The organism is Microbacterium sp. SLBN-146 (genome assembly GCF_006715145.1).
GTDB lineage: Bacteria > Actinomycetota > Actinomycetes > Actinomycetales > Microbacteriaceae > Microbacterium.
Map to the genome: position 1 here is coordinate 1897794 of NZ_VFMR01000001.1, position 56833 is coordinate 1954626.

The 56833-nt window shown below is 68.5% G+C and carries 52 protein-coding genes and 1 tRNA gene (2 of these 53 only partly in view); 35 read left to right on the forward strand and 18 right to left on the reverse strand.

All coding sequences use genetic code 11. From position 1 onward, the window contains the following. A protein-coding gene (locus FBY39_RS08060) for a LuxR C-terminal-related transcriptional regulator (protein WP_141931748.1) crosses the window boundary here: on the forward strand, window positions 1-206 show its 3' end. It extends 2290 nt beyond the left edge of the window; 206 of the gene's 2496 nt are visible here — the last part of the coding sequence; its start codon lies beyond the left edge, outside the window; it ends in the stop codon at window positions 204-206. Between the two features lie 99 nt (window positions 207-305). Continuing rightward, window positions 306-857 carry a hypothetical protein gene (locus tag FBY39_RS08065; RefSeq protein WP_141931750.1) on the forward strand — a complete coding sequence of 184 codons (552 nt, stop codon included), beginning with the start codon at window positions 306-308 and terminating at the stop codon, window positions 855-857. 67 nt (window positions 858-924) lie between these two features. Here FBY39_RS08065 and aceB read toward each other — a convergent pair whose 3' ends face one another. Both aceB and aceA read right to left on the reverse strand, forming a co-directional pair. Continuing rightward, window positions 925-2589 carry a malate synthase A gene (gene aceB / locus FBY39_RS08070; protein WP_396652260.1) on the reverse strand — a complete coding sequence of 555 codons (1665 nt, stop codon included), beginning with the start codon at window positions 2587-2589 and terminating at the stop codon, window positions 925-927. 30 nt (window positions 2590-2619) lie between these two features. After that, window positions 2620-3936, reverse strand: coding sequence for an isocitrate lyase (gene aceA, locus FBY39_RS08075; RefSeq protein WP_141931754.1), 1317 nt, complete (start codon window positions 3934-3936; stop codon window positions 2620-2622). Between the two features lie 139 nt (window positions 3937-4075). Between aceA and FBY39_RS08080 the strand changes: the two genes are divergently transcribed. After that, window positions 4076-5554 carry a helix-turn-helix transcriptional regulator gene (locus FBY39_RS08080; protein ID WP_141931756.1) on the forward strand — a complete coding sequence of 493 codons (1479 nt, stop codon included), beginning with the start codon at window positions 4076-4078 and terminating at the stop codon, window positions 5552-5554. 370 nt (window positions 5555-5924) lie between these two features. Here FBY39_RS08080 and FBY39_RS08090 read toward each other — a convergent pair whose 3' ends face one another. Then, entirely contained in the window at window positions 5925-7283 is a 1359-nt protein-coding gene (locus FBY39_RS08090; RefSeq protein ID WP_141931758.1) for an FAD-binding oxidoreductase, read from the reverse strand. Window positions 7284-7369: 86 nt separating this feature from the next. After that, window positions 7370-8875: a PucR family transcriptional regulator gene (locus FBY39_RS08095; protein WP_141931760.1), complete on the reverse strand. Its 1506-nt coding sequence runs from the start codon at window positions 8873-8875 to the stop codon at window positions 7370-7372. Between the two features lie 93 nt (window positions 8876-8968). Here FBY39_RS08095 and gabT point away from each other — a divergent pair, with 93 nt between their 5' ends. The 14 genes from gabT (at window position 8969) to FBY39_RS08165 (ending at window position 21661) form a co-directional block, all read left to right on the forward strand. Next, window positions 8969-10324 (forward strand): 4-aminobutyrate--2-oxoglutarate transaminase, encoded by a 1356-nt coding sequence (gene gabT, locus FBY39_RS08100; RefSeq protein WP_141931762.1) that lies wholly within the window; start codon window positions 8969-8971, stop codon window positions 10322-10324. A 50-nt stretch (window positions 10325-10374) separates the two neighbouring features. Beyond that, a complete protein-coding gene (locus tag FBY39_RS08105; RefSeq protein ID WP_141931764.1) occupies window positions 10375-11736 on the forward strand; it encodes an NAD(P)/FAD-dependent oxidoreductase in 1362 nt (453 codons plus the stop codon). Then, on the forward strand, window positions 11733-12620 hold the full coding sequence (locus FBY39_RS08110) for a universal stress protein (protein ID WP_141931766.1): 888 nt from the start codon (window positions 11733-11735) through the stop codon (window positions 12618-12620). Before FBY39_RS08105 ends, FBY39_RS08110 begins: the two co-directional genes overlap by 4 nt. After that, entirely contained in the window at window positions 12617-14173 is a 1557-nt protein-coding gene (locus tag FBY39_RS08115; protein ID WP_141931768.1) for an APC family permease, read from the forward strand. The genes FBY39_RS08110 and FBY39_RS08115 overlap by 4 nt, the downstream gene beginning before the upstream one ends. Before the next feature lie 39 nt (window positions 14174-14212). Continuing rightward, complete coding sequence (locus tag FBY39_RS08120) at window positions 14213-15574, forward strand: NAD-dependent succinate-semialdehyde dehydrogenase (RefSeq protein WP_141931770.1); 1362 nt, start codon at window positions 14213-14215, stop codon at window positions 15572-15574. A 177-nt stretch (window positions 15575-15751) separates the two neighbouring features. After that, window positions 15752-16189, forward strand: coding sequence for a pyridoxamine 5'-phosphate oxidase family protein (locus tag FBY39_RS08125; protein ID WP_141931772.1), 438 nt, complete (start codon window positions 15752-15754; stop codon window positions 16187-16189). Window positions 16190-16334: 145 nt separating this feature from the next. Next, window positions 16335-16407, forward strand: a tRNA-Trp gene (locus FBY39_RS08130). A 66-nt stretch (window positions 16408-16473) separates the two neighbouring features. After that, window positions 16474-16734 carry a preprotein translocase subunit SecE gene (gene secE, locus FBY39_RS08135; protein ID WP_141934015.1) on the forward strand — a complete coding sequence of 87 codons (261 nt, stop codon included), beginning with the start codon at window positions 16474-16476 and terminating at the stop codon, window positions 16732-16734. A gap of 56 nt (window positions 16735-16790) precedes the next feature. After that, complete coding sequence (gene nusG / locus FBY39_RS08140) at window positions 16791-17933, forward strand: transcription termination/antitermination protein NusG (RefSeq protein WP_141931775.1); 1143 nt, start codon at window positions 16791-16793, stop codon at window positions 17931-17933. A 114-nt stretch (window positions 17934-18047) separates the two neighbouring features. Then, a complete protein-coding gene (gene rplK / locus FBY39_RS08145) occupies window positions 18048-18479 on the forward strand; it encodes a 50S ribosomal protein L11 (protein WP_141931777.1) in 432 nt (143 codons plus the stop codon). Window positions 18480-18493: 14 nt separating this feature from the next. After that, window positions 18494-19183: a 50S ribosomal protein L1 gene (gene rplA, locus FBY39_RS08150; RefSeq protein WP_141931780.1), complete on the forward strand. Its 690-nt coding sequence runs from the start codon at window positions 18494-18496 to the stop codon at window positions 19181-19183. 199 nt (window positions 19184-19382) lie between these two features. Further along, the gene (locus FBY39_RS08155) at window positions 19383-20189 is read left to right on the forward strand and encodes an amino acid ABC transporter substrate-binding protein (RefSeq protein ID WP_141931782.1); all 807 of its coding nucleotides are present in this window, start codon (window positions 19383-19385) and stop codon (window positions 20187-20189) included. A 19-nt stretch (window positions 20190-20208) separates the two neighbouring features. Further along, window positions 20209-20871, forward strand: coding sequence for an amino acid ABC transporter permease (locus tag FBY39_RS08160; RefSeq protein ID WP_141931783.1), 663 nt, complete (start codon window positions 20209-20211; stop codon window positions 20869-20871). Continuing rightward, window positions 20858-21661, forward strand: a complete 804-nt coding sequence (locus FBY39_RS08165; protein ID WP_141931785.1) for an amino acid ABC transporter ATP-binding protein — start codon at window positions 20858-20860, stop codon at window positions 21659-21661. Before FBY39_RS08160 ends, FBY39_RS08165 begins: the two co-directional genes overlap by 14 nt. Window position 21662: 1 nt before the next feature. Here the strand turns inward: FBY39_RS08165 and FBY39_RS08170 are convergent, their stop codons facing one another. Next, a complete protein-coding gene (locus FBY39_RS08170; protein ID WP_141931787.1) occupies window positions 21663-21938 on the reverse strand; it encodes an acylphosphatase in 276 nt (91 codons plus the stop codon). 36 nt (window positions 21939-21974) lie between these two features. Here FBY39_RS08170 and FBY39_RS08175 point away from each other — a divergent pair, with 36 nt between their 5' ends. Further along, on the forward strand, window positions 21975-22328 hold the full coding sequence (locus tag FBY39_RS08175; RefSeq protein WP_141931789.1) for an iron chaperone: 354 nt from the start codon (window positions 21975-21977) through the stop codon (window positions 22326-22328). A gap of 28 nt (window positions 22329-22356) precedes the next feature. On the opposite strand, the gene FBY39_RS08180 is transcribed toward FBY39_RS08175, so the two are convergent. Then, a complete protein-coding gene (locus FBY39_RS08180; protein ID WP_141931791.1) occupies window positions 22357-23013 on the reverse strand; it encodes a LysE/ArgO family amino acid transporter in 657 nt (218 codons plus the stop codon). 68 nt (window positions 23014-23081) lie between these two features. On the opposite strand from FBY39_RS08180, the gene FBY39_RS08185 reads away from it, so the two are divergent. Beyond that, on the forward strand, window positions 23082-23984 hold the full coding sequence (locus tag FBY39_RS08185; protein ID WP_141931793.1) for a LysR family transcriptional regulator ArgP: 903 nt from the start codon (window positions 23082-23084) through the stop codon (window positions 23982-23984). Here the strand turns inward: FBY39_RS08185 and FBY39_RS08190 are convergent. From FBY39_RS08190 to FBY39_RS08205, 4 genes are all read right to left on the reverse strand, one after another. Next, on the reverse strand, window positions 23971-25005 hold the full coding sequence (locus FBY39_RS08190) for an NADP-dependent oxidoreductase (RefSeq protein ID WP_260837493.1): 1035 nt from the start codon (window positions 25003-25005) through the stop codon (window positions 23971-23973). The two genes, FBY39_RS08185 and FBY39_RS08190, sit on opposite strands and share 14 nt — an antisense overlap. 114 nt (window positions 25006-25119) lie before the next feature. Then, window positions 25120-25608, reverse strand: coding sequence for a MarR family winged helix-turn-helix transcriptional regulator (locus FBY39_RS08195; protein WP_141931795.1), 489 nt, complete (start codon window positions 25606-25608; stop codon window positions 25120-25122). A gap of 11 nt (window positions 25609-25619) precedes the next feature. Then, complete coding sequence (locus tag FBY39_RS08200; protein ID WP_141931796.1) at window positions 25620-27344, reverse strand: MDR family MFS transporter; 1725 nt, start codon at window positions 27342-27344, stop codon at window positions 25620-25622. A 157-nt stretch (window positions 27345-27501) separates the two neighbouring features. Next, window positions 27502-28179: a YqaJ viral recombinase family protein gene (locus tag FBY39_RS08205; RefSeq protein ID WP_141931798.1), complete on the reverse strand. Its 678-nt coding sequence runs from the start codon at window positions 28177-28179 to the stop codon at window positions 27502-27504. 278 nt (window positions 28180-28457) lie between these two features. On the opposite strand from FBY39_RS08205, the gene FBY39_RS08210 reads away from it, so the two are divergent. The 3 genes from FBY39_RS08210 (at window position 28458) to rplL (ending at window position 30806) form a co-directional block, all read left to right on the forward strand. Beyond that, window positions 28458-29432 carry a hypothetical protein gene (locus tag FBY39_RS08210; RefSeq protein WP_141931800.1) on the forward strand — a complete coding sequence of 325 codons (975 nt, stop codon included), beginning with the start codon at window positions 28458-28460 and terminating at the stop codon, window positions 29430-29432. 392 nt (window positions 29433-29824) lie between these two features. Further along, window positions 29825-30340 carry a 50S ribosomal protein L10 gene (gene rplJ, locus FBY39_RS08215; protein WP_141931802.1) on the forward strand — a complete coding sequence of 172 codons (516 nt, stop codon included), beginning with the start codon at window positions 29825-29827 and terminating at the stop codon, window positions 30338-30340. A 79-nt stretch (window positions 30341-30419) separates the two neighbouring features. Then, window positions 30420-30806, forward strand: a complete 387-nt coding sequence (gene rplL / locus FBY39_RS08220) for a 50S ribosomal protein L7/L12 (protein ID WP_141931804.1) — start codon at window positions 30420-30422, stop codon at window positions 30804-30806. A 68-nt stretch (window positions 30807-30874) separates the two neighbouring features. On the opposite strand, the gene FBY39_RS08225 is transcribed toward rplL, so the two are convergent. Next, on the reverse strand, window positions 30875-33883 hold the full coding sequence (locus FBY39_RS08225; RefSeq protein WP_141931806.1) for an alpha-mannosidase: 3009 nt from the start codon (window positions 33881-33883) through the stop codon (window positions 30875-30877). Window position 33884: 1 nt separating this feature from the next. Then, window positions 33885-34913, reverse strand: a complete 1029-nt coding sequence (locus FBY39_RS08230) for a LacI family DNA-binding transcriptional regulator (protein ID WP_141931808.1) — start codon at window positions 34911-34913, stop codon at window positions 33885-33887. Between the two features lie 261 nt (window positions 34914-35174). On the opposite strand from FBY39_RS08230, the gene FBY39_RS08235 reads away from it, so the two are divergent. The 4 genes from FBY39_RS08235 (at window position 35175) to FBY39_RS08250 (ending at window position 41158) form a co-directional block, all read left to right on the forward strand. Beyond that, window positions 35175-36533 (forward strand): ABC transporter substrate-binding protein, encoded by a 1359-nt coding sequence (locus FBY39_RS08235; RefSeq protein ID WP_260837494.1) that lies wholly within the window; start codon window positions 35175-35177, stop codon window positions 36531-36533. A gap of 130 nt (window positions 36534-36663) precedes the next feature. Next, window positions 36664-37647, forward strand: coding sequence for a carbohydrate ABC transporter permease (locus FBY39_RS08240; RefSeq protein ID WP_141931810.1), 984 nt, complete (start codon window positions 36664-36666; stop codon window positions 37645-37647). Further along, window positions 37647-38585 carry a carbohydrate ABC transporter permease gene (locus tag FBY39_RS08245; protein WP_141931812.1) on the forward strand — a complete coding sequence of 313 codons (939 nt, stop codon included), beginning with the start codon at window positions 37647-37649 and terminating at the stop codon, window positions 38583-38585. The genes FBY39_RS08240 and FBY39_RS08245 overlap by 1 nt, the downstream gene beginning before the upstream one ends. 92 nt (window positions 38586-38677) lie before the next feature. Continuing rightward, window positions 38678-41158, forward strand: a complete 2481-nt coding sequence (locus FBY39_RS08250) for an HAD-IC family P-type ATPase (RefSeq protein ID WP_141931814.1) — start codon at window positions 38678-38680, stop codon at window positions 41156-41158. On the opposite strand, the gene FBY39_RS08255 is transcribed toward FBY39_RS08250, so the two are convergent. From FBY39_RS08255 to FBY39_RS08265, 3 genes are read right to left on the reverse strand one after another with little or no spacing between them, the layout of a single operon-like run. Beyond that, window positions 41119-41547, reverse strand: a complete 429-nt coding sequence (locus FBY39_RS08255; protein WP_141931816.1) for a hypothetical protein — start codon at window positions 41545-41547, stop codon at window positions 41119-41121. The two genes, FBY39_RS08250 and FBY39_RS08255, sit on opposite strands and share 40 nt — an antisense overlap. 25 nt (window positions 41548-41572) lie before the next feature. Beyond that, window positions 41573-42244 (reverse strand): DUF305 domain-containing protein, encoded by a 672-nt coding sequence (locus FBY39_RS08260; RefSeq protein WP_141931819.1) that lies wholly within the window; start codon window positions 42242-42244, stop codon window positions 41573-41575. After that, window positions 42244-42957 (reverse strand): DUF3105 domain-containing protein, encoded by a 714-nt coding sequence (locus FBY39_RS08265; protein ID WP_141931821.1) that lies wholly within the window; start codon window positions 42955-42957, stop codon window positions 42244-42246. The genes FBY39_RS08260 and FBY39_RS08265 overlap by 1 nt, the downstream gene beginning before the upstream one ends. Before the next feature lie 245 nt (window positions 42958-43202). On the opposite strand from FBY39_RS08265, the gene FBY39_RS08270 reads away from it, so the two are divergent. Then, window positions 43203-44555, forward strand: a complete 1353-nt coding sequence (locus tag FBY39_RS08270; protein ID WP_141931822.1) for a multidrug effflux MFS transporter — start codon at window positions 43203-43205, stop codon at window positions 44553-44555. Here the strand turns inward: FBY39_RS08270 and FBY39_RS08275 are convergent, their stop codons facing one another. Beyond that, window positions 44556-45044 carry a nitroreductase family deazaflavin-dependent oxidoreductase gene (locus tag FBY39_RS08275; RefSeq protein WP_141931824.1) on the reverse strand — a complete coding sequence of 163 codons (489 nt, stop codon included), beginning with the start codon at window positions 45042-45044 and terminating at the stop codon, window positions 44556-44558. It lies immediately after the preceding gene. Window positions 45045-45081: 37 nt separating this feature from the next. Between FBY39_RS08275 and FBY39_RS08280 the strand changes: the two genes are divergently transcribed. Further along, window positions 45082-45744 (forward strand): phosphatase PAP2 family protein, encoded by a 663-nt coding sequence (locus tag FBY39_RS08280; protein WP_141931826.1) that lies wholly within the window; start codon window positions 45082-45084, stop codon window positions 45742-45744. A gap of 132 nt (window positions 45745-45876) precedes the next feature. Next, entirely contained in the window at window positions 45877-47766 is a 1890-nt protein-coding gene (locus FBY39_RS08285; protein WP_141931828.1) for a helicase HerA-like domain-containing protein, read from the forward strand. Between the two features lie 133 nt (window positions 47767-47899). Here FBY39_RS08285 and FBY39_RS16425 read toward each other — a convergent pair whose 3' ends face one another. Further along, window positions 47900-48622, reverse strand: coding sequence for an IclR family transcriptional regulator (locus FBY39_RS16425; RefSeq protein WP_160133044.1), 723 nt, complete (start codon window positions 48620-48622; stop codon window positions 47900-47902). Next, window positions 48619-50061: an APC family permease gene (locus FBY39_RS08295; protein WP_160133046.1), complete on the reverse strand. Its 1443-nt coding sequence runs from the start codon at window positions 50059-50061 to the stop codon at window positions 48619-48621. Before FBY39_RS08295 ends, FBY39_RS16425 begins: the two co-directional genes overlap by 4 nt. Window positions 50062-50305: 244 nt before the next feature. Here FBY39_RS08295 and FBY39_RS08300 point away from each other — a divergent pair, with 244 nt between their 5' ends. From FBY39_RS08300 to FBY39_RS08325, 6 genes are all read left to right on the forward strand, one after another. Further along, window positions 50306-51139, forward strand: coding sequence for a hypothetical protein (locus tag FBY39_RS08300; RefSeq protein ID WP_160133048.1), 834 nt, complete (start codon window positions 50306-50308; stop codon window positions 51137-51139). A 17-nt stretch (window positions 51140-51156) separates the two neighbouring features. Further along, window positions 51157-53004 carry a hypothetical protein gene (locus FBY39_RS08305; protein WP_160133050.1) on the forward strand — a complete coding sequence of 616 codons (1848 nt, stop codon included), beginning with the start codon at window positions 51157-51159 and terminating at the stop codon, window positions 53002-53004. A gap of 82 nt (window positions 53005-53086) precedes the next feature. Next, window positions 53087-53761 carry a DUF305 domain-containing protein gene (locus FBY39_RS08310; protein ID WP_141931840.1) on the forward strand — a complete coding sequence of 225 codons (675 nt, stop codon included), beginning with the start codon at window positions 53087-53089 and terminating at the stop codon, window positions 53759-53761. Further along, window positions 53758-54300 (forward strand): signal peptidase I, encoded by a 543-nt coding sequence (gene lepB / locus FBY39_RS08315; protein WP_141931842.1) that lies wholly within the window; start codon window positions 53758-53760, stop codon window positions 54298-54300. Before FBY39_RS08310 ends, lepB begins: the two co-directional genes overlap by 4 nt. A gap of 71 nt (window positions 54301-54371) precedes the next feature. Further along, window positions 54372-56009 (forward strand): SDR family oxidoreductase, encoded by a 1638-nt coding sequence (locus tag FBY39_RS08320; protein WP_141931845.1) that lies wholly within the window; start codon window positions 54372-54374, stop codon window positions 56007-56009. A gap of 9 nt (window positions 56010-56018) precedes the next feature. Further along, window positions 56019-56833, forward strand: partial view of an FdhF/YdeP family oxidoreductase gene (locus FBY39_RS08325; RefSeq protein WP_141931847.1) — the start only. The gene runs 1498 nt beyond the window's last position; only the first 815 of its 2313 coding nucleotides appear in the window; its start codon is at window positions 56019-56021; its stop codon lies beyond the right edge, outside the window.

The following is a 56833-nucleotide window of genomic DNA, read 5'->3' on the forward strand; positions in this document are numbered from 1 at the left end:
ACGCACGACTCGATGGCGCGCTCGTGTCGCGCCTCACCCCGCGCGAGCGGGAGATCGCGCACCTCGTGGCGCGAGGGCTGGCGAACAAGGAGATCGCGACGCAGCTGTCGATCAGCCCGCGAACGGTCGAGGAGCACGTCGGTCGCGTCGTCGCAAAGCTCGAAGTCAGTTCGCGCGCGGCCGTCGGACTCGCTCTCGTGGGGTGAGCACCCCGGGATTTCCCGGGTACCCGCTTCTCTCGTGCTCTGGCTGGATGGATTCAGGCCGGGGATGCTCGGCCGCGATTCCGAGCAGGAGGAGACGACATGAAGAAGACGACACGCACCCTCGCCACCCTCGCGGCGGGCGCGCTCGCCACGGGGGGTATGGTCTTCGGCACGGCGGGCGCCGCCTTCGCCGCGCCCGAGTGCGTCGGCGGCGGCATCAGCCGGACCGTCGGCGCCGACGGAGTCCCGATCTTCCAGAACGATCCGAACTGCGGCGCGGTCTACCAGTACGAACAGCAGTACGAAGTGACCGTCCCGGAGCCGGAGTACGTCGACCAGACCGGGAATCCGTGGAACTGCCAGGGCGTCGTCGCAAGCATCGTGTGCCGTCATGCCGGAACGCAGGAGTGGATCGAGATCGACGGCAACTACTACTACAACCACGACTACGTGCCGCCGGCACCCATCGAGGAAGAGGTTCCCGAGGGGAACGTCGAGGTCGGTGAGCTCGAAGTGATCCACGTCACGCCCGAGAACAGCGGTGGCGGCGGGGGCTTCTTCGGTGGTGGGGGCTTCTTCGGCGGATTCGGCGGAGGATCCAGCGGCACTCCGTCCGTGACCGTCGGCGAAGTGGAAACGGTGCAGGAGTAGCGGCCACTCGGGGGGAAGCGACGACCCGGGCCGCATCTCGGCGGTCCGGGTCGTCGTCGTGGACCCTCTAGTCCGCGTGCGCGAGGTACCGGCTGTAGGCGGGCAGCGTCAAGAACGCGGGGAAGTCGCTGCCGAGTGCGACGTCACGGAAGACGGCCGCTGCATCATCGAAGCGGTCGCCCTCCGAGCGCGTCACCTCGCCGAGCACCCGCTCGATGAGGCCCTCGACGTACTCGCGCGTGATGCGCTCGCCGTCCTCGGTCGTCCGGTCCTGGTGGATCCACTGCCAGATCTGCGATCGGCTGATCTCGGCCGTCGCGGCATCCTCCATCAGGTTGTCGATCGCGACGGCGCCGAGCCCTCGCAGCCACGCCTCGATGTAGCGCACTGCGACCGACACGTTGCCGTAGACGCCCGCTGCCGTGACGGGGAGTCCGATGTGCACGTCGATGAGATCGGATGCCCGCACCTCGACGTCGTCGCGCTGGCGATCCACCTGATTGGGGCGCTCGCCCAGCACGGCGTCGAACTCCGCCATCGCGACCGGGATCAGGTCGGGGTGGGCGACCCACGTGCCGTCGAACCCGTCACCGGCCTCGCGCTTCTTGTCGGCAGCGACCTTCTCGAACGCGCGTTCCGTCACTTCGGGGTTGCGGCGGTTGGGGATGAAGGCGCTCATGCCGCCGATCGCGAAGGCGCCGCGCTTGTGGCACGTCTTGACGAGCAGGTCCGTGTAGGCGCGCATGAACGGGACCGTCATCGTCACTTCGCTCCGGTCGGGCAGGACGAATCGCGCGCCGCGTCCGCGGTAGTTCTTGATGATCGAGAAGATGTAGTCCCACCGTCCCGCGTTGAGTCCCGCGATGTGGTCGCGGAGCTCGAAGAGGATCTCCTCCATCTCGAACGCCGCGGGGAGCGTCTCGATCAGGACGGTCGCGCGGATCGTCCCGTGCGGGATGCCGACGTAGCGCTCGCTGAAGCTGAAGACGTCGTCCCACAGCTTCGCCTCTTCGCTCGACTCGAGCTTCGCGATGTAGAAGTAGGGCCCGTGGCCGTTCTCGATCAGGCGCACGGCGTTGTGGAAGAAGTACAGCCCGAAGTCGACGAGGGATCCGGATGCCGCGAGCCGGCGTCCCGCGCGATCGGTGAACTGCAGGTGCTCCTCGACGAGGTGCCACCCGCGCGGGCGCATGACGATCGTCGGGGTCTCCTCGGCCGTCACCTCGTAGCGCTTGCCGTCGGGGCTCGTGAAGGAGAGCTCGCCGCGGATCGCATCCCGCAGCGACAGCTGCCCTTCGATGACGTTCTTCCAGGTGGGGCTCGTGGCATCCTCCTGGTCGGCGAGCCAGACGCGGGCACCCGAGTTGAGCGCGTTGATCGTCATCTTGGGGTCGGTGGGACCCGTGATCTCGACGCGTCGGTCTTCCAGGCCCGGGCCGGCACCCGCGACGCGCCAGTCCGGATCCTCGCGGATGTGCGTCGTCTCGGCGCGGAAGCTCGGATCGTGGCCGTTGCCGACCTCGAAGCGGCGACGCATGCGGTCGGCGAGCCGGTCGTAGCGGCGGCCGGCGAAGCGGTCGTGCAGCTCCGTGAGGAACGCGAGCGCCTCGGGCGTGAGGATCTCGGCGTAGCGGTCGCGGAGGGTGCCCGTGATCTCGATCGAGGGTGCGTGCGTCGACGATCGGGACGAGGTGGGGCGAGTGGGCGCGATGCCCGTGGCGGTGGTCATCATGTGCTCCGGTCGGTGAGAGGTTTCAGCGGATCAATGGAATTGCGCGGCTTCGGTGGAGCCCGCGAGAGCGAGGGTGGCGCTGTCGGGGTTGAGCGCCGTCGAGACACGGTCGAAGTAGCCCGTGCCGGCTTCGCGCTGGTGCTTGGTCGCGGTGTAGCCGCGGGACTCGGCGGCGAACTCCGCCTCCTGCAGTTCGACGTAGGCGCTCATGGCGCGTTCGGCGTAGCCCGAGGCGAGGTCGAACATCGAATAGTTGAGCGCGTGGAATCCGGCCAGCGTGATGAACTGGAACTTGTAGCCGAGGTCGGCGAGCTCCTGCTGGAAGGTCGCGATCTGCTCGTCGTCGAGGTGGCGCTTCCAGTTGAACGACGGCGAGCAGTTGTACGCCAGGAGCTTCCCGGGGTACTCCGCGTGGATCGCCGCGGCGAACTCGCGCGCCAGCTCGATGTCGGGCTCTCCCGTCTCGACCCAGATGAGGTCGGCGTACGGCGCGAACGCGAGGCCGCGACTGATGACGGCATCCAGGCCAGGACGAACACGGTAGAAGCCTTCACTCGTGCGCTCGCCGGTCGTGAACTCGCGGTCGCGCTCGTCGACGTCGCTCGTCAGCAGGTCGGCGGCCAGAGCATCCGTCCGCGCGATGATGACGGTCGGGACCGCCGCGACGTCGGCGGCGAGACGGGCCGCGTTGAGCGTCCGGATGTGCTGCTGCGTCGGCACGAGCACCTTGCCTCCGAGGTGTCCGCACTTCTTCTCCGACGCGAGCTGATCCTCCCAGTGGATGCCCGCGGCACCCGACTGGATGAGCGACTGAGCGAGCTCGTACGCGTTGAGCGGTCCGCCGAAGCCGGCTTCGGCGTCGGCGACGATCGGCGCGAGCCAGTCCTGCGAGAGCTCGCCCTCGGCGGTCTCGATCTGGTCCTGGCGCAGGAGCGCGTTGTTGATGCGGCGCACGACAGCGGGCACCGAGTTGGCGGGGTAGAGGCTCTGGTCGGGGTAGGTCTGGCCCGCGAGGTTGCCGTCAGCGGCGACCTGCCACCCCGAGAGGTAGATCGCCTTGAGGCCTGCGCGCACCTGCTGCACGGCCTGACCGCCCGTGTACGCGCCGAGCGCCCGGATGTAGTCCTCCGTGTGGAGGAGGTTCCAGAGGTTCTCCGCGCCGCGGTGGGCGAGGGTGCTCTCTTCGCGGACCGAGCCGCGGAGCGCGATGACGTCCTCGGCGGTAAACGTACGCTGGATGCCATCCCATCGCGGGTCGGTGTCCCAGATCTCCTGGAGCTCGGCGGCCGTCTGCGTCTGGTCTCCCGCGCGGAGCGGCGGCTGGCCGGGTGTGGAGTGGATCGTCATGTCGTCCTCCTGGTTCGGGATGCTGCGGCGGGTGCCTCAGCGAGGTATGACACCACTTTGCGGTGAAGAAACGGGTCGATCCCTACGAAATCGGGTGTGAACTTTGTCCGTATTTCACGTTTCGTGACAGAATCCGGGTATGACGACGTCCCCCGCCCGCGATCCCCTCGTCGATGACCCGGACGATGGAGAAGTGGATGCACTGACGATCGGCCGCCGGATCCGGCAGCTTCGCACCGAACGCGGAATGACCCTCGAGGAACTCGCCGCCGCGGTCGACCGCGTCCCGAGCCAGCTCTCGATGATCGAGAACGGTCGGCGTGAGCCGAAGCTCACGCTTCTGCAGTCGATCGCGCGTGCGCTGGGCTCCTCGCTCGACGCGCTTCTCGAGTCCGAGCCGCTCGATGAGCGGGCGACCCTCGAGATCGCGATCGAGCGGGCGATGCGCGGGCAGACGTTCCAGGCGCTCGGCATCCCTCCGTTCCGCATCGGCAAGACGGTGCCGACCGAGGCGCTCAAGGCGCTCCTCGCGCTGCAGGGAGAGATCGAACGCCTTCGCGACGAGCGGGCGGCGACCCCGGAGGAAGCTCGGCGAGCCAACGTCGCACTGCGCCGGCTGATGCGCACCCAGAACAACTACTTCCCGGAACTCGAGGAGCACGCGCGGGCGATCCTCGAGGCGGTCGATCACCCCGGTGGACCGCTCACACAGCGGACGGCCTCGGACATCGCCGCACACCTCGGGTTCACGCTCCACTACGTTCCGGATCTTCCGCAGACGACCCGCAGCGTCGCCGACATCAAGAACGGTCGTCTGTACCTCTCGAGCCGGCTCGCGATGAAGGGCGACCCGCGCACCGCCGTGCTGCAGGCGCTCTCGAGTCGCATCTTGAGCCACCGTGAGCCGACGTCGTACGCGGAGTTCCTTCGCCAGCGGGTCGAGACGAACTACCTGACCGGGGCTCTGCTCGTGCCGGAGGCGCACGCCGTGCCGTTCTTGCAGGATGCCAAGGCAGACCGCGCGATCTCGATCGAAGACCTGCGCGACGCGTACTCCGTGTCGTACGAGACCGCGGCGCACCGGTTCACCAACCTCGCGACGGTGCATCTCGGCATCCCCGTGCACTTCTTGAAGGTCCACGAGTCGGGCACCATCACGAAGGCGTACGAGAACGACGACGTCAACTTCCCGACCGATCGCCTCGGGGCCATCGAGGGGCAGATGTGCTGCCGCAAGTGGACCTCGCGCGTCGTCTTCGACGTCGACGACCACTTCAACCCGTACTACCAGTACACCGACACCGGCAACGGAACCTACTGGTGCACGGCGCGCGTCGAGCTGTCGAGTGAAGGCGCCCACTCGGTCTCGGTGGGGGTGCGCTTCGACGACACGAAGTGGTTCCTCGGGCGCGACACGTCCAATCGCGGCGTGTCACCGCACTCCGTCGAGGTCTGCTGCCGCCGTGCCCCGGTCGAGCTCGAGACGTCATGGCGCGAGAACGCCTGGCCGAACGTCCGGACGCCCCGCACTCTCCTCGCGACCCTCCCGACCGGCGCCTTCCCCGGCGTCGACACGACCGACCTGTACGAGTTCCTCGAGGCCCACGCCCCCCGCTGACCCCGCCCTCGCGGCATCCGTCCTCCCTTTGCCGAGAAGACCCAAACCGTTCGTTTCCGGCTGCAAGCACGACGTTTCGGGTCTTCTCGGCGTGCTGGGCGGCGACGCTGCTCCGGGAACGCGACTCCCGCGCCTCGGGAGCGCTGCCGTCGCGGCATCCTCACCCTCTCTGCCGAGAAGACCGAAACCGTTCGTTGCCGGCTGCAAGCACGACGTTTCGGGTCTTCTCGGCGAAGAGGAGGGGAGGCTCGGCGGAGAGGCGGGGAGGCTCGGCGGAGAGGCGGGGAGGCTCGGCGGAGAGGCGAAGAGGCGGGGAGGCGCGGCGAAGAGGAGGGGAGGAGCGGGGAGGCGGGGGGACGGATGCCGCGGGTCAGCGCCCCGCGACGAGGTCGGCGAGCCGTGCGAACGCGGAGGTGCGGGACCCGCCGCGGGACTCGGCGCGGTCGGCAGCGCGGTAGGCGCCGTAGATGGCGTTGACGGCGGTGAAGCGGAGCGGTTCGGGCTCCCAGCGCTTCGCGCGGTGTCCGACCCACGGCAGACGTACGAGGTCGGTGTCGCGCTCGAGGACGAGATCGGCGAGCGTACGACCGGCGAGGTTCGTCGCGGTGACGCCGGTGCCCACGTAGCCGCCGGCCCACCCGATCCCCGTGCGCCGGTCGAGGCCCACGGTCGCTGCCCAATCCCGGGGCACGCCGAGCACGCCCGCCCACGCGTGGGCGATCGGGACGTCCGCGGCATCCGGGAAGAACTCCCGCAGCAGCTGCGCCAGTGAGGCGATCGTGCGTTCCTGCGTCGTGCCGTCGGTGTCGACACGCGAGCCGTACCGATACGGCACACCGCGACCGCCGAACGCGATGCGGTCGTCGGCCGTGCGCTGCGCGTACATGTACACGTGCGCGAAGTCTCCCAGAGTCTCCCGGCCGGTCCACCCGATCGCGTCCCACACGGCGGATGGCAGCGGATCGGTGACGATCATCGACGAGTTCATCGGCAGCCACGTGCGGTGTTCGCCCGAGAGGTTCGCCGTGAACCCCTCGGTCGCGCGGAGGACGTGCGAGGCCCGCACGACGCCGCGGTCCGTGATGGCCCGGCCCGGCTCGATCCGCTCGACGCGCGTCGACTCGTAGATCGCGACGCCCATCCGCTCGACGGTGGCAGCGAGCCCCGCCGCGAGTTTGGCGGGGTGGACGCGCGCACAGTGCGGATGCCAGATGCCGCCGACCGCGCCGGCGATCCGGATCCGGGATGCCACGGCTGCGGCATCCAGCACGTCGACATCCGTATGCGGCCAGGACTGCTCCTCGTCCGCTGCGGCGCGCAATCTCGCGAGCTGGGCGGGGCTGCGGGCCACCTCGAGTTCTCCGCCCTTCACGATGTCCGCGTCGATGCCCTCACGGGTCGTGACGGCGATGACCTCGTCGACGGACTGGTTGAGCGCGGCCTGCTGGCGAGAGCCGGGTTCGCGTCCGTAGCGAGCCCGGCCGCCGGTCACCGAGTTCGTCAGCCACCCACCGTTGCGGCCCGACGCTCCGAAGCCGGCGAAGCGCTGCTCGAGCACGGCGATCCGCAGGTCCGGCTGCAGAGTCTTGAGGTAGTAGGCGGTCCAGAGTCCCGTGTAGCCGCCGCCGACGATCGCGACGTCGACATCGATCCCACCGGGGAGCGGTGCTCTTGACTCCGGGCTCCCGCCGAGCTGCCGCCACCACCACGAGACCTCGCCGTTGTGCATGCGCCCATCCTCTCCCGGCATCCCGATGAGCGGCTCGGCCGATTCGTCGGGAGTCTGCGCGTCGACGGACAGACCCGCCGCCGAGGTCAGGCGTCGAGGGCGCGCAGCGCCGCCCAGAGCTCCGCGCGTGTCGCGAAGGACGACAGATCGCGCCCCAACACGCGCTCGACGACGGCGAGGCGCGTGCGCATCGTGTGGCGATGGACACCGAGCGCCCGCGCCGAGGCCTCGTGCGAGCAGTCGTTGTCGAGCCAGCCCTTGAGCGTGTCGACGAGCTGCGTTCCCTCGGCCGCATCGTGCGCGATGAGCGGCCCGAGCTCCGCCCGAGCGAGCGTACGCGCGTCGCCGGACAGCGCCGACAGCACCCCCGATCGCGCGACCGCTGCGAAGTCGGTGACCGCGCTCGTCCCGCGGTCGCGTGCGAGCCGGGCCTGCTCGACGGCGCCGCGGAACCCGTCGTAGGTCGTCGGCTCCGACACGCCGAGCCGGGTGCCGAACCGGTCTGCGACCTCGTCGATCGCGCGCCGGTCGCCCGCGGGCGCGACGATCACGAGTCCGTCGTCCGTCCGGCCGAAGAAGAGCGCTCCGCGGCGTTCGTCGGCGCGCAGTTCGAGCAGCTCGGCGAGTCCGTCACGGCGAGCGGATGCCGCATCCGTCACCGCCACGAGGACCGGCGCAGACGGAAGCGATCCCCAGAGGTCGCGGGCGACCCGCCGCGCGAGTGCCGGGTCGTCGGTCAGAAGCGACTGCACGAGGCCCGCCCGCAGGGCGTTGCGCGCCTTCGCAAGGCCCTGGTGCTGCTCCAGCGCGAGCCCCGCCATCGCGATGACGGCGGTCACGACACCTCGACCTTCCTGGTCGAGGTCGCCCGCCGCGATCGCGATGACGCCGCGGAGGTGACCGCCCCGGCCGAGCGTCTGCAGCGTGAAGGGCAGCGGACCGATCCGCAGTGACGAACCCGCGCGGGCACCGCGCCGCAGCACGCCGTCGACCTCGGCGCGCAGGGCGTCGGCGCTGGACGGATGCAACGGGGCGGGGTGCTCGCGCACGAGCTCGCCCGCGGCGTCGAACAGGCCGACCCACGTGTCCAGCTGCCGCGCGAGCTCCGCCACGGTCGCTCCGAGGCCGTCCGGGCGGAGCGCTGCGAGCGCGATCGCGCGCTGCGCCGCGAGCGCCCAGCTGCGCCGCGCGTACGCCTCGGCGGCGATCGCCTCGGCGTTCGCCCGGGCGACGGCGATGAACGGCGTCCGGTAGGGCACTTCGAACAGCGGCAGGCCGACGGCGGCGCACGCCGCGGAGAGTTCGGGGGGGATACCGATGCGCACGACCTCCGTGCCAAACCCGAGGCCCACGACTCCGCGCGCCGACAGACGCTCGACGTACTCGACGTATCCGGTCGCGTCGGGGAACTGTGTTCCTGTCGTGAGGAGCACGAGCCCTTCGGAGAGGAACGGCGTCGGGTCGGCGAGATCGCTCGAGTGGACCCACCGGATGGGGGCGTCCAATCCCTGCGGTTCCCCTTCGAGCCGGAGGTGGAGGTCGCGTCGCGCGAGGAGGGCGCGCAGCGTGGGCGTCTCGACACCGGCATCCATGACATCACTCCTGTACGACTGGTATAGGCTCCATCGCAGAATGTACACGCCGGCAGGTGTGCGGGTGTTCGCGGTCGCCCTACGCTCCCGATCATGACTGCGATCGACACCGTCACGACACCCCTGGGCGGACCCTCCCTCCCACAAGAGCGACGACTGGTCACGAGCATTCCCGGCCCGCGCTCCCGCCAGCTGCTGGAGCGCAAGGCGGCAGCCGTCGCGGCGGGTGTCGGGCACACCGCACCGATCGAGGCCGTCGCCGCCGGCGGGGGCGTCATCGTCGACGCCGACGGGAACTCGCTCATCGACCTCGGCTCCGGGATCGCCGTCACGACGGTCGGCAACGCCCACCCCAAGATCGTCGAGGCCGTGCAGGCGCAGGTCGCGCAGTTCACGCACACGTGCTTCATGGTCTCGCCGTACGAGTCGTACGTCGCGGTGGCCGAAGCGCTCAACAGGGTCACTCCGGGCGACCACGTCAAGAAGAGCGCGCTGTTCAACTCCGGCGCCGAGGCGGTCGAGAATGCCGTCAAGATCGCCCGTTCGTTCACCAAGAAGCAGGCGGTCGTCGCGTTCGATCACGGATACCACGGCCGCACCAACCTGACGATGGCGCTGACGGCGAAGTCGATGCCGTACAAGAGCGGCTTCGGTCCGTTCGCGAGTGAGATCTACCGTGCGCCGATGTCGTACCCGTTCCGCGACGGACTCTCCGGAGCGGATGCCGCGAAGGCGGCGATCTCGATCATCGAGAAGCAGGTGGGGGCGAGTAACCTCGCTGCCGTCATCATCGAGCCGATCCAGGGTGAGGGCGGCTTCATCGTGCCGGCGGAGGGGTTCCTTCCCGCGATCGTCGACTGGTGCCGGGCGAACGGCGTCGTGTTCATCGCGGACGAGATCCAGAGCGGCTTCGCTCGCACGGGCGAGATGTTCGCGAGCGACCTGTTCGGCATCGTTCCCGACCTGATCACGACGGCGAAGGGGATCGCTGGGGGGCTCCCCCTCGCCGCCGTGACCGGGAGGGCCGAGATCATGGATGCCGCGCACACGGGCGGCCTCGGCGGGACGTACGGCGGCAACCCCGTCGCGTGCGCTGCCGCGCTCGCGGCGATCGAGGCCTTCGAGACCGAGGGGCTCATCGAGCGGGCGCGCGAGATCGGTGCAATCCTCACCGATCGGCTCACGGGCCTCCAGGCATCCGATCCGCGCGTCGGCGACGTCCGCGGGCACGGCGCCATGGTCGCGGCGGAGTTCGTCGACCCCGAGACGGGAGAGCCGGATGCCGCGCTCACGGCCTCCGTCGCCAAGGCGTGCATCGCCGAGGGTGTCATCGTCCTGACATGCGGAACCTTCGGGAACGTCATCCGGTTCCTCCCGCCGCTGTCGATCCCCGACGCACTGCTCCACGAGGGCCTGGACGTCGTCGCGGCAGCGCTCGCCGCCGCTTGACCCCAGACGCTCGCCGAACGAGCCGCTGGCCACGAGACAAAGGAGTTGAAGTGACCGAGATCACTCGGGATGTCATCGTCATCGGTGCGGGGGCCGCGGGCCTCACCGCCGCCAACGAATTGAAGAAGGCGGGCCTGTCGGTCGTCGTGCTCGAAGCACGCGACCGTGTCGGAGGGCGCCTCTGGACGGACGTCGTCGACGGCGCGATGCTCGAGATCGGCGGACAGTGGGTCTCGCCCGATCAGGAGGCGCTCAAGGAGACGATCGCGGAGCTCGGCCTGGAGACCTACCAGCGCTATCGCGAGGGCGACTCCGTCTACATCGACCGTCACGGATCGTTGACCCGCTTCACGGGAGAGATCTTCCCCGTGCCGCCCGAGACCGAGAAGGAGATGGTGCGCCTCATCGAGAAGCTCGACGCGCTCGTCGCCGAGATCGATCCGGACGCGCCGTGGGAGCACCCCGACGCCGAAGCGCTCGACCGCGTCTCGTTCGAAGCCTGGCTCGCCGCCGAGACCGAGGATCAGGAGGTGCGCGACAACATCGCGCTCTTCATCGCCGGCGCGATGCTCACGAAGCCCGCCTACGCCTTCTCGGCGCTCCAGGCGCTTCTCATGGCCGCGAGTGCGGGGAGTTTCACGCATCTCGTCGATGCGGACTACATCCTCGACGAGCGGGTCGTCGGAGGACTCCAGCAGGTGCCCCTCCTCCTCGCGGAGCGGCTCGGCGACGACGTCGTGCTGGACCAGCCGGTCAACGAGGTGCGCACGACCGAAGACGGCGTCACGGTCGTCACCGACAAGGGCCTCACGGTGCGCGGCCGGTACGTCATCCTGGCGCACGCCCCGATCCTCTACCCGTGGATCGAGTTCGATCCGCCTCTCCCGCGGCTCAAGCAGCAGCTGCACCAGCACTTGTCGATGGGCTTCGTCATCAAGGTCCACGCCGTCTACGACCGACCGTTCTGGCGCGAGAAGGGCTTGTCGGGTACGGCGTTCAGCCCCTACGAACTGTCGCACGAGGCGTACGACAACACCAACCACGGCGATGAGCGAGGAACCCTCGTGGGCTTCGTTTCGGACCGCAACGCCGACGACCTGTTCCGCGTCTCGGCCGAGGAGCGCAAGGCGCGGATCCTCGAGTCGCTGTCGCACTACTACGGCGACGAGGCGAAGAACCCCGTCGTGTACTTCGAGAGCGACTGGGGCGCCGAAGAGTGGACCCGCGGAGCGTATGCCGCGAGCTTCGACCTCGGCGGGCTCTACCGCTACGGCGCCGACCTCCGCACGCCCGTCGGCCGCATCCACTTCGCGTGCTCCGACATGGCAGGAGCCGGCTATCAGCACGTCGACGGGGCGATCCGCATGGGTCGCCTGGTGGCATCCCAGATCGTGGAAGAGGCACGCGCATGACCCGACACATCGTCGTCGGCTATACGGCGACTCCGAATGGGAAGGATGCCGTCGCGGTCGGCGCGCGACTGGCGGTGGCATCCGGGGCGACCCTCCACCTCGTCGTGATCCTGCCGTCGGAGGAGCGGAGTGTCATCACGCCGCCCGACGCGGGCTACGACCGTTATCTGCGTGGGCAGGCCGCCGAGTGGCTGGGGGACGCTGCAGACGGCCTGCCCGCCGGTATCCCGCACGAGACGCATGTCCGATACGGCGAGTCGTTCGCCGAGGGGCTGCAGGCGACGGCGACCGAACTCGGCGCCGGCTTCATCGTCGTCGGTGCCGCCAACGGCGGCCTCCGCGGGCGTCACCGGCTGGGCACCGTCGCGACGGAGCTGCTGCACTCCTCGGAAGTGCCCGTCGTCCTCGCACCGGAGGGTACGCGCGACGTCGATCCGAGCGCGGGCGTGACGCGTGTCACCGCCGCGATCGGAACGCGCCCGGGCGCCGATGTCCTCCTCGATGAGGCGATCGCCCTTGCGACGGCGACGGGAGCGGGTCTACGGCTCCTGTCGCTCGTGACCGTCGATCTGCCGTCGAGCGTCGACACCGGCGTCATCCGCATCGTCGGCGAGAGCCACGCGGAGCAGGTGCTCGCGCAGACGAAGGACCGTCTCCCCGCGAGCATCGACGCCGAGGTCGTGACCGCCCAGGGCGAGAGCATCGAGGATGCCGTCTCCCACCTCAGCTGGCTCCCCGGCGAGGTCGCCCTCGTCGGCTCCAGCAGGCTCGCCCAGCCGCGGCGCCTGTTCCTCGGCTCGACGGCGGCGAAGATGCTGCACGAGCTTCCCGTACCGATGATCGTGGTGCCCCGCACCCGCGCCCTGGAAGGAGCCGTGCGATGACGACAGATGGACGCGGCGCGCCGCCCGCCCCCGCCGCCCTCGACGGAGGCATCTCGAAGAAGGGCCTGAGTGCGGGGACGGTGGGCCTCATCGGCGCCGTCGTCATCGGCATCTCGTGCATCGCGCCCGCCTACACGCTCACGGCCGCCCTCGGCCCGACCGTCTCGGAGGTCGGCTTCCAGGTCCCGGGAATCATCCTCCTCGGCTTCATCCCGATGCTGCTCGTGGCGTTCGGGTACCGCGAACTCAATCGCCTCATGCCCGACTCCGGCACCTCCTTCACCTGGGCCGCGCGCGCGTTCGGACCCTACGTCGGCTGGATGGCGGGCTGGGGCCTCGTCGCGGCGACGATCCTCGTGCTGTCGAACCTCGCCGGCATCGCCGTGGAGTTCCTGTTCCTCCTGATCGATCAGATCGCCGGCAGCCCCGGCACGATCGCCGAACTCGCCTTCAATCCCTTCATCAACGTCGCGGTGTGTCTGCTGTTCATGCTCGGCGCGACCTTGATCTCGTATCGCGACATGCAGACGACGCAGAAGCTCCAGTACTTCCTGGTGACGTTCCAGGTGCTCGTGCTGCTGGTCTTCTCGATCACGGCCTTCGTCCACGTCGCCAACGGCTCGGCCTTCGATGCGAGCGCCATCGACCTTTCGTGGTTCAACCCCTTCGTCGTGACGCCGGCCGTCGCGATCGTCGCGGGCCTGTCGCTGTCGATCTTCATCTTCTGGGGGTGGGATGTCACGCTCACGATGAACGAGGAGACGAAGGACCCCGAGAAGACGCCCGGTCGGGCGGCCACCGTGACGGTTGTCACGATCGTGACGCTCTATCTCCTGATCTCCGTCGCGCTCCTCGCGTTCGCGGGCACGGGGGATGAGGGGCTCGGACTCGGAAACCCCGACATCCAGGCCAACGTCTTCTTCTACCTGTCCGGCCCGATCCTCGGACCCCTCGCGTTCCTCGTGTCGCTCGCGGTCCTCACGAGCTCGGCCAGTTCCCTGCAGTCGACGTTCGTCGGCCCCGCACGCACGCTTCTCGCGATGGGGCACTACGGAGCCCTGCCACCCGCCTTCGCGAAGGTCTCGCCGCGGTTCTTCACGCCGGGGTACGCGACGATCGTGTCGGCCGTCGTGGCATCCGTCTTCTACACCGTCATGCGGTTCGTCAACGAGAACGTCCTGTGGGACACCATCACGACGCTCGGCATGATGATCTGCTTCTACTACGGCATCACGGCGTTCGCGTGCGTCTGGTACTTCCGCAAGCAGTGGTTCGACTCGGTGCGGAGCGCCGTCTTCACGCTGTTCTTCCCGCTCATCGGCGGCATCATCCTCGTGACGCTGTTCGTGATCACGCTCGTGGAGAGCCTCGACCCGGACTACGGCAGCGGAACCGAGTGGTTCGGCGTCGGCAGCGTGTTCGTGCTGGGGGTCGTGATCATCGGGCTGGGCCTCGTCATCATGATCTGGCAGCGCATCACGCGCCCCGCCTTCTTCCGCGGCGAGACGCTGTCCCTCGACGCGCCGGAGAGCCTGCGCCGCACCCGCCGGTGACGGCAGACTTGACCCACGAATCCGATCGGAGAGCACAACATGAGTGACTACGCCGTCGTCAATCCCGCAACGGGCGAGACCCTGGCCACCTACCCGACGATCAGCGACGATGCCCTCGAGACGGTCGTCGCACAGGCGGATGCCGCGTACCGCACGTGGCGCGACGTCCCCGTCGCCGAACGGGCGGCGAAGATCCGGCGGGTCGCCGAGCTCCACAGGGAGCGTCGCGACGAGCTGGCGGCGATCATCGTGCGCGAGATGGGCAAGCCTCTCGCCGCCGCGGAAGGCGAGGTCGACTTCGCCGCCGACATCACGGAGTACTACGCCGATCACGCCGAGAAGATCACGGGCGACACCCCCATCGACATCGACGGCGACGGGACGGCCGTCATCCGCCGTACGCCGCTCGGTGTGCTGCTGGGCATCATGCCGTGGAACTTCCCGTACTACCAGGTCGCCCGATTCGCCGCTCCCAACATCGTCATCGGCAACACGATCCTCCTCAAGCACGCACCCCAGTGCCCCGAGTCGTCAGCGGCGATCGCGCAGATGTACGCGGATGCCGGGCTCGAGGGCGTCTACGCGAACATCTACGCGACGAACGATCAGGCCGCGCGGATCATCGAGGACAAGCGGATCCAGGGCGTATCGGTGACGGGCTCGGAGCGCGCGGGATCCGCCGTCGCCGAGATCGCGGGACGCAACCTCAAGAAGGTCGCCCTCGAACTGGGCGGGTCGGATCCCTTCATCCTGCTGTCCACCGACGACCTCGACGGAGCCGTCTCGGCAGCCGTCGAGGCGCGGCTCGACAACACGGGCCAGTCCTGCAACGCCGCCAAGCGGTTCATCGTCGCGGAAGGGCTCTACGACGCATTCCTCGAGAAGTTCGTCGCGGCGATGGCGGGCGCGAAGGTCGGCGACCCGTTCGCCGACGACACGGTCCTCGGGCCCCTGTCGTCGCTGACGGCCGCCGAGCGGCTGCAGGAGCAGGTCGACCGCGCCGTCGCGCAGGGGGCGACCCTCGCGGCCGGCGGCACGCGCGATGGGGCGTACTTCCCCGGGACGGTGCTGACCGACGTGACGAGCGAGATGGACGCGTACCGCGAGGAGTTCTTCGGGCCCGTCGGCGTCGTCTACAAGGTCGCGGGCGAGGACGAAGCCGTCGCCGTCGCGAACGACACCCCGTTCGGTCTCGGTTCCTACATCTTCACGACGGATGAGGAGCAGGCCGCGCGTATCGCGGACAAGATCGACGCCGGCATGGTGTACGTCAACCTCGTCCTCGCCGACGAGCCGGGCCTGCCGTTCGGCGGCGTCAAACGCTCAGGCACGTCGCGCGAGATGGGGCTCCTCGCCGCCGACGAGTTCGTCAACAAGAAGCTCATCCGCATCGGCGCCTGACGACGGCGGCGCCGGGCGTCTCCGGCATCCGCGCTTCCGGCATCCGCTTCGCCGAGACAGGGGACGTCGCCGAGACCGAGTGGGATGCCGCTCGGTCTCGGCGCGATGCCCGGTCTCGACGTGCTGTGCACGGCCGGGGAGCTACCGCGGGAGGCCCTTCAGCGAGAGGATGGAGGCATGGCAGAGACAACCGAACCGGTCGCCTACCTCGCCGCCGAGGAGTGCTGGGAGCGCCTGCGCAGTCAGGAGCTCGGACGCCTCGTGACGCGCGTGGGAGACGTGCTGGACATCTTTCCCGTGAACTATGTCGTCGACGGCGAGGGAGTGCTCTTCCGCACCGCGCAGGGGTCGAAGCTCTTCGAGCTCACCGTCAACGACGACGTGCTCTTCGAAGTCGACGAGTACACCGACGAGAACGCATGGAGCGTCGTCGTGCGCGGCCATGCGCGAGTCCTGGACACATCGGAAGAGGTGGAGCGCGCGGACGGGATGGGACTCACCCCGTGGATCCCCACGCTCAAGTACACCTACGTGCACGTCGATGCCGCGTCTGTGACCGGTCGCGCCTTCGCACGGGGCCCGGAGCCCGACCGCTACGGCGTCCAGCAGTACTAGCCGGGTTCGCGGGGCCCGACCCCATGGCGTACACTGGATGGTGCAGTTGAAGTCTGCATTCTTTCGCCGTGCCCGCCGGTCGGGAAACCCCGTTCACTCAGGTCATGGTTCGAGCGTGCAGCATCCCGAGATCTCCGAGATCTCTAGGGCGGTAGCTCAATTGGCAGAGCAGCGGTCTCCAAAACCGCAGGTTGCAGGTTCGATTCCTGTCCGCCCTGCGCGTCAGCGTCGTCGGTACGCGCGCCGACAGTTACTGACACACGGAAGGTAATCAGGTGGCATCGATGGTCCAAGACGAGCCGGGCGGCGAAATCGTCGCATCGGGTGGTTCCCGCGAGAAGAAGCCGAATGTCTTCGCTCGTATCGCCATCTTCATCCGGCAGGTCTTCGCAGAGCTCCGCAAGGTCGTCACTCCGACCCGTCAGGAACTCCTCAAGTACACGGCCGTCGTGCTGGGATTCGTCGTCGTGATGATGGCGATCGTCTACGGGCTCGACCTGCTCTTCGTCTGGGTCACGACCGTCGTCTTCGGCATCCCGGCCTGACCTGATCTACGGGGGCGGCGATCTTCGGGCCCGCCCACGGAACGGAAGAAACACAAGTGTCTGAGAGATACAACGACGACGCCGACTGGGCGACCGCCGCAGAACAGTCCTCGGAGGATGACGAAGCCCAGGAGGGCAACATCCTCGAAGCCGAGCAGCGCGCGAGCGAACCTGCCGAGCACCTCGCGATCCACGTCGTGGACGACAGCCCCGAGCAGGACGACGCCGAACTCGACGACATCGACATCGACGACCCGGAGGCGGATGCCATCGTGAACGACGCCCTGAACATCGACGAGGCCGCCGAGGCCGAAGCCGCCGCTGAGGCGCTCAACGAGTCCATCGCCGAAGAAGAAGCGGAGTACGTCGAAGAGCACGCCGGCGACATCACGCCCTACGACGGCCCTGACGTGAACGGCGACGAGGACGAGCCCGTACTCGACGACGATTTCGTCGCCGAGGTCGACGCTGCCGCAGCCGTCGTCGACGAGGTCGAGGCTTCGGTCTCTCCCGCCGATGCTGCCGACGCATCCGAGGCCGCCGACGACTCCGACGAGGATGACGAAGACGACGAGGAAGACCCGTTCGAGGCCTTCCGCGCCGAGCTGCGCACCCTCCCCGGCAAGTGGTACGTCATCCACTCCTACGCGGGCTTCGAGCGCAAGGTCAAGGCCAACATCGAGCAGCGCAAGTCGACGCTCGAAGTCGAAGAGGACATCTACCAGATCGAGGTCCCCATGGAGGACGTCGTCGAGATCAAGAACGGACAGCGCAAGATGGTCACGCGCGTCCGGATCCCCGGCTACGTGCTCGTGCGCATGGAGCTCAACGAGGACACCTGGTCCGTCGTGCGGCACACGCCCGGCGTCACCGGCTTCGTCGGCAACGCGCACAACCCGACGCCCCTGCGCTTCGAAGAGGCCTTCACGATGCTGAAGAGCCTCGTCGAGATCAAGGAGACGGCACCCGCCAAGGCCGGCGCCGTCAAGAAGGGTGCGGCTCCCGCCTCGCGTGTTCTTCCCGCCGAGGTCGACTTCGAGGTCGGCGAAACGATCACGATCAAGGAGGGCTCGTTCGCTGGTCTTCCCGGCACGATCAGCGAGATCAAGCCCGAGAGCGGCAAGCTCACGGTCCTCGTGTCGCTGTTCGAGCGCGAGACTCCGGTCGAGCTCTCGTTCGACCAGGTCACGAAGCTCTAACGGGCTCGAGACCCCCACAGACACCGCACTCCGGAACGGCCGGAGACGCGGGAGAGACGGTGCGAAAACAGGTCACTGAGCCTGTCGAAGTGCCGCTCGACGAAAGGAAAGAGAATGGCACCGAAGAAGAAGGTGACCGGCCTGATCAAGCTTCAGATCAACGCCGGTGCCGCCAACCCGGCGCCGCCGATCGGGCCCGCGCTCGGTCAGCACGGCGTCAACATCATGGAGTTCTGCAAGGCGTACAACGCCGCGACCGAGTCGCAGCGCGGCAACGTCATCCCCGTGGAGATCACCGTCTACGAGGACCGCAGCTTCACCTTCATCCTGAAGACCCCGCCGGCAGCCGAGCTCATCAAGAAGGCCGCAGGCCTCCAGAAGGGCTCGAAGACGCCGCACACCGTCAAGGTCGGCAAGCTCACCAAGGATCAGGTTCGCCAGATCGCAGAGACGAAGCAGCCCGACCTGAACGCGAACGACATCGAGGCCGCCTCGAAGATCATCGCCGGAACCGCCCGCTCCATGGGCATCACGGTCGAGGACTGAGGGGGATAGGAACAATGGCTACCAAGTCCAAGGCCTACAGGGCCGCAGCCGCCAAGATCGAGGCGGACAAGTTCTACACGCCGACCGAGGCCGTCTCGCTCGCCAAGGAGACCGGCTCCGCGAAGTTCGACTCGACCGTCGAGGTCGCGCTCAAGCTCGCTGTCGACCCCCGCAAGGCGGACCAGATGGTGCGCGGCACCGTCATGCTCCCGCACGGCACGGGCAAGACCGCCCGCGTCATCGTGTTCGCGACCGGCCCCGCGGCCGAAGCGGCGATCGCGGCGGGTGCCGATGAGGTCGGCGGCGCCGAGCTCATCGAGCGCGTCGCCGGCGGATGGACCGACTTCGACGCGGCCGTCTCGACGCCCGAACTCATGGGTCAGGTCGGACGCCTCGGAAAGGTCCTCGGACCCCGCGGCCTCATGCCGAACCCGAAGACCGGCACCGTGACCCCCAACCCGGCCAAGGCCGTCGAGGAGATCAAGGGCGGAAAGATCGAGTTCCGCGTCGACAAGCACTCCAACGTGCACTTCATCGTCGGCAAGGCATCGTTCACGGCCGACCAGCTCGACGAGAACTTCGCCGCCGCTCTCGAAGAGATCGTGCGTCTGAAGCCCTCGAGCGCCAAGGGTCGCTACATCCAGAAGGGTGCGGTGTCGACGACGTTCGGTCCCGGCATCCCGCTGGACGTCAACGTCCTCTGAGTCATCGAAATCGACAGGGGCTCCGCCTTCGGGTGGGGCCCCTGTTGCGTTGCCTGTCGCGGGTGAGGGCGAGTCGTTGTGTGACGGCCCGCGTCGCCCGATGCCGGTATACCGCCTGCGCGAGGTTAGCGTAGGACCTCGGCCCATCCGGCCCGCACCACCCCCCGGCACACCCGCCGCCGCATCACCAGGAGTCCCCATGCCCCGTCGTCGCCTGTTCGCCCTCACCGCCATCGCTGCGATCGCTCTTCCCCTCGTCGCGTGCAGCACGGGCACGGCCGAGCCGGGAGCGTCGGAGAACGGTGACGACTTCGGTCTCGTGACTCCCGGCACCCTGACGGTCGCGACCGAGGGCACGTATCGGCCCTTCACGTTCCACGACGAGGGAACCGGCGACCTCGTGGGCTTCGACGTCGAGATCATCGAGGCCGTCGCCGACAAGCTGGGACTCGAGGTCGAGTTCCGTGAGACGGAGTGGGACGCGATCTTCGCGGGCCTGGACTCGGGGCGCTTCGACGTCATCGCCAACCAGGTCTCGATCAACCCCGAGCGCGAGGCCAAGTACCTCTTCAGCGAGCCGTACACCGTCTCGCCCGGCGTCATCGTGGTCGAGGAAGACGACGACTCGATCTCGAGCTTCGACGATCTGGCGGGCAAGACGACGGCGCAGTCGCTCACGAGCAACTGGTACGAACTCGCGCAGGAGTCCGGCGCCCAAGTCGAAGCCGTGGAGGGCTGGGCGCAGGCCGTCGACCTGCTTCGCCAGGGTCGGGTCGACGCGACGATCAACGACAACCTCACCTTCCTCGACTACGAGAAGACGAACGGGCCCACCGGCCTCAAGATCGCCGCCGAGACGGACGACCCCGCCTACAACGCCTTCGCCTTCACGGAGGACAAGATCGCACTTGTCGCGGCCGTCGACGAGGCGCTCGCCGAACTCCGCGAGGAAGGCGTGCTCGCGTCGATCAGCGAGACCTACTTCGGCGCCAACGTCACGCAGTAAGCTCGCGCTGGAGGTGCCGATGGACCTGTGGAACCTCTTTCTCACGTCGTTCTGGCCGATCTTCCTCGCCGGACTGACGGGGACGATCCCGCTCGCGCTCGCGTCGTTCGCGATCGGACTCGTGATCGCGCTCGGTGTCGCGCTCATGCGCATCTCGAAGAACCGCGTCGCGTCGAATCTCGCCCGGTTCTACATCTCGGTGATCCGGGGCACGCCGCTCCTCGTCCAGCTGTTCATCATCTTCTACGGGCTGCCGTCGATCGGACTCGTCGTCGACCCGTGGCCGAGCGCAGTCATAGCCTTCTCGCTCAACGTCGGGGGATACGCGGCCGAGGTCATCCGCGCCGCCATTCTGTCCGTCCCGAAGGGGCAGTGGGAGGCGGCATACACGATCCGGATGTCTCGCTCGCAGACGCTCGTGCGGATCATCCTGCCGCAGGCGGCGCGCGTGTCGGTACCGCCGCTGTCGAACACCTTCATCTCCCTCGTGAAGGACACGTCGCTGGCATCCCTCATCCTCGTGACAGAGCTCTTCCGCGTCGCGCGGGAGATCGCCGCCTTCAGCTACGAGTTCATGCTCATCTATCTCGAGGCAGCGCTCATCTACTGGATCTTCTGCCTCGTGCTCTCGAGCGGGCAGGGCGTTCTCGAAAGGAGGCTCGATCGCTATGTCGCACAGTGACGATCCGCTCGCCCCGAAGGCGGGGAGCACCGGTGAAACGCTCCTCTCGGCCCGCGGTATCCGGAAGTCCTTCGGCGACAACGAGGTGCTGCGGGGCATTGATCTCACACTCGCGCGCGGCGAGGTCGTCTTCCTGATCGGTCCGAGCGGGTCGGGGAAGACGACGGTCCTCCGTTCTCTTAACGGCCTGGAGACACCGGATGCCGGGACGCTCGCCGTCGATGGTGGACCTCAGATCGACTTCTCGCGACCCGTGCGCAAGGAGGACAGATACGCCCTGCGGGATCGCTCGGCGATGGTGTTCCAGCACCACAACCTGTTCCCTCATCGCACGGTGCTGCAGAACGTCATCGAGGGGCCCGTCCAGGTGCAGCGGGTTCCGAAGGCGCAGGCGATCGAGGAAGCGACCGTCCTCCTGGAGCGCGTCGGTCTCGCCGAGAAGCGCGACGCCTACCCGCACGAGCTGTCGGGCGGGCAGCAGCAGCGCGTCGGGATCATCCGTGCCCTCGCGCTCAAGCCCGATCTGCTGCTCTTCGACGAGCCGACGAGCGCGCTCGACCCCGAGCTCGTGGGGGAGGTCCTCAAAGTCATCAAGGAGCTCGCCGAGGAAGGGTGGTCGATGGTCCTCGTGACGCACGAGCTCGCCTTCGCTCAGCAAGCCGCGGACCACGTGCTCTTCCTCGATCACGGTGTCGTCGTCGAAGAGGGTCCGCCGTCGCAGATCTTCACGGCGCCGCGCGAGGAGCGCACACGACGCTTCCTCGACCGCATCCTCCGTCCGTTCGACTGAGTCAGGCCGTCGCGCGTACCTCGAACGTGCGCGAGCCGGTGGGTGCGGCATCCGACACGGAGGCTGAGTCGACACGCGCTCCGGGTGGCCCCTCGGCCATCCATGCGAGCACCTCGTCGACCTCCGCGGCGGTGCCCTCGAGCTCCGCTTCGACGCTGCCGTCACGGAGGTTCCGCACCCACCCCGCGACGCCGGCCTCGTCGGCGACCAGCCGCAGGGTGTAGCGGTAGCCGACCCCCTGCACGACGCCTCGGACGACGACATGCACGCGCTTCATCGTTCCATCGTGCCCTGAAAGAGGAGAATGCCGTGCATGGGCACCGTCGACGACCTTCTCACTGACCTGGATCCCGCAGATCGCGTGTCGATCGCGCGCATCTACGACATCGCTCGCGAGGAGGTGCCCGAGGCGGAGCAGGGTCTCGGCTACGGCATGCCCGCGTTGCTCTATCGCGGCAAGCCGCTCCTGTCGGTCATGCGGGCCAAGAAGCACATCGGCGTCTACCCGTTCAGCCCCGCGAGTGTCACCGCGGTCGCCGACGCCGTCGGGGGCGTTCCGCTCACGAGCGTCGACAAAGGGACCATCCGCTATCAGCCCGAGGAGCCCCTGCCTGACGACATCGTCCGCGCGCTCGTGATCTCCCGGAAGAACGAGATCGACGGCTGATCGCCGAGTGGGGTCTGGGCGGGCAGCGTCAGTGGGGGAGCACGAGCGAGATCCCGATGCCGATCATGACGGCCGCGATGACGCCGTCGAGGATCCGCCACGCGCGGGGGGTCGAGAGCCAGCGGCTGAGGTAGCGCGCGCCGATCGCGAGCGCGAAGAACCAGACGATGCTCGCCACGACCGCTCCCGCCGCGAACCACCACCGCGTGTCGCCGTGGGTGTTGGCGACGCTGCCGAGGAGGAAGACCGTGTCGAGGTAGACGTGCGGGTTGAGCCACGTGAGGGCGAGCACCGTGAGCACGGCGGGAAGAGCGCGTGACTTCGTCGCGACGGTGCCGACAGTGCCGGATGCCGTCGCTCCGCGCGCGACGGGCGTGTCGTCGCCGCGGAGGGTCTCGCCCGACGGACGCCAGGCACGGCGCGCTGCGAGGAGCCCGTAGGTCACGAGGAAGATCGCGCCCGCCCAGCGCACGACGTCGACGAGCCACGGCACCGCCTGGAGGACGAGTCCGATGCCCGAAACACCGAGCACGATGAGGACCGCGTCCGACACCGCGCAGATCGTCGCGACGAGCAGGACGTGCTCGCGGCGGAGACCCTGACGCAGCACGAACAGGTTCTGGGCGCCGATCGCGATGATGAGCGAGAAGCCGAGTCCGAGGCCGGCGACGAGGGAGGGGAGCACACGTCGACGCTATGACGCCCTTGGTCCTCAGTCCAGCTCATGATTCTTCAGGCGCATTAGCATGACTTATGATGCGGATTCCCTTCGACCTCGCCGAGACCCTCGCCACTGTCATCGACGAGGGGACGCTGGATGCTGCCGCGCGCCGCCTCTACGTGACGCCATCCGCCGTGAGCCAGCGCATCAAGGCCCTCGAAGAACTCGTCGGCCGGACGGTGCTCGTCCGGACGAAGCCCGCGCGCCCGACGGAGGCCGGGGTCGCGATCATCCGACTCGCACGCCAGACCGCTCTCCTCGAGCACGACACTCTCGCCGAGCTCGGAGCGGGAGAAGATCCGAACGTGCGCACGTCGATCCCGCTCGCGGTGAACGCCGACTCTCTTGCGACGTGGTTCCTGGAGCCGCTCGCACGGCTCGCCGAGCGGCATCCCGTCGTCTTCGAGCTGCATCGCGACGACCAGGACTTCACGGCAGCGCTTCTCGAATCGGGCACCGTCATGGGGGCCGTGACATCGCGCGAGGCTCCCGTCGCGGGATGTCGCGTGAGTGCGCTGGGCGCCATGAGGTACGAGGCGGTCGCGACGCCCGCCTACGTGGCGCGGTGGCTGCCCGAGGGAACGGATGCCGCGGCGCTCGCCGCTGCCCCCGTGATCGACTTCGACCGGCGTGACGACCTGCAGCGTCGCTGGCTCTCGGCGTTCGGGGTCGGCGGCGACGCACCCCCGCGACACTTCGTGCCCGCATCGAGCGACTTCGCATCGGCGACGATGCTCGGGCTCGGATGGGCTCTCCTGCCGGGCTTCCAGTCGGATGAGGCGCTCGCCCGCGGAGACCTCGTGCGCTTGGGTGGTGCGGTGATCGACGTTCCCCTCTACTGGCAGCAGTGGAACCTGCGCTCGCCGCTCCTCGACGCGATCGCCGAAGAGATCGTCACGGAAGGCCGTCGTGTGCTGGCGGTCAGTCGTCGCTGACGCGCAGTACGACCTTGCCGCGCGTGTGCCCTTCCTCGACCGACGCGTGTGCCGCCGCGGCGTCCGAGAGATCGAACACCTTGTCGACGTACACCTGTACGGCCCCCGAGTCGAGGAGTCGCGCGATCGTCGCGAGCGCGCCGCCGTCGGGGATGACCTTGAACGACGTCGCACGGACTCCCGCCGCTTCGGCCGCCGCCGCGAAGTCCGGCCACGAACCCGTGGGGACGAGGATGTACAACCCGCCGGGCCTCAGGACCTTCATCGAGCGCGTGCCCGTGTCGCCGTGGACGTTCCCGACGAGGTCGATCACGACGTCGACATCGGCGATCACCTCGTCGAAGCGGGTCGTACGGTAGTCGACGACGACGGATGCCCCGAGTTCGCGGAGCCACGCCGCGTTGGGCCCCGATGCGGTCACCGTGACATGGGCGCCGAAGTAGGCCGCGAACTGCACCGCGAAGTGGCCGACGCCTCCGCCCCCCGCGTGGATGAGGACGCGCTGCCCCTCATGCGCATGGGCCGTCTCGACGACGAGCCCCCACGCCGTCAGGGCAGCGAGGGGAACCCCCGCAGCCTCGACGTGCGACAGCGACGTCGGCTTGCGCGCGACGGAAAGGGAGGGGACGACGGCGTACTCGGCATACGTGCCGCCCGATCGAGGAAAGGGCACCGTGCCGAACACGGGGGTCCCGGGCGGGAGCGGGTGGCTCTCGTACGGTGCCTTCACGACGACGCCGCTGAAGTCGAAGCCCAGCGTCGAGGGAAGAGACGGTAGCTGCGCCGACACGCCCGCGCCTGAGCGTGTCTTGGCGTCGATGGGGTTGACCCCGGCCGCGACGATCCGCACGAGAAGTTCGCTCAGCACGGGCGTCGGCACCGGCACGGTCGATTCGTGCAGGACCGCGGGCGCACCGACGTCATCGAAGACGACGGCACGCATCGCAGGCGGAGGGTCGGAGGCAGGGGCAGGCTCGGTGACGGAGGTGGGAGCATTGCCGCGCAGCGGTCGGAATCTCACAGCTCGTTCCTTTCCGCGAGGCGCCGTCGTCGGCGGGTGGGACTTTGTGATCGCCAGTCAACCTGGTGTTTGTCTCGCCCGTGTTACGCGGGTGCTAACAAGCGAGGGCACCTGTCACGCGTCGGGAGCGGGCGCGTCGGCGTCCGTCGGGACGGTCCCTGCCGTCAGGGCATGGAGAAGCCGGGTGAGGTCGTGGATCTGGTCGATGTCCCACGCGTCGAGGGCTGCCAAGAGGGAGTGCTCCTGAGGAGCGCGGGCGATCGCGAGCCGTTCGAGCCCGGACGCTGTCGGGGCGAGAAGGTGCGAGCGGCCATCGTCGGGGTCGGGCGTGCGGCTCACGAAGCCCAGCTGCTCGAGCTCCCGCACGGTCCGACTCAGCTGCCCTTTGTCGGCCATGAGGGAGTCGGCCAGAGCGGACAGTGTCACGCGCTCGCGGCGCACGATCGTCGTGAAGACCTTGTAGGCGCCGGGGAGCATGCCCGGGCTCATGCGCTCCGCGTTCTCTGCGAGGAGGCGCCGCACTCGGCTGATGAGTTCCCCGAACTCCGCCTCGAGGGCGCGCACGGCACGCGTGCGCGCCTCTCCGGGCTGGTCGGATGACATCGGAGTCGACACTATCGGCCGTCGCGCGAGAGGTTCGAACCGCTCGGCTCGGCAGAGCGGCCGCCGCGGGTACGGGTGAGCTGCGCGGCATCCGGTTCGTCAGTGTCGTTCGGGAGCGCATCCGTCATGCCCTCTTCGGAGACGATCGTCGCGAGGTCGAGGTCACCGGCCTGCAGGCGCTCCTGCGTCGTCATGCGAGTGAGCGGAACGTTGGGCAGGAAGGCGATCGCGATGAGGCTCACGACGGCGAAGGGCACGGCGATGAGGAACGAGTGTGCGATGCCCTGCGCGTAGATGTCCTCCACGATGAGCCGCACCGTTTCGGGGAGCGCGTGGACGGCGGGGAGCGTCCCCGACTGCAGCTGCTCTGCGACGGCGGCCCCGTCGGCTCCGAGACCAGCGATCGCCTGCGTGAGCGCCTCCTTGTTCGACGCGAAGAGATCGGTGACGGAGGCGGCGAGTGTCGCCCCCATGACCGAGACCCCGACCGTTCCGCCGAGGCTGCGGAAGAACGTGACACCCGACGATGCGACACCGATCTCGTCCGCCCGCGCCGTGTTCTGCACGATCAGCACGAGGTTCTGCATCGTCATGCCGATGCCGGCACCCATGAGGAACATGTAGAGCGAGACGAGTACGAAGTTCGTGTCGTAGTGGAGCGTCGTCAGCAGGCCGAGTCCCGCGATGAGGAGGATCGAGCCGACGACGAGATAGCCCTTCCACTTGCCGAACCGGCTGATGAGCTGACCGACGACGATGGATGCCACGAGTAGGCCGCCGATCAGCGGGATCGTCATGAGACCTGCTTCGGTGGGCGTCGCCCCGCGCGCCATCTGCATGTACTGGCTCAGGAAGACCGAGGCGCCGAACATCGCGATGCCGGTCGCGATGGACGCCAGCACGGCGAGGGTGAAGGTGCGGTTGCGGAACATCCGCAGCGGAATGAGCGGTTCGCGAGTGCGGAGTTCGACGACGATGAAGAGCACGGTCGCGAGGATCGCACCGCCCACCATCAGAACGGTCGTGAGGCTCCACCAGTCGAAGTCCTTGCCCGCGTTCGTGACCCAGATCAGCAGAAGCGACACGGCAGCCGAGAGGAAGACGATTCCCAGGTAGTCGATGCGGACAGTGCGCTTCTGCTGCTTCGTGTGCAGCGTCATCTGGAGGAGGATGAGGGCGACGATGGCGAACGGGATCGCGATGTAGAAGTTCCAGCGCCATCCGAGCGAGTCCGTCACGACGCCGCCGAGCAAGGGACCACCGACCGTCGCGAGCGCCATGACGGCGCCGAAGAGACCCATGTAGCGGCCACGTTCGCGGGGACTGATGATGTCCGCCATGAGGATCTGGCTGAGCGCGGCGAGACCGCCCGCACCGAGGCCCTGCACCGCCCGGAATGCGATGAGCGTTCCCGGGTCCTGCGCGAATCCCGCCGCGGCGGTCGCGAGGACGAAGATGCCGAGCGCGATCTGGATGAGGAGCTTGCGGTTGAAGAGATCCGCGAGCTTTCCCCAGATCGGGGTCGAGATGGCGGTCGTGAGGAGGGTCGCGGTGACGACCCACGTGAAAGCGGCCTGGTCTCCGCCGAGGTCGTGCACGATCACCGGGAGCGATGTCGAGACGACGGTCGAGGCGAGCATCGAGACGAACATCCCGAGGAGGAGCCCGGAGAGCGCCTCGAGAACCTGGCGCCGGGTCATGCCCGATTCCGTGAGGACGGGAGTGGAGGTTGCCATGTGGCGTCCTTCCGTAGAGCTTCGAGAAGGCGACGACACTGGCGCGAAAGTTGACAAGGGTCAACTATATGCCTGTTGTTGACGCACGTCAACTATCCCTCGATGCGAGAGGGTGGGCCTCGAGCGGGGCGTGTGCGGTCGGCGAGGGGGCGCCGGGTCACTCCGCCAGCGCGAGGGCGCGGAAAGGCTCGCGCGGAGAGCGAGTCCGCGGCATCCGCTCTTCGACGGGCGGTCGCTCGGCGTCAGGGCGTCCGCGGAGGTGGCGACGGTGAAGCTCGTCGATCAGGGCCGTCGCGAGGTGGACGAGCTTGTCGATCTCGGACTGGTCGCGGTCGACCCACGCGCATCGAGGCTCGTCTCCGACGGGGACGAAGCCGTCGTGCTGCTCCCACGCGACGAGGGTGCGCTCGGCTCCGAGCACGTGCTGCTGCCAGAAGATCTGACGGAGGTAGGTGCGGGGAATGCTGCGCCACGATTTGTTCGTCGTCTTGATCTCGGCGAGGGTCACGCGTCCTGCGGAGTCGACGGCGATGCCGTCCGGCGTCGCCAGGTGGCGCTTCTCGACGACGGCGTGGAAGAGTGCCGACGACGGCAGGATGCCGTGCGTCGCGGCGACCCAGGCGGCGATCTCGGGTTCGCGCTGACGGCCGTGCGCCGTGTAGGCGTTGCCGGAGAACCCCGAGCCCATGAGCTTGGCGTCGGCGGCGCGGTGGATGGCGCGCTCGGACGTCAATGCCGCGACATCCGTCGCCGTGATCCCGCGCGACCGTGCCCTGACCCACGCGACCCGATCGCGGGAGTCCGCGACGATCCGGGCAGCGAGTTCGGGAGTCACCCCTCGAGGTTAACCCGCCCCGCCGACGCGCACTGCTCGCGACACTCGCACGCGCGCTTGCGGCATCCCCTCTTCTGTCGAGACCCCGGCTTCTCGCCGAGACACCCCGTGAGTGCGCGCGTGTATCGGGGTGTCTCGGCGAGATCGGGTTTCTCGACGGCAAGGGGGTAGGCGGGCGAAGTGCGGCGACTCCTCCACAGGTTGGTCGCGGCGCGAGCTTTCCACGAACGATGCGGCCGCGTGATCCGGGGGGCTTCCGGGACTGGGAGGGTGCGACGATGAAACGCCACGTCAGCTTCGCCCAGGCCCGGTCTCTCGTGCTCACTCGTGCCGGACTGGAACGCGAGCGATGGACCGACCGTGCGATCGCGCGCGGCGTCCGCGAGGGGACCCTCGTCCGGATCCAGCGGAATCGCTACGTCTTCGCAGCGGAGTGGGATCGCCTGTGGACCGAGTCCCGGCACCGGATCGAGGTCGCGGCGGTCGTCGGCGAGATGCGCGGCGGTGCGACCGTCCTCGCACGCGAGTCCGCCGGGGTGCTCTGGGGACTGCCGCTCTACCGACACGTTCCGACGGCCGTGCACGCGATACTTCCGCCCGACACGCACATTTCGGGACGAGAGCGGCTGCGGCTCCATGCGGACGAGCTCTCGGATGCTGACGTCGCGCTCGTGGACGGCGTCGTCTGCACGTCACTCGATCGCACCGTGTTCGACCTCGTCCGCATGCTCGACTTCGACGCCGCGGTCGTTGTGGCCGACGCCGCGCTGCGGCTCGTGGCATCCGTCGATGGGGAATACGACGAACAAGTCGCCGAGGAGTGGAGGGAGCGGATGCTTGCGCGCGCCGCAGCCGCCGCGGGGGCGCGGGGAGTGAGGCAGGCGCGGGAGGTCCTCGCCTTCGCGGACGGCCGCGCCGAGTCGCCCGTCGAGAGCGTCGCACGGGTCCAGCTCATGCGGCTCGGATTCCGAGACGTGCGACCGCAGGTCGAGGTCGGCGCCTACCGTGTGGACCTCTGCATCGAGGACGTCGGCGTCCTCCTCGAGATCGATGGAGTCGTGAAGTACGAGGACCAGGGGATGCGCGCGGGACGCAGCGTCGAGGAGGTGCTCCTCGACGAGAAACGTCGCGAGGACTGGATCCGTGGTGCCACGCAGCGACGCGTTGTGCGGCTCGAGCCGCGTCACGTCGCGACGCCCGAAGCCCTGTCTGCGCGCCTCGAGTCGTTCGGCATCCGCGTCCCGTTCGCGTGATGCGTGCACTCCGCTGTCGACATCCCGGTCACTCGCCGAGCCACCCCGTCAATGCGCGCCAACGACGGGGTGACTCGGCGAGAACCCGGTGTCTCGACGAAATGGGGCGGGGCGGGACGTGGCGGGGTGGGACGAGGGGGGATTTGGTGCGCGGGCGGGGATCGCGTAACCTGGTCGGTAGCCGAAGACCGCTGGTCATCGTCGTGCGCGAGAGTGCAGGCGATCGAAGCTCTGTGAAAGCAGGGGCCCGCGCAGGTGTACGAAGGAACTCCAGGGTTTCAGCTCCGTGCGCTTGCGCCGGAGCTTTTTTGTTTTCCCGGGCCCGGAGAGACCGGATGCCGTCGGCTGACGCCCCGCCTCCGCGGAGCGTCTCGCATACACAAGGAGTGGCCATGGCGCAGAAGGATGCATCGGTCGCCGAGCTCACGAAGAACTTCGAGGACTCGACCGCCGTTCTGCTGACCGAGTACCGCGGTCTGACAGTTGCCGAGCTCAAGGAGCTTCGCAACAGCATTCGTCAGGACGCGGAATACGCCGTGGTGAAGAACACGCTGACCAAGATCGCCGCGGGCAACGCGGGGGTCACGGGACTCGACGACGACCTCAAGGGTCCGTCGGCGATCGCGTTCGTGCACGGTGACCCGGTCGCCGTCGCGAAGGGTCTGCGTGCCTTTGCCAAGGCACACCCTCATCTCGTGGTCAAGGGCGGCTACTTCGACGGTGCCCCCCTGACTGCAGAAGAGGTCAACAAGCTCGCCGACCTCGAGAGCCGTGAAGTCCTGCTGGCGAAGCTCGCCGGCGCGATGAAGGCCTCGCTGACGAAGGCGGCCTACGTCTTCAACGCACTGCCGTCGAAGGCCGTTCGCACGGTCGACGCGCTGCGTGAGAAGCAGGAGTCCGCGGCCTGACATCGGGCCCGGCATAACAAACCAATCGGTTATCGAGTAGGCCGCGCAGCGGCCGTATCGAGATACAAGGAGAAACATCATGGCAAAGCTCAGCACTGAGGAGCTGCTCGACGCGTTCAAGGAGCTCACGCTCATCGAGCTCTCGGAGTTCGTCAAGGCGTTCGAGGAGACCTTCGACGTCACCGCCGCCGCCCCCGTCGCCGTCGCCGCTGGCGCACCGGCCGGTGGCGCCCCCGCCGAAGAGGTCGAGGAGAAGGACTCGTTCGACGTCGTTCTCGAGGCTGCAGGCGACAAGAAGATCCAGGTCATCAAGGTCGTCCGCGAGCTCACCTCGCTCGGCCTCGGTGAGGCGAAGGCCGTCGTCGACGGTGCCCCCAAGGCTGTCCTCGAGGGCGCCAACAAGGAGGCCGCCGAGAAGGCCAAGGCCGCTCTCGAAGAGGCCGGCGCGACCGTCACCCTCAAGTAATCTCGAGATCTCGAGGAAAAGCCCCGGATGCCACGGCATCCGGGGCTTTTCGCATGTCTTCGAGAGGGTCAGCGCCGCAGGCGCAGCGTCAGGAGGCCGAATGCGCGGTCGTCGATCGTGACGCGTCGGTGCTCGGGTTCCACCGTGATCTGCACGCCCTCGAGGGCTGCGGCGTCCGAGGGCAGAGGGCTCTCGTGCAGGTCGACGAGCGCTGCGTCCGTCCATGAGAACGATGTCGACAGGATGCCGCGACCTCGGCCGCCTCGCGATTCGGAGACCCGCACGATGACATCACCGCTGCCGTCGTGGGCGAGCGTGACGCTCTCGCGGATGAGCGTCGCGGACTCGAGGGTGACGAGCGGCTCGACCGCGCCGCCGCCGCGCACGGGCGTCAGCGCAGCATCCAGGCTCCGTCCCAGGCGCACGGCGTCGCCGATCGACGCGCCTGCCCGCATCGCGAATCGGAACTCGTGGTGGCCGCGATCGGATGCCGGGTCGGGGAACTCCGTTCCGCGGAGCAGGCTGATTCCGACGTCGACCCCCGCGCGCGCGTCCGATCGGACGGCGAGGCCGTAGGTGGTGTCGTTCGCGATGGCGATTCCGAAGTCCGGTTCGCCCACGTGCATCCACCGGTGCTGGCACACTTCGAAGCGCGCTTCGTCCCACGACGTGTTCTTCGCGAGAGGCCGCATCACGTGCCCGAACTGCGTCTCCGTGGCGAAGAACGCGGAGCGGACGTCGAGCGGCAGGCCGAGTTTGAGCAGGAGCCCGCGCTCCTCCCAGTCGACGACGACGCGCAGCTGCAGGCAGCCGTCGTCGAGCGACCAGGACTGACGGAACGACGAATCCCCGCGCTGCCATGAGACCGTGACGATGCCCTCGGCGACATCGATGGATGCCGGGGGGCCGAGGTTCTCGACGGATTCGTCGTAGTGACGCTCGACGTCCCACGCATCCCACCGCGCGGGCCGGTCGGGGTGAAGGCGCAGGGTGCCCCACGAATCGCCGGCGGGCACCACCTCGCGTCCGCTCGCGAGGTCGACGAACGAACGTACGGCGCCGGTGCGGTCCCACACGACGCGTGCACGGTCGTCCTCCAGCACGATCCCGTCCGGAGTGTCGCGACCGGTCGCGATGGTGCGCGATGTCGCGAGGGACACCGCGCCTGCCGCGACTTCGTTCACCTCGACGGCGCTCGCGTTGGCCAGGAGCTCCTGGTCTCCGTCGCCGACGAGCGCCGCCAGAGCGGCGGCGATCTCGCGCTCGAGCGTTGCCGTGACCTCCGCGTGCGCCGCCTCGGCCTGCTCGTGCACCCATCCGATCGCCGATCCCGGGAGGATGTCGTGGAACTGGAGCAGCAGGACGGTGCGCCACGCGTCGCGCAGCAGGGCGAGCGGATACTCGCGGCCCGTTCGCACGGCGGCCGTCGTGCACCACAGCTCGGCGGCGAGCAGAAGTCGCTCGTTCCGTCTGTTCCCCGCCTTCGTGCGGGCTTGCGACGTGAGAGTTCCGCGGTGCAGCTCCAGGTACAGCTCGCCCGCCCACTCGGGGGCATCGGGCTGCTCGTCCATCGCGGCGACGAAGAAGTCGTCCGGAGAGACGACGCGAACGCGGGGGAGTCCTTCGAGATCCGCCGAGCGTCGTGCCGCGGCCATCATCCTGCGGGTGGGCCCCCCGCCCCCGTCGCCATGGCCGAAGAGCATGAGCGACCGTGAAGAGGAGGCGTGCTCTGTGAACTGGCGCTCCGCGAGGTCGAGTTCAGCGGGCGTCACGTGCGCGCTGTAGGTGTCAGAAGGCGGGAAGTGCGTGAATATGCGGGAGCCGTCGATGCCCCTCCACCAGAACGTGTGGTGCGGCATCCGGTTGGTGTCGTTCCAGGACAGCTTCTGCGTCAGGAACCAACGAGCGCCCGCCGCGACGGCGATCTGGGGCATGCCCGCCGAGTAGCCGAACGAGTCGGGGAGCCAGGCCCCTGCTGCGTCGAGCCCGAAGGCGTCCCGGAAGTACGCGGCTCCCTCGGAGAACTGGCGGACGAGCGACTCGCCGCTCGGCATCATGGTGTCCGATTCCACCCACATTCCGCCCGTCACGATCCACCGCCCCTCCGTGATCCGCGCGGCGATGCGCTCGTGCAGCTGCGGATAGTGCTGCTCGATCCACGCATACTGCTGCGCGGACGAGCACGCGAAGACGAACTCGGGGTCTTCCTCCATGAGGTCCAGGACGTTGGAGAACGTGCGGGCGCACTTGCGGATCGTCTCGCGGACAGGCCAGAGCCAGGCCGAGTCGATGTGCGCATGTCCCACCGCGTCGACCGTATGGGCGGAAGCGACGGCGGGCTGGGCGAGCACCTCCGCGAGCGGGACACGCGCAGCGGCAGCGGTCTCGGCGACGCGGCGCGGGTCGAGCGCCGCGAGCATGTCGGACAGTGCTCGCCGCACCCGCGCTGAACGCGGACGGTCCTCGGGAAGCACGTCGATCAGTCCCCGGAGCACCCGCACGTCGTCGAGGAGGTCCTGGACGACGGGGTCCCGTTGCACGAGGTCTGCGCGTGTGAAGACGTACAGCGGCGTGCTCCCCGCCGTCCGCGGGTGCCCGAGTGGAGTCGGAGAGAACGTCTCATGGCGCAGGATGTCGGGATTCGCGGCAGCCTCGACGAGGAGGTGGACCTCTCGTCCGGATGCCGAGGGGAGACGCACATGCGTATTGAGCGGCTCGATCCCCTTCAGGATGACGCCGTCGGGGTCGCAGACGAGACCCTCTGCTTGGAACCCGGCCCATCCCTGTTCGAATCCGAGGTCGATGTCGACTTCGACGGGCGCATCATCCCACTCACGCGGCACTCTGCCGGTCACGCGGAACCATGCGGTCGACCACGGCGGGCCCCACGGTGTCCCGGGCGCGATGGGCGTGAACTCCGCGTTCGCGACGGCCGAGAACGGGAGAGGCTCTCCCTCGATCGCCCACACCGCTGTCGTGAGCGGCGCGCGCCGCGCGACGGTGGCAGGCTCGATGACGTCCGAGATCGCCCGGTCGAGGCGGACGCGCAGTCGTCCCACGTCGAGGTCGGCTCCCATGTCAGGCCCTCGTCGCGCGGGCGGCCGCGCTGACCCCGAGCGCCTGCGTCGAGCCGCGCACGATGAGACGCGCCTTCATGTTCACCGTGACGGCGGGTTTGCCAGGGTCGCCGATGTGGTCCAGCAGCAGCTCGACGGCGGAAGAACCCTGAAGCCGCGGGCGCTGCTCGAGGGTCGTGAGAGAGAACATCTCGGCGTACTCGTGGTCGTCGATGCCCGTCACGCTGAGTTCGCCGGGAACCTGGATGCCCAGTCGCCGCGCGGCGATGATCGCCCCGACCGCGACCTCGTCGCACACCGCGACGAGCCCGGTCGGACGGTCGCGCGCAGCGAGCGCGTCGACGGCGGCCGAGTATCCTCCGGGCAGCGACACGGGGGAGTGGATGTGGGCGATCGAGTCGGACAGTCCCGCGTCCGCCATCGCGTCGCGGTAGCCGGCGAACCGGTTGCGATCGACCTGCGGGGAATCGGCACGCCCGTCACCGCCGATGAAGGCGATGCGGCGGTGGCCCAGAGCGATGAGGTGTTCCGTCGCGCGCCGCACGGCGTGGTCGTCGTCGATCGCGACGACGCTCGCGCGCGGCGATGATCCGACGATCGCGACGAGAGGCTTCTGCAGGGCGCTCAGACGCTCCCACTCGGGATCCGTCGGCTCCAGTCCGACGGCGATGAGCCCCTCGATCCGCTTGCGGACGAGGAGTTCGCGGAGGATCTTCTCCCGGGCCGCCGTCGCGGGCGGTGCCTGATAGAGGGTCAGATCGAGGCCCCGCTCGAGAAGGGCCGCCTGGATGCCCTCGAGCACTTCGGCGAAGAACCATCGCGAGATGACCGGCATGAGGACGCCGATCGTCTTGGTGCGGCCCGTCGCGAGGCCGACGGCATGGGTAGAAGGTACGTACTGCAGCTGCTCGGCAGCATCCGTCACTCTCGCCCGGGTCGCTTCCGACACGTACCCTGCGCCGCTCAGCGCCCGACTGGCGGTCGCCTTCGAGACACCCGCCAACGCAGCGACCTCGGCGATCCCGGACATGACCCACTGTTCCTCTCCGAACTAGGCACTGTTCCTCTCTGAACTAGGCAGACACTACCTCCTCCACCGCGAATGTGGAACCGATTGCAGACGTCGCTTCCATCGTGGGAGGGTTCCCACGGGTCCCGATCGGGGGTTATCAGATCGTTGATTGTGCATCCCCGGGTCATGCTTTACCGTGGTGTGGAATCGGTTCCGGGGAAGATCACATGCACCCCGTGATGGAGCCGTGTCTCTGCATCACTCGAGGAGGAGGATCACATGAAGAGCATGCGAAAGAGCAGGCTCGTCATCACCATCGCGGCCGTCGGCGTCGCGGGGATGGCGCTCGCCGGCTGTAGCGGCGGTGGCGACAACGGCGGGGGAGACGCCACAGACGCCGACTGCACCGAATACGAGCAGTACGGAACGTTCGAGGGTGACAGCGTCGAGGTCTACACGACCATCCAGGGCGTCGAGCTCGACCAGATGGTCCAGACGTTCGACGCCTTCCAGGCCTGCACGGGCATCCAGGTGGATGTCGTCGGCACGCAGGAGGCCGAGACGCAGATCAACGTGCGCGCGGCCGCGGGCGACGCGCCCGAACTCATGATCATCCCGCAGCCGGGTCTGCTGCAGCGTCTCGTCGGCGACGGCTACGTCCTGCCGGCTGCGCAGTCGGTCGAGGACAACGTCGACGAGTTCTGGTCGGAAGCCTGGAAGGGCTACGGCACGGTCGACGGCACCTTCTACTCGGCTCCCCTCATGGCCAGCGTCAAGGGGTGGGTCTGGTACTCGCCGGCCGACTTCGAAGAGCGCGGCATCGAGGTCCCCGAGACGTGGGACGAGCTCCTCGACATCACGGAGCAGCTCGCCGCCGACAACGAGTCGGCGACGTACCGCCCCTGGTGCGTCGGCTTCGGCTCCGGTGACGCGACCGGATGGCCGGGCACCGACTGGATCGAGGACATCGTCCTGCGCACCGCCGGCCCCGAGGTCTACGACCAGTGGGTGACGGGCGACGTCAAGTTCTCCGACCCGGAGATCGTCACGGCGTTCGACGAGGTGGGCAAGATCCTCCTCAACCCGGACTACGTCAACGGCGGCTTCGGCGGCGTCGAGTCGATCGTCTCCACGACGTTCAACGACGGCGGCCTGCCGATCCTCGACGGGAACTGCTCGATGCACCACCAGGCATCGTTCTACGAGGCGCAGTGGCCCGAGGGTACGGTCGTCGCACCCGACGGTGACATCTGGGCGTTCCTGACCCCGAAGGCTGACCCGTCCGCGGGCGACGCCGTCACGGGCGGTGGCGAGTTCGTCGCGAAGTTCGTCGAGGGTGAGGCGGTCGACGCCGTTCAGACCTTCATGGCGAGCGACACGTGGGCCAACCTCCGCGTCGGCCTCGGCGGCGTCATCAGCGCCAACAAGGGTCTCGACCCCGAACTGGCCGGTAGCGAGCTCGGTCGCGCGGCGATCGAGATCCTGCAGGGCGAGGACACGGTCTTCCGCTTCGACGGATCCGACCTCATGCCCGCCGCCGTCGGAACGAGCTCGTTCTGGACGGGCATGAACGACTGGGTGGTGGGAACCAGCGACACCCAGCAGGTCGTGGAGTTCATCGACAGCACCTGGCCGTAAGCACCCATTCCGGCGTCCGCCCCGCCTTCGGACGGGGCGGACGCCGCCTACTCTCGATGCGTTCCAGCGATCTCAGTGAGGAGTCTCCTGTGTTCCCATCCCATCCGTCTCGTCAGCGAATGCCACTCCAGTGAGGGGCGACGATTTCTGGGGGTCCTTCGGCGAGAAGTTGGGGGTGCTGGCGATCGGGCTGGCAGCCTTCGCTGCCGTCGTCGGTCTCGTCCTGTTCCTCGCCGACCGCGCGCCCAAGAAGGGCCGCGATGTCATCCAGCTGATCGCCTTCCTGGCTCCGGCGGTCATCCTTCTCGCCGTGGGCCTCGTCTACCCCGCGATCCGCACGACGCTGCTCTCCTTCACCAACCGTCGCGGTGAATGGGTCGGCCTCGACAACTTCTTCTGGATCTTCACTCAGCCCAACACGCTCGTCGTGCTCGGCAACACGGTCCTGTGGGTGATCCTCGTTCCGACGGTGTCGACGCTCGTCGGCCTCGCGTATGCGATCTTCATCGACAAGTCCAAGGGCGAGAAGACGCTGAAGTCCCTCGTCTTCCTGCCGATGGCCATTTCGTTCGTCGGCGCCGGTGTCATCTGGCGGTTCGTCTACGAGTACCGGGCGGAGGGCTTCGAGCAGATCGGAATCCTCAACCAGGTCGTCGTCTGGTTGGGAGGTGAGCCCCAGCAGTGGCTCATCAACTCGCCGATGAACACGATCTTCCTCATCATCGTGATGATCTGGATCCAGACAGGTTTCGCCATGGTCCTCCTGTCGGCTGCGATCAAGGCGGTCCCCACGGAGCGGATCGAGGCGGCGAAGCTCGACGGGGCGAACGCCTGGCAGCAGTTCACCAACGTCACGGTTCCTGAGATCCGTCCGACCGTCGTCGTCGTCGTGACGACGATCACGATCGCGACGCTGAAGGTCTTCGACATCGTCCGCGCCATGACGGGCGGCAACTTCGGCACGAGCGTCATCGCGAACGAGATGTACACGCAGGCGTTCAACCGGGGCGAGTTCGGTCAGGGCTCGGCGCTCGCCGTCATCCTGTTCATCCTCGTCCTGCCCATCGTGATCTACAACATACGAGTCATGCGCAAGCAGAGGGAGGTGCGCTGATGAGCGTCGCACCGGTCGATCTTCCCGTCTCGAAGAAAGAGGACGCGTACCAGGAGGGCTGGCGCGGGACGAAGATCTCGCGTGTCAAGAAGAGTCTCACGTCGCCATGGGCGACGGCAGCGGCCATCGTCATCGCCGTCGTCTGGACGATTCCCACCTTCGGGCTTCTCGTCAACTCGTTCCGTCCGGCGGATGACATCCGTTCATCCGGCTGGTGGACGATCTTCACGAACCCGTCGTTCAGCCTCGAGAACTACGAAGAAGTGCTGTTCTCGTCGGGGGCGTCGAGCGCCAACCTGGGGTCGTACTTCGTCAACTCGTTCATGATCGCCATTCCCGGCGCGATCTTCCCGATCGTGCTCGGGGCGATGGCCGCGTACGCGCTCGCCTGGATCCCCTTCAAGGGAGCGGGCTGGATCTTCATCACGATCTTCGCCCTCCAGATCGTGCCGCTGCAGATGGCGCTCATTCCGCTCCTCCAGATCTTCAACCAGGTTCTGGGGATCAGCGGGACGTTCCCCGCGGTATGGATCGCGCACACGATCTTCGGTCTTCCGCTGATGGTGTTCCTGCTGCACAACTTCATCTCGCAGATTCCCCACGATGTCCTGGAGGCCGCGCGGGTCGACGGCGCGAACCACACGCAGATCTTCTTCCGCATCATCCTTCCGCTGTCGGTTCCGGCGCTCGCGAGCGTCGCGATCTTCCAGTTCCTGTGGGTGTGGAACGACCTGCTCGTGGCCCTCGTGTTCTCGGGAGGCACAGCGGATGTGGCGCCGCTCACGCAGCGCCTGGCGGAGATGGTCGGCAACTTCGGCCGGAACGCCAATCTGCTCCCTGCCGGCGCGTTCATCTCGATCATCGTTCCGCTCATCGTGTTCTTCGCGCTGCAGCGGTACTTCGTCCGAGGTCTTCTCGCAGGGTCGACGAAGGGCTGATCGTCCTCGACGGGGGTGGGGTGCAGGCGCTGCGCTCCACCCCCGTCGTCGCGTTCCGGGAGCACGCGCATGCGCCTCACTAAGGTGTGACCATGGATGCCGCATCGATCTCGCCTGCGAACGTCGACGATGCGGTGTCCGCACCGCGCATCGACGTCGATCCCGCGACAGGCCTCAGGGCCGCAGATGTCGCCGAACGCGTCGCGGCGGGAAAGACCAACGACTACACCGCCGACGCGAGTCGCAGCGTCGGTAACATCATCCGCGCGAACGTCTTCACGCTTTTCAACGGCATCGTCTTCGCGTGCTTCTTCGTGCTCCTCGTGCTCGGCCGGTGGCAGGATGCCATCTTCGGTCTCGCGGCGTTCGCGAACTCGATCATCGGGTGCTGGCAGGAGTTCCGTGCCAAGGCGGCCCTCGATCGCCTCGCGCTGCTGAACACGTCTCCGACGCGCGTGCGCCGCGACGGCGCCGACGTCGAGGTGCCGCCGAGCGACGTCGTCGTGGACGACATCCTCGTGCTGCGTGCGGGCGACCAGGTGCCTGCCGATGCCCGCATCGTCGACTCCCGCGCGCTCCAGATCGACGAGTCGATGCTGACGGGCGAGTCCGACGCCGTCGACAAGAAGCCCGACGACGACGCGCTGTCGGGATCGATCGTGGTGGCGGGCGAAGGTGACGCGCAGGTCACGCGCATCGGTGCCGATTCGTACGCCAATAGGTTCGCGGGTGAGGCGAAGCGCTTCTCTCTCGTCTCGAGCGAGCTCCGCACGTCGATCAACCGCGTCCTGAAATGGGTCGGGTGGGGGATCGGCCCGATCGGACTCCTCGTCCTGAATGCCCAGATGATGGTCGCGGGCGGATGGGAGACGGCCGTCAGCAGCGGGACGTGGGTCCAGGCGGTGGTCAACACGATCGCTTCGCTCACGGCCATGATCCCGCTCGGACTCGTGCTCATGACGAGCATCGCGTTCGCCGTCGGTGCCGCGAAGCTCGCTGCCAAGCAGGTGCTCGTCAACGAGCTGCCCGCCGTGGAAGGCCTCGCGAGGGTCGACGTCATCTGTCTCGACAAGACCGGCACGCTCACGATGGGCGAGATCGCCTTCGACGACGCGCATCCGCTCGACGCACCCCCGACGGCGTGGGAGGAGTCCCTCGCATGGTACGGCGCGGCCCCCGACGCCAACGCGACGGCGCGGTGCCTCGCCGAGCCGTATCCTGTCCAGACCGCGCGCACCGCCGCGCGATACATCCCCTTCTCGTCACGCCGCAAGTGGAGCGCCGTGTCGCTCGATGGCCTCCCGGGCACCTGGGTTCTCGGCGCGCCCGAGATGGTGTTCGGCGACGCCGCGACCGACGCCGGCACGGCGTTCGGCTCCACCGTGACCGAGCTGGCGGGCACGGGGCGCCGCACACTCGTCCTCGCGCACTCCGACGAGGAACTGACGGATGCCGATGTGGAGGAGGAGCGGCTACCGGCCGGGGCCGCTCCGGCCGTCGTGCTCACCTTCCGTGAGCAGGTGCGACCCGACGCCGCGCAGACGTTGGCGTACTTCGCGCAGCAGGGTGTCGGTGTCCGCATCATCTCGGGCGACAATCCGCGCACGGTCGCCGCCATCGCCCGCGAGGTGGGCCTCGACGTCGACGAGGGCTTCGACGCGCGGCGTCTTCCGGAGGATGAGGCGGAACTGGGTGGCGTCCTGGAGGAGCACCAGGTCTTCGGGCGGGTCACGCCCGAGCAGAAGAAGGGCATGGTCACGGCGCTCCAGGCCCGGGGCCACACGGTGGCGATGACGGGCGACGGCGTCAACGACGCGCTTGCGATCAAGACCGCCGACATCGGTATCGCGATGAACTCGGGGTCGGCGGCGACGAAGGCCGTCGCGCGTCTCGTGCTCCTCGACGGCAAGTTCTCGCACCTTCCCGATGTCGTCGCGGAGGGTCGCCAGGTGATCGCCAACATCGAGCGGGTCTCCATGCTGTTCCTGACCAAGACCGCTTACGCGACGGGTTTGGCGGTCCTCTTCGGCCTCCTGGTGATGGAGTTCCCGTTCCTGCCGCGCCAGTTGTCGATCACGGACGGGCTCACGATCGGCATCCCCGCGTTCTTCCTCGCCCTCATGCCGAACACGCAACGCTACGTGCCGGGATTCCTCCGCAGATCGCTGAGCTTCGCGATCCCCTCGGGCATCATCATCGCGATCGCTCTGACGCTCTACACGCGCGCCGCGATGGCACTCGGAGTCGACGAGGCCGAGCTTCGGACAGGGGCCACGATCATCCTCGCGATCGTCGGCATCTGGGTGCTCACGGTGCTCTCGCGCCCCGTCACACGGCTCAAGGTGCTCGTCATCGGTGCGATGTTCGCGGCCCTCGTGGTGATCTTCACGGTGCCGCTCGCGGGCGAGTTCTTCCAGTTGGTCGATCCGGGACGGGATGCCGCATGGCTCCTCACGGGCGTCGTGATCATGACGATCGGGGGGATCGAGGTCGTGCGCTTCTTCCACCGACGCTTCGTCGCGAAGAGCCTCGCTCAGGCGGGAACAGATGCCGCCGCGGGCCGCCGCGCGTAGAACGGGGCGCCTGGCGGCAGCCAGAGCGCCGCGATGATGAGGGCGTCGATGACAGCCTGGATGGCCGCCGACCAGTCCCAGACGTCCGTCGACACGATCGTCGTGACGTGCAGACCGATCGAGATCACGAGGTACACCGTCACGAGGTTCCGCGCGAACCGGCTCCCGCGGGAGAGTCCCGACGCCAACGCGATCATGAGGAGCCCGAGCAGGATCACGCTCGCGCCGAGGAGGGAGACGAACAGGACGTCATCGGTCGGGACGTCATACCGGCTGAGCAGGACGAGGATGCCGAGCGCGAGGCTCGCGAACGCCGTCAGGTAGATCAGGACGATGGCGATCGTGACCACGACGGGGCGACGTGGAGCGGACGCGGAAGCCTCGGACACGCGATCAGGCTAGCGTGCCGCACCGTCAGTCGGTGCAGGCCAGTCGACTCTGCATCGCCTGCATCGCATCGATCTCGGCTGTCTGACCGGTCTTCATGCTCTGCGCGACGGCGAGCGCACGCTCCTCGCTCCCGAGGTCGAGGAGCGCTTCGGCCATCGGGATCGCGCCCTGATGGTGCCGGATCATGAGGTCGAGGAAGAGGCAGTCGGCCTCGTTCCCCGTGGCCGCCGACAGGTCGGCGAGTTCGGCGTTCGAGGCCATCCCCATCGCGACCCGCGCCTCTTCCGCCGTGAGGACGCCGCCGTCGCCGTGCGCGTGGCCGTCGGCATCCTGCATCCACTGCATCATGGGACCGCCCGACTGGGGGAGACCCCACTTGACGAGCCAGTCGTACATCTCGCCCTTTTGGCTCGCTTGAGCCGTGGCGATGTCGTACGACAGGATCCGCAGCTCTTCGTCGTCGGTCTTGCGATAGATCTCCATCGCCATCTCGATCGCCTGCGTGTGGTGCACCTGCATGTCGCGCGCGAAGCCGGCTTCGGGCGACGACGTGCCCGGAAGAGCGACGGAAGCCGCCGGCGCGAAGGTCGAGAAGCGACCGATCGCGAAAGCCAGTGCGCCGATCGCCAGTGCGACCAGTACCCACAGGATCCAGCGCGATCGGGAAGGCGCCGGGGCGGTCGAGCCGCCCGTCATCAGCTCTGCTTGCCGGGACCGTCGATCGCGCCGGAGCAGAGCGCGCCGGGCTCGGGGACGTCGTCAGCGCGCCAGTGCGCGTTGAAGAACTCCTCGAACCGGGGGTCATCGACCTCGTCGAGCGCGAGCTGGTGGTTCCAACTGCTGAGCGTAAGCGGGGCATCCATGCCCTCGAACGGCGAGAGGATCACGTAGCTCGACGGGAGCTTGGCCTTGACGGCGTCGAGGTCGGCGCCCTGGATGCGTTCGGGGTCGTACGTCACCCACACGGCGCCGTGCTCGAGCGAGTGGACCGCGTTCTCGTTCACCTGCGGCTCGCTGTAGACGCCGCAGTTGAGCCACACCGAGTTGTGGGGGCCGCCCGCGGGCGGGGTCTGCTCGTAGTCGACGGTGCCCTCGACGTGCGTCGTGACGTTCTCGAACTCTTCGACGCCCTCGACGACCGCGCCGTTCCCCCCGGCGGTGTAGGTCGGTGGGGGCGGCGGTGCGAAGACGACGGATGCCACGATCGCTCCGATGATGACAACGGCCGCGGCGGAGCCGACCGACCACCAGACGATCTTCCCGCGCTTGCGCTTGGCGAGCTGCTTCTGATACTCGGCGAGCTTCTCCTGGCGCTTCTGCTCACGCTGCTGCTTGACCGTCAGGTTGATCTGGGCCTGCGTGGCGGGATTGCCGCTGGCACGCTTGTCGGCGGGGGGCGTCGGGGTCATGATCGCGGTCTCTGCTCAGGCGTCGGGACGACGTCGGGGGCGGGTCAGGTCAATCCTATGCGCGGGTATGCGATGAATACGCTGGGAGGAGCCCCGCAAGGAGCCCCATGTGCGCGTGCGGCATCCGGTATCATTGTCTCGAATCGATTCGATTCCCACAGCTTTGCCGGTTCCTCCGGCCCATCCGTGCGTGAGCCGTGCATCACCGACTCCGACACCCGCCGCAGAACGAAACGAAGATCCCCGTGCTCGACACCGCGTCCATTCCCGTCGTCCCGACCGAGACCTCCCCGATCCGCATCCCTCACCGCGGAAGCCCCACAGGGGCCATCCGCACCCTCGGATCGAACCCCGCCACGGCGCCGATCGTGCTGCATCCGGGAGACGCGATCCCCACGCGCAAGCGGGTGCTGTACATCATCCTGCTCGGGGCTCTCACCGCCCTCGGCCCGTTCACGATCGACCTCTACCTGCCGGCGTTCCCCGTCCTCGAGAGCGACTTCAACACGACCGCCGCCGCTATCCAGCTCACCCTCACGGGCACCATGATCGGGTTCGCCGTCGGGCAGCTCATCGTCGGCCCCCTGAGCGACAAGGTCGGGCGTCGCATCCCGCTCATCAGCGTCACCGCGCTCCACGTCCTGGCCAGCACCGCCGCGGCTTTCGCCCCGACGCTCGAGATGCTCATGGTCACGCGCGTTCTCATGGGTGCCGGTGCCGCGGCCGGGGGAGTCGTCGCCGCCGCCATCGTTCGCGACCTCTTCGGCGGTCGACGGCTCGTCGTCATGCTCTCTCGACTGGCGCTCGTGTCGGGTGTCGCGCCGGTCCTCGCACCGCTCCTGGGGTCCGCTCTCCTCCTCGTCATGCCGTGGCGCGGCATCTTCCTCGCGCTCGCCGTCTACGGCGCGATCATGCTCGTGTCGACCGTGCTCCTCATCCCCGAGACGCTTCCGCGGGCGCGCCGAACCGAGAAGGGGACGACGACGGTCTGGCAGCGCTATCGGAGCGTCCTGAGCGATCGCGTCTTCATCGGCGTCCTCATCATCGGTGGCATGACCTTCAGCGGGCTCTTCTCCTATCTGTCGGCGTCGTCCTTCCTCTTCCAGCAGACGTACGAATTCAGTCCGCAGGTCTACGGGATGCTCTTCGCAGCGAATTCGCTCGGTGTCGTACTCGGCGTCCAGGCGGCATCCCGACTCGCGGCACGCTACGGACCGCAGTGGGTCATGGCGTTCTCGACGGGCGTGCTGGTCGCGGCATCCGTCACGATCATCGTGACCGATCAGCTGGGACTCGGACTGTGGGGAACCGTCATCCCGCTGTTCTTCTTCATGACGGCGTGCGGCTTCACCTTCCCCTGCGTGCAGGTTCTCGCCCTCGATCGCCACGGTAAGGCGGCCGGAACCGCGCAGTCCATCGTCGGGGCGACGAACTTCGGCGTCGCGGGGCTCATCTCGCCCCTCGTCGGGTGGATCGCACGCGACGCCGGCATCACGGCGACGACGATGGCCTCCGTCATGGTCGGATGCTCGGTCATCGGGCTGCTCTCGCTCTGGCTCGTCGTCCGCCCCAAGACGGTCGAACGGCTCGCTCCGTAGTCAGCCCCGCACGGGCTGGAGGCGGAACAGCCGAACCGTGCGCCCCGATGCGCGCTCGTACGAGCGGTATCCCGGCCACTGCCTCTCGATGCGCGCCCACGCGGCGTCGCGTTCGTCGTCCGGGATGAGGCTCGCCCGGACCGGCATGCGGCGGCCGTGGACGGTGATCTCCGCATCGGGATGTGCGAGAAGGTTCGACGTCCACGCGGGATGCCGCCCACCGGCGAAGTTCGTCCCCGCCACGATCGCACGGCCCTTTCCGTCGGGTGTGTACATGAGCGCGGCATCCCGAGGCTCACCGGACCTCGCGCCGGTCGTGTGCAGCACGAGGGAGGGGACGAGAAGTCCGCTCAACGGCACCCCGCCGCCGGTGACGACGGCGAAGACCCGCTCGAGGCGCGGCATCAATCGAGGCCCGAATCGCCGGAACGCGCGAGTGCGCGTCAGGGGGGCGATCATGGCGCGGACGACATCCAGCACGCGGGTCATGGCGTCATCCTCGCAGGCCTTCGTGCACAATGGTCCGATGCGTGCCAACGGAGCGACGACGGACACCGCGAGACTGCGAGCAGTTCCGCTCATCGTGTGGGGGCTCGTGCTGGTCGTGCTCGCGACGGGGCTGGGTGCGTGGGTGTATCTCCGCGGGAGCGGGCCCTTCGTCGTCGACGCCTGGTGGGAAGGCGTCATGTCTCAGGCATCCGCGCCCTTCCTCTCCGGCCTCTCGCTTGCGATGAACTTCCTCGGCGGAGGCTGGTTCGCCGTCTTCGTCGTGCCGATCGGGGGCACGATCGTCTTCCTGATCCTGCGGCGGCCGTGGACCGCCACGTACTTCCTTGTGGCCCAGGCCGTTTCTGCGGGGCTCGTGCAGGTACTCAAGAGCACTTTCGGTCGGGCTCGTCCTGAGGGCATCCTGATCGTCAGCGACTTCGGGTCGTTCCCTTCGGGGCACGCTGCGGGAGCGGCGACCCTCGCGACGATCTTCGTCGTGCTCTTCCCTCGCACCGTCGTCGTCCTCATCGGTGCCGCGTGGGTGCTCCTCATGTCGTTCAGCCGCACGTATCTGCTCGCGCACTGGTTGAGCGACACCCTCGGCGGAGTGCTCGTCGGCGTCGGCGCCGCGCTCGTTCTCGCGGGAGCGATGTCCAGGCCGCTCGGTCGCGAGCTCGAGTCGCTCCGCGCGACGCGGTAGCTGCCTGCCGAAACGACACGATCCGCGACGAAGCGACGCGGTCCGTGCGCACGCGGAGTGGTGTTTCGCGCGCATCGTGTCGCTTCGCGAAAAGCCCGGGCCAGGTCGGATGCGGGTGGCTAGGCTGAGCGCATGACCGAGCACGACGCTGCTGTCGCCGCCGCGGAAGCCGAAGTCGCGCGTCTCCGCGCGGAAGCGGAGGCAGCCGAGGCGCTCCTGAAAGCCGCGCAGGCGAAGGCCGCGCTGGCGACGGCAGAGGCGGATGCCGCGAAGGCGCGGCTCGCGCAAGGGTCGCCCACCGCGCCGCCGGTCCCCATGCCGCCGGTCCCCGTGCCGCCGGACCCCGTGCTTACGGACCCCGTGCCCGCGGATGCGGCGCGCTCGGACACGGAAGCTGGGCCGCTCGACGCGTCGGCGGTCGAGGCGATCATCGCGGGATACACGTTCGACGCCGCGACGCTCGACCTCGGTGCCCTCGTGAACACAGACCCCGTGCGCGACGCGCAGATCCGGATTCCGCTCAGCATGATGAATCGCCACGGTCTCGTCGCGGGCGCGACCGGCACGGGTAAGACCCGCACGCTGCAGGGTCTTGCGGAGCAGCTCGCCGCGAAGGGCGTGCCGGTGTTCGCGGCCGACATCAAGGGCGACCTGTCGGGCGTCGCCACGCCGGGGGAGCAGAGCGAGAAGCTCCTCGCGCGCACGAGCGCCATCGGCCAGGAGTGGGAGCCCGCGGCATCCGTCACCGAATACTTCGCGCTGGGCGGGGTCGGCAAGGGGGTTCCCGTGCGGGCGACCGTCTCGGGATTCGGTCCGCTCCTCCTGAGCAAGGTGCTGGGGCTCAACCAGACGCAGGAGTCGAGCCTCGGGCTCGTGTTCCACTACGCCGACAGGAACGGACTCGCCCTCGTCGACCTCTCCGACCTGCGGGCCGTCCTCACGTACCTCACGAGCGACGAGGGCAAGCCCGAGCTGAAGGAACTCGGCGGCATCTCAGGGGCGACGGCGGGCGTCATCCTGCGCGAGCTCATCACGTTCGCCGACGACGGCGCCGATGTGTTCTTCGGGGAGCCCGAGTTCGACGTGACGGACTTCTTGCGGACGGCGCCCGATGGTCGCGGCGTGATCAGCCTCCTCGAGGTCCCTGGCGTCATCGACAAACCCGCGCTCTTCTCCACGTTCCTCATGTACCTCCTCGCGGAGCTGTTCGAGATCCTCCCCGAAGTGGGAGATCTGGATGCCCCGAAGCTCGTGTTCTTCTTCGACGAAGCGCACCTCCTCTTCCGCGACGCGTCGAAGGACTTCCTCGCCGCGATCACCCAGACCGTTCGGCTCATCCGTTCGAAGGGTGTCGGGGTCTTCTTCGTGACCCAGACGCCGAAGGACCTTCCGGCGGATGTGCTCGCACAGCTCGGGTCGCGTATCCAGCACGCGCTGCGCGCTTTCACCCCGGATGACGCGAAAGCGCTCCGCGCGACCGTCGGCACCTACCCGCGATCGGGCTACGACCTCGAGCGCGTGCTCCAGGAGCTCGGGACCGGCGAGGCGATCGTGACCGTCATGAGCGAGAAGGGTGCACCGACGCCCGTCGCGTGGACGAGGCTGCGGGCACCGCAGGGGCTCATGTCGCCGACGCCGGACCCTGCGATCGTCGCGGCCGTCCGCGCCTCGCCGTTGCAGGCCAAGTACGGGGCGTCCATCGATCGCGAGTCGGCCCGCGAGATCCTGACGGCGAAGATGCGTGCCGCCGACGAAGCCGCGGCCGCCGAGGAGGCCGCGCTCGAGAAGGCGAAGATCGACGCCGAGCTCGCGAAGCAGCAGGCGGCGATCGACAAGGCTCAGGCTGCCGCGGACAAGAAGGCGCAGCAGGAGTACGAGCGGCTCCTGAAGAAGACGGCGGGCACGAGTCGCACCTCGAGCCGTACCCCGACGTCGACCATCGAGAAGATCCTCGGTTCGCGGTCGACCGAGAAGATCCTCGACGGCGTCATCCGCGGCGTCTTCGGCATCGGTCGCCGCTGACGCACACCCTCGTTCGCGCCGAGACCGGGCGTTTCGCCGAGCCAGGGTGGTGTGCGGCTCGGTGTCGGCGGGATCCCCGGTCTCGACGATCGGGGCGGGTCGGGTCGCGGGGCGGGTCGGGCGCCGGGCGGGGTCAGCGGCCGGCGGCGACGGGGAGGGCGAGGGATGCCGCGGCGTCGCGCAGCGCGCTGACGTGACGTGCGGCGAGCGAGAGGCGGGCGATCGAGGTCGAGAGGGTGACGGCGCCGACCACGCGCTGTGTATCGTCGGCGACGGGGACGGCGAGGCACCCGCGGTCCGGAGCCAGGAGCGCGACCTGCTCCGTGTACCCGCGAACGGCGTACGCCTCGGCGATCGCCTGCCGCATATCGCTCGATGCTTCTCCCCATCGGCGGTCCGAGCGGTCGGCATCGCCGTACGTGATGAGCCACAGATGCCCGACGGCCGACGCCGTCGGATCGGCTGTCATCGCCGCGCGATCGCACAGCGGCGAGGCGGGGTCCTCGTCGAGCACCGTGAACCCGCTTCCGTGCAGGGCGAACAGGTGCACGGCCTCGCCCGTCTCGGCGCGCAGCCGGTCGACGACGGGGGCGTGGGCCGGACGGACGGAACCCACGAGAGCCGCGAGTTCGAGGACGCGTGCCCCGAGGAGGAACCCCGAGAAGTCGGCGCGGCGCACGAGGTACTCGTCGCGGACGAGCGAGTTGACCACCCGGTAGACCGTCGCGCGCGGTGCGCCCACGGCGCGGGCGATGTCGGCGGCGGATGCTCCGCGGTCGTCCCGCGCGACCTGCTCGAGGATCTCCAGCGCGAGCCCGATCCCCTTCTCGGGCAGGCGGGACACCGTCTCGCTCACGGGCGTCCTCCCGCGTCGATGCAGTCCGTATCGATGGGGGAGTCGTGCATCCCCACGCGGAGGAAGATCGCGGGATGCCGCGCGAGCCGCACCATCCCCGCGGCGACGAGGGCTCCGAGGATCGCGACCGTGCCGGCGAGACCGAGGGGATTGGCGAGCGCCGTCTGCCGCACGAAGAAGACGAGGACCGCGAGGAGAGCCACGAGCGGAACCCCGGCGAGCAGGACGGGGCGCCACGTGAGCTCGCCGATGCGGGAGAGGAAGACGGGCGCGGCGAGGCAGACGAGCGCATAGGCGAGGGCGAAGCCGATGAGTGCGGCGGGGCTCGTCAGCATCCGCAGTTCCTGCCTCGTGCCACCGAGGGCGAAGACGGCGACGGGGATCAAGGTCACGACGCTCGTCAGCACGAGAGCTCCCGCGGCGGGGACGCCGCGCGCGGAGGTCCGTCCGAAGACCGAGGGGAGAAGTCCTTCGCGGCTCATCGCGAACGCCACGCGCGACGCCGCGTTCGTCATCGCGAGAGCGCACGCGAGGAACGAGACCGCGACGATCCCATCGACGACGCCGCCGAATCCCGTGATGGCGACGAGCGACGCTCCCTGCGGGTCCTCGACGACGAGCGAGAGCTGCGCGGCCGTCCCCACGAGCATGACGACCGATATGGCTCCCGCGCTCAAGAGGAGCGCACGAGGAACCGTCGCGAAGGGCCGTCGCGTCTCGGGGGCGAGCGCGACTCCGCTCTCGAATCCCACGAAGCCGATGAGTGCGAACGAGACTCCCGCCATGATGGCTTCCACCGAGACGTCGGTCGTCGCTGTGGGGACGAGGAGCTGCAGATCCCAGCCCGCGAAGGCCAGCGCGGCGAGCGAGAGCGCGATGACGGCGAGTACCGCGATCGTCTCGATGACGAGCAGCATCCGCGTGGACATGCGAAGCCCTCGCGAGATGACCGCTGCGATGACGACGCCGAACCCCACGGTGAAGACGGCGACGGCCCACATCGGCGGATCGGGCGTCGACATCACGAGTTGGGTGACCCGTGAAGCCCCCGACGTGAGTGTGCTGAGCGCGATCGCGAGCGACCCGAGCGCGAGGGCTGCCCCCGCGACGAGGCCCGTTCGCGGGCCCAGGCCGCGGGCGACGAACGTGTAGATCGAGCCGGTGCTGGAGATCCTGCGCGCGAACATGCCGAGCACGAGCGCGATCCCGATGACGAGGGTGGCCGTGATGACCACGTCGAGGAACGCGAGATGACCGCTTCGTGCGAACAGTGCGGAGGGGTGGATCAGGAGGACACCCGCCGGTGCGGTCGCTGCGACGGACTGTGCGACGACGTCGATCGTGCCCGCGTGACGGCGCCGGAGACCCGCGAAAGGAGATGCGGCGCCGAGGTCGGTCCTCGGCTGCCTCTTCCGGATGGCCTCCGCGAGTGCGCTCACGCGTCCCCCTGACTGCGCACGTCCGGCGCTGTCGGGAGCGTATTGGCGCACTGTTGCACCGAACGTCAGCCTCTGTTTCCGGGATGTGAACCGGGGAGAGACATGCGGATGCTGCGGCGACGGACGTGTCTCACACGGTTTTCGCTGCGCGTTCGGGAGCGAACACCGCGGGGAAATCGCGAGGGCGAAGAATCGCCGGGACGCGACCCCTGTGCCGCGTCCCCTCCCGACCGAAAGGATCCCTGTGACCGAAACACAGCTCTCCCCCGAGGGTGGTCCGCCGCCGCCCTCGCCTCCGAGGCGCATCGTGACCCCGCGGAGCCTCGGAATCGCCTCGGCGATCACGGCGGCCGCAGCCGTCGTCGCCCTGGCTTTCGCGACGCAGACCGCTGTCCAGGCGACGTCGGCGCCGGCCATGCCCGCATCGACGCCGATCGCCGCCGACAGCACCGACGACGACGCGCCCGAGAAGGCGGAGGACCCCGTGGATCGTCCCGCCGTCATCCCCGCAGCCTTCGACCAGTTGAGCGGCGAAGAAGTCGAGTACGTCCGCTACCTCGGGGCTCAGTCTCCGGAGTTCGCCGCCGGGATGGACGTGTTCGGCGACGCGGGGATGCAGTTCCTCTCGACGGACGTCGCGGACCCCAACTCGTTCACGGACGGACAGCGTCGTCTGCTGTCGCTCTACTACGACTACGAGACCGACGAGACGGTCAGCCTCCTCGTGAACGTCACGCGCGGCACCGTCGAGTCCGTCGAGCGCGCCACCGGTTCGCAGCCGGCGCCGACCGAGGCGGAGACCGCGTTCGCGTGGGAGCAGCTGCTCGCGTCCGAGATCGCCGCGCCGCTCGCGGACGAGTTCGCCGCGCTCACCGGCGGATCCGCGCTCGTCCCCTCCTCCGCCGAGATCTCGCTGACGGCCCACTCCTTCGTCACCGACGCCGGGTCCTTCGGAGCGGAGAGCTGCGGCATCGAACGCTGCGTCCAGCTGCTCGCACAGGTCAACGGCGGCGCCTACCTCACCACGTCCACCTACGTCGTCAATCTGTCGACCCGCACCGTCCTGCCCGTCTCATGACCATGGAGAGAATCTCGATGAAACGAACCCTCAGCGCGGCGATGACCGTCGCCGTCATCGCGGGAGGACTGGTCCTCGCCGCACCCAGTGCGGCCTCCGCGCAAACCGTCACGGAAGCGTCGTGCTCGGGCACGTCGCTCGTGTCCGAAACGCTCGAGTCCGGGTCGAGCTGGCAGATGTGCTGGCGCATCGACACGTACCGCGGCCTCGTGATCGACAAGGTGGCCTACCAGCCGCGTGACGACGCGTCGCCGACTCTCGTGCTCGACTCGATCGCGCTCGCGCAGCTCAACGTGCCCTACGACACGGGAGCCACCGAGTACAACGACGTCACGACGTACCAGGTCGGCGGGCGACGCCTGCAGGCCATCGAAGCCGTCGACTGCCCCGTGGGCGAAGTGCGCACGGCGTGGGTCGACGCGAACCGCGGCGACATCCCCGCGATCTGCATCGGCGAAGAGGACTCCGGCCTCGCCTACCGCTCCAACATCGCCCGCGACGCGCTCTACGCGGCGCAGGGCACCGACCTCGTGCTGCACACCGTGTCGCGCATCGGATGGTACGAGTACCAGACCGAGTACCGCTTCCACGACGACGGCGAGATCTCGGTCCGTCTCGGCGCGACGGGCGACCTCTCGCCCAACGACTACACGAACGTCGTCAACCAGGGCTGGCCGCTCGACCCGGCGAACGAGGACTTCGCCGTCAACCACTACCACTCGGCGTTCTGGCGTGTGGACTTCGGCATCGACAGTGGTGCGTACCAGAAGGTCGAGAAGTTCGCGACGACCCCCACGGGCGAGTACGGCACGACGGGAGACACGGGGAAGACCGCGATCCTCGACACGAAGATCACCGAGGTGACGAAGGAGACGAAGACCCTCGGATCCAACCGTGAGGCCTACCGCGTCGTGAACCCCGAGAGCCTCAACGCCGACGGACACGCCCGCTCGTACGAGATCATCGTGCCGCGCGACCAGGCATACAACCTCAACCCGGAGACCGACTACGACATCGCCTTCACGAAGGCGAAGTCCGACGAGGTCCACGCGAGCTACAACCTGATCCCGTCGAAGGCCGGTCAGATGGTCACGGACTACATCGACGACGAGTCGCTGGAAGACCCCGTGGCCTGGGTCAACGTGGGCTTCCACCACATCAACCGGGACGAGGACCAGAGCCCCATGCCGATCCACTGGCAGGGCTTCACCCTCTACCCGCGCGACTTCGCGGCGCAGGCTCCGAACATCCCCGAGGGCCGCAAGTGGGTCAACGGCGACATGCGCGGTGTCCCGAACCCGAACATCACCACGACGCCCACGGCATCTCCGTCCCCCACGACGAGCCCCACGGGAACCCCGACGGGAACGCCCACGGGAACGCCGACGACGGAGCCGACCGTGGCCCCGACGACGGACCCCACGGGAACTCCGACGGAGACTCCCGCAGCGACGCTTCCCATCACTTTCGGTTCGCCCGAGGTAGCACCGGGAGCGACGCAGAGCGCGACCGCGTCGGGCTTCACGCCGGGTGAGACGGTGAGCGCCATGATGTACTCCGAGCCGGTGTCGGTGGGCACGTTCCTCGCCGACAGCGCGGGCGTCGTGAACGCGCAGTTCATCGTGCCCGGCAGCACGGCCGCGGGTCAGCACCGCCTCGTGCTCACGGGCCAGACGTCGACGACGGTCGCCGAGGGCACCTTCGCGGTCACCGCCGTCTCGCCGGCAGCGATCCTCGGAGCGCTCGCCTCGACGGGATCCGACGCGAACCGCTGGGCCCTGTCGGGACTCCTCCTGCTCCTCGCGGGTGCGGGACTTGCGGGTACCTCCTGGTACCTGCGCAGGCAGCGGACGGCAGAAGCCTGACGCTGACCGCGGGGCGGCGTGACCGAGCGTCGCGTCGCCCCGCGGCATCCCCCTCATACGTCCTCACGAGAGAAGGAGCGCCATGCGCAGCAGGATCGCCGTCATCGGTGTCGTCGTGGCAGCGCTCACTCTCGCCGGCGGTGCCGGAGCGATCGTCGTTGCGGGGTCGACGGACGTACCGTCGCAGCCTGTTGCGGCGGCGACGGCCGGCGGCGCAGCCGCGACCGCGTTCCCCTCGATCGAGGACCACTGCTACATCGAGGGCATGATCCCGCACCACGAGCAGGCGCTCGTGCTCAGCGAATCGGTCCTCGCCGCCGACGGCGTGCGGGAACGGACTCGTGCGCTCGCCGACTTCATCATCGGCGATCAGAGCGCCGAGATCGGCACGATGCGGGCATGGCAGCAGGCGTGGGCGAAGGCGATCCCGACGGATGCCACGGCGTCGAGCGGCCACGCGGCGCACGACGCGCCCGCCGGAACGATTCCGACCGGGTGCGGCGGTCACGCGCACGGCGAGATGAAGGGCATGGCGAGTCCCGAGCAGCTCGCGGCCCTCGCGGCAGCGGACGGCGCCGAGGCGGATCGCCTCTTCCTCGAGCTCATGATCGTGCACCACGAGGGGGCCCTCGACATGGCGACCTCCGCGGTGACGAACGGCTCGAACGCCTTCGTGCGGTCGTCGGCGAAGCACGTCCTCGTCGAACAGGAGCGCGAGATCACCGCGATGACCAGCCTCGTGGCGGAACTTCCATGACGACGGTCGGCAGCGCACCGGTGCCGACGCGCCTCGCCCGGGCCCGCCTGCGCGGAATCGTCGCTGTTCTCGCGCCGGTCGTCCTGTGCGTCGTCGCCGTGATGGCGTTCGGCGTCGCGACGGTTCAGCACGACTCGATGGCGCCGACGCTTCGCAGCGGAGGCGTCGTCGTCTTCGACCGGTGGAGCGAGCCGTCGCGCGGCGACATCGTCCTCTTCGTGGACCGCCAGGGCTGGTCGGAAGGTGAGGGCACGATGCTCGTCAAGCGCGTCGTGGGGCTTCCGGGCGATGTCGTCGTCTGCTGCGATTCGCTCACCGGACGTCTCCTCGTCAACGACGAAGTCCTCGAAGAGCCGTATGTCGACGCGGCACGGACGGGTGGCGGCATCCCCTTCCACGTCATCGTTCCCGAGGGGACCGTGTGGGTTCTCGGGGACAATCGGACGCACTCGACCGATTCCCGTGCGACCCTGTCGACCGCGACCCGCGGCGCGGTCGCGCGCGACGCTCTCCGCGGTGTCGTGCGCGTCTCCTGGTGAGGTCGTGACGGGCAGATCCGTTCGTCGTCAACCCCTCGCGCGATCGGGTCCGCCGACGTAGTCTCGCCACGATGGAAGATCTCACTTCGCCTACCGGGCGCGAACCAGAACTCCGCGCCGTGCCTCGGGCCGACGGCACCGCTCCTCGCGCACTCGTGATCGGCGCGACGGGATACATCGGCGGACGCCTCGTGCCGCGCCTTCTCGCCGCGGGCTACCGCGTGCGCGTGCTCGCTCGCGACCCTGCGCGCGTCGCGACGTTCGCGTGGGGAGAAGACGTCGAGGTCGTCGAGGGTGCGGCCGCCGACGCGGATGCCGTGTCCACCGCCGTGAGCGATGTCGACGTCCTGTTCTACCTCGTGCACTCGATGGGCGCGGGGAAGGGGTTCGAAGAAGCGGACCGCCGTGCAGCACGGACGGTCGCGGATGCCGCAGCCTCGGCCGGCGTGGGGAGGATCGTCTACCTCGGCGGCCTCCACCCCGACGACGCGCGGCTCTCGGCCCATCTGCGATCGCGCGTCGAAGTCGGCGAGGTGTTCCTCGACGGACCGACTCCGACGCTCGTGCTGCAGGCGGGCGTCGTCATCGGGTCGGGTTCCGCGTCGTTCGAGATGGTGCGGCACTTGACCGAGGTGCTTCCGTACATGCCGGCCCCGAAGTGGGTCCGCAATCACATCCAGCCGATCGCCGTGCGCGACGTGCTGCACTACCTCCTCGGCGCGGCGCGTGTCGAGGCATCCGTCAATCGCGCCGTCGACATCGGTGGTCCGGACGTCCTCCGATACGGCCAGATGATGAACGGCTACGCCGTCGAGGCGGGGCTTCCCCAACGTGCCATCGCGGCGCTGCCCGTGCTGACGCCGAAGCTCGCGTCGCTATGGGTGAACCTCGTCACCCCGATTCCCGCCGCTGTCGCGCGCCCCCTCGTGGAGTCGCTGCAGAACGAGTGCGTCGTGAAGGACCACGACGTCGATGCCCTCATCCCGCGACCCGCCGACGGTCTCACGCCCTATCGGCAGTCGGTACGCCTCGCGCTGGGTCGCGAGGAGAGCGACACGATCGAGACGAGCTGGCGCGACGGCGAAGTGCTCGGCGTTCCGAGCGACCCGCTGCCGAGCGACCCCGAGTGGTCGGGGCGCCTGGCGTTCACCGATGCGCGCACGGCGCACACGACGGCTCCGCCTGCCGCGCTGTGGCGCGTCGTCGAGGGGATCGGGGGCGAGAACGGCTGGTACTCCTCGCCGGTTCTGTGGGCCATCCGCGGATGGATGGACCGCCTCGTCGGTGGCATCGGCCTCGCGCGCGGCCGCCGCAGCCGCGCGCGACTGGGCGTCGGCGATGCCCTGGACTTCTGGCGCGTCGAGGCCCTCGAGCCCGGGTCGCTCCTGAGGCTCCGCGCCGAGATGAAGGTCCCGGGTGGCGCGTGGCTGGAGATGCGCGTCACGCCGGAGGAAAGCGGATCCCGCTACGACCAGCGCGCCGTCTTCTTTCCGCGTGGCCTCGCCGGAAGGCTCTACTGGTTCGCCGTCCTGCCCTTCCACGGCTTCATCTTCGCGGGTATGGCGAGCCGCATCGCCGCCGCCGCGGAAGGCATCGCCGCCGGGGGCGACCCTTCGGACGCAGACACCGAACCCGGCGACGTCGAGGTCGAGTCGATCGACGAGTCGAGCTCCGACACGGCGCGGCAGGTCGTCGGCGAGAGCGCATAGCCTGGGGACATGGCGACGAAGCCCCCGGCATCCGATATCGACGAGACGCGGCTCCGCGTCACCGAACCGAAGCGTGTCGCGGTCGGACTCCCCGGCGTCGTCCACGCGCTGCAGATCTCGCGCGAGCAGATGGGGGTCGTCCGCTCGGTCGAGACGCTCGCTCGCGTCAACCAGAAGGACGGCTTCGACTGCCCGGGGTGCGCGTGGCCCGAAGAGGACAAGCGCCACATCGCGGAGTTCTGCGAGAACGGCGCGAAAGCCGTCGCGGAGGAGGCGACGCTCCGGCGCGTGGGGCCCGACTTCTTCGCGCGGCATCCCGTCGCCGAACTCGCGGGACACGACGACTGGTGGCTCGGTCAGCAGGGTCGTCTGAGGCATCCCATGGTGCTCGATGAGGGAGCATCCCACTACCGTCCGATCGAGTGGGACGATGCGCTGCGCCTCATCGCGGACGAGATCCGCGGGCTCGACGATCCGGACGACGCGGTCTTCTATACATCGGGTCGCACCTCGAACGAGGCGGCGTTCCTCTACCAGCTGCTCGTCCGCGGGATCGGCACGAACAACCTCCCCGACTGCTCGAACATGTGCCATGAGTCCAGCGGCTCGGCCCTCACCGAGACGATCGGCATCGGCAAGGGAACGGTCTCGCTCGACGACATCCACGATGCCGAGCTGCTGATCATCGCGGGACAGAACCCGGGAACCAACCACCCGCGCATGCTGACGGCTCTCGAGAAGGCGAAGCAGCGCGGGGCGAAGATCATCGCGGTCAACCCGCTCCCCGAAGCGGGGCTCGTACGCTTCGAGAACCCGCAGACCGT

Coding starts and splice junctions, on each gene's coding strand:
- FBY39_RS08095 (WP_141931760.1), bottom strand. CDS start 8,875: ATGGATGCCGGTGTCGAGACGCCCACGCTGCGCGCCCTCCTCGCGCGA.
- FBY39_RS08235 (WP_260837494.1), top strand. CDS start 35,175: ATGAAGAGCATGCGAAAGAGCAGGCTCGTCATCACCATCGCGGCCGTC.
- rplL (WP_141931804.1), top strand. CDS start 30,420: ATGGCAAAGCTCAGCACTGAGGAGCTGCTCGACGCGTTCAAGGAGCTC.
- FBY39_RS08320 (WP_141931845.1), top strand. CDS start 54,372: ATGGAAGATCTCACTTCGCCTACCGGGCGCGAACCAGAACTCCGCGCC.
- FBY39_RS08175 (WP_141931789.1), top strand. CDS start 21,975: ATGGGCACCGTCGACGACCTTCTCACTGACCTGGATCCCGCAGATCGC.
- FBY39_RS08305 (WP_160133050.1), top strand. CDS start 51,157: ATGAAACGAACCCTCAGCGCGGCGATGACCGTCGCCGTCATCGCGGGA.
- rplJ (WP_141931802.1), top strand. CDS start 29,825: ATGGCGCAGAAGGATGCATCGGTCGCCGAGCTCACGAAGAACTTCGAG.
- FBY39_RS08185 (WP_141931793.1), top strand. CDS start 23,082: ATGATGCGGATTCCCTTCGACCTCGCCGAGACCCTCGCCACTGTCATC.
- FBY39_RS08170 (WP_141931787.1), bottom strand. CDS start 21,938: ATGAAGCGCGTGCATGTCGTCGTCCGAGGCGTCGTGCAGGGGGTCGGC.
- secE (WP_141934015.1), top strand. CDS start 16,474: ATGGTCCAAGACGAGCCGGGCGGCGAAATCGTCGCATCGGGTGGTTCC.
- FBY39_RS08065 (WP_141931750.1), top strand. CDS start 306: ATGAAGAAGACGACACGCACCCTCGCCACCCTCGCGGCGGGCGCGCTC.
- aceA (WP_141931754.1), bottom strand. CDS start 3,936: ATGACGATCCACTCCACACCCGGCCAGCCGCCGCTCCGCGCGGGAGAC.
- gabT (WP_141931762.1), top strand. CDS start 8,969: ATGACTGCGATCGACACCGTCACGACACCCCTGGGCGGACCCTCCCTC.
- FBY39_RS08080 (WP_141931756.1), top strand. CDS start 4,076: ATGACGACGTCCCCCGCCCGCGATCCCCTCGTCGATGACCCGGACGAT.
- FBY39_RS08245 (WP_141931812.1), top strand. CDS start 37,647: ATGAGCGTCGCACCGGTCGATCTTCCCGTCTCGAAGAAAGAGGACGCG.
- FBY39_RS08285 (WP_141931828.1), top strand. CDS start 45,877: ATGACCGAGCACGACGCTGCTGTCGCCGCCGCGGAAGCCGAAGTCGCG.
- FBY39_RS08155 (WP_141931782.1), top strand. CDS start 19,383: ATGCCCCGTCGTCGCCTGTTCGCCCTCACCGCCATCGCTGCGATCGCT.
- FBY39_RS08210 (WP_141931800.1), top strand. CDS start 28,458: ATGAAACGCCACGTCAGCTTCGCCCAGGCCCGGTCTCTCGTGCTCACT.
- FBY39_RS08230 (WP_141931808.1), bottom strand. CDS start 34,913: ATGTCCGGGATCGCCGAGGTCGCTGCGTTGGCGGGTGTCTCGAAGGCG.
- FBY39_RS08260 (WP_141931819.1), bottom strand. CDS start 42,244: ATGACGGGCGGCTCGACCGCCCCGGCGCCTTCCCGATCGCGCTGGATC.
- FBY39_RS08265 (WP_141931821.1), bottom strand. CDS start 42,957: ATGACCCCGACGCCCCCCGCCGACAAGCGTGCCAGCGGCAATCCCGCC.
- rplK (WP_141931777.1), top strand. CDS start 18,048: ATGGCACCGAAGAAGAAGGTGACCGGCCTGATCAAGCTTCAGATCAAC.
- FBY39_RS08120 (WP_141931770.1), top strand. CDS start 14,213: ATGAGTGACTACGCCGTCGTCAATCCCGCAACGGGCGAGACCCTGGCC.
- FBY39_RS08115 (WP_141931768.1), top strand. CDS start 12,617: ATGACGACAGATGGACGCGGCGCGCCGCCCGCCCCCGCCGCCCTCGAC.
- lepB (WP_141931842.1), top strand. CDS start 53,758: ATGACGACGGTCGGCAGCGCACCGGTGCCGACGCGCCTCGCCCGGGCC.
- FBY39_RS08125 (WP_141931772.1), top strand. CDS start 15,752: ATGGCAGAGACAACCGAACCGGTCGCCTACCTCGCCGCCGAGGAGTGC.
- FBY39_RS08200 (WP_141931796.1), bottom strand. CDS start 27,344: ATGGCAACCTCCACTCCCGTCCTCACGGAATCGGGCATGACCCGGCGC.
- FBY39_RS08195 (WP_141931795.1), bottom strand. CDS start 25,608: ATGTCATCCGACCAGCCCGGAGAGGCGCGCACGCGTGCCGTGCGCGCC.
- FBY39_RS08225 (WP_141931806.1), bottom strand. CDS start 33,883: ATGGGAGCCGACCTCGACGTGGGACGACTGCGCGTCCGCCTCGACCGG.
- FBY39_RS08280 (WP_141931826.1), top strand. CDS start 45,082: ATGCGTGCCAACGGAGCGACGACGGACACCGCGAGACTGCGAGCAGTT.
- FBY39_RS08090 (WP_141931758.1), bottom strand. CDS start 7,283: ATGCACAACGGCGAGGTCTCGTGGTGGTGGCGGCAGCTCGGCGGGAGC.
- FBY39_RS08310 (WP_141931840.1), top strand. CDS start 53,087: ATGCGCAGCAGGATCGCCGTCATCGGTGTCGTCGTGGCAGCGCTCACT.
- aceB (WP_396652260.1), bottom strand. CDS start 2,589: ATGATGACCACCGCCACGGGCATCGCGCCCACTCGCCCCACCTCGTCC.
- FBY39_RS08110 (WP_141931766.1), top strand. CDS start 11,733: ATGACCCGACACATCGTCGTCGGCTATACGGCGACTCCGAATGGGAAG.
- FBY39_RS08165 (WP_141931785.1), top strand. CDS start 20,858: ATGTCGCACAGTGACGATCCGCTCGCCCCGAAGGCGGGGAGCACCGGT.
- rplA (WP_141931780.1), top strand. CDS start 18,494: ATGGCTACCAAGTCCAAGGCCTACAGGGCCGCAGCCGCCAAGATCGAG.
- FBY39_RS08275 (WP_141931824.1), bottom strand. CDS start 45,044: ATGACCCGCGTGCTGGATGTCGTCCGCGCCATGATCGCCCCCCTGACG.
- FBY39_RS08250 (WP_141931814.1), top strand. CDS start 38,678: ATGGATGCCGCATCGATCTCGCCTGCGAACGTCGACGATGCGGTGTCC.
- FBY39_RS08160 (WP_141931783.1), top strand. CDS start 20,209: ATGGACCTGTGGAACCTCTTTCTCACGTCGTTCTGGCCGATCTTCCTC.